Annotated in this window: 52 protein-coding genes, 1 tRNA gene, 1 other RNA gene and 3 pseudogenes (1 of these 57 running past the window's edge); 30 read left to right on the top strand and 27 right to left on the bottom strand. The window is 53.0% G+C overall.

What is annotated here, in order from left to right:
- The 7 genes from gcvP to OGY18_RS20015 all read right to left on the bottom strand — a co-directional run.
- Nucleotides 1-1462, bottom strand: the 5' portion of a protein-coding gene (gene gcvP, locus OGY18_RS20045) for an aminomethyl-transferring glycine dehydrogenase (RefSeq protein ID WP_079938637.1). Its footprint begins 1412 nt before the window's first position; 1462 of the gene's 2874 nt are visible here — the first part of the coding sequence; its start codon is at nucleotides 1460-1462; its stop codon lies beyond the left edge, outside the window.
- 127 nt (nucleotides 1463-1589) lie between these two features.
- Nucleotides 1590-1979: a glycine cleavage system protein GcvH gene (gene gcvH / locus OGY18_RS20040; protein WP_003026965.1), complete on the bottom strand. Its 390-nt coding sequence runs from the start codon at nucleotides 1977-1979 to the stop codon at nucleotides 1590-1592.
- Between the two features lie 25 nt (nucleotides 1980-2004).
- Nucleotides 2005-3099 carry a glycine cleavage system aminomethyltransferase GcvT gene (gcvT, locus tag OGY18_RS20035; RefSeq protein WP_003825494.1) on the bottom strand — a complete coding sequence of 365 codons (1095 nt, stop codon included), beginning with the start codon at nucleotides 3097-3099 and terminating at the stop codon, nucleotides 2005-2007.
- A gap of 452 nt (nucleotides 3100-3551) precedes the next feature.
- On the bottom strand, nucleotides 3552-4754 hold the full coding sequence (ubiI, locus tag OGY18_RS20030; RefSeq protein WP_191213958.1) for an FAD-dependent 2-octaprenylphenol hydroxylase: 1203 nt from the start codon (nucleotides 4752-4754) through the stop codon (nucleotides 3552-3554).
- 115 nt (nucleotides 4755-4869) lie between these two features.
- Entirely contained in the window at nucleotides 4870-6048 is a 1179-nt protein-coding gene (gene ubiH, locus OGY18_RS20025; RefSeq protein ID WP_286554152.1) for a 2-octaprenyl-6-methoxyphenyl hydroxylase, read from the bottom strand.
- Nucleotides 6045-7370 (bottom strand): Xaa-Pro aminopeptidase, encoded by a 1326-nt coding sequence (pepP, locus tag OGY18_RS20020; protein ID WP_286554150.1) that lies wholly within the window; start codon nucleotides 7368-7370, stop codon nucleotides 6045-6047. Before pepP ends, ubiH begins: the two co-directional genes overlap by 4 nt.
- A 24-nt stretch (nucleotides 7371-7394) precedes the next feature.
- Nucleotides 7395-7973, bottom strand: coding sequence for a YecA/YgfB family protein (locus tag OGY18_RS20015; RefSeq protein WP_003026978.1), 579 nt, complete (start codon nucleotides 7971-7973; stop codon nucleotides 7395-7397).
- 167 nt (nucleotides 7974-8140) lie between these two features.
- Between OGY18_RS20015 and zapA the strand changes: the two genes are divergently transcribed.
- The 3 genes from zapA (at nucleotide 8141) to OGY18_RS20000 (ending at nucleotide 9311) form a co-directional block, all read left to right on the top strand.
- Entirely contained in the window at nucleotides 8141-8470 is a 330-nt protein-coding gene (gene zapA / locus OGY18_RS20010) for a cell division protein ZapA (RefSeq protein WP_003026980.1), read from the top strand.
- Between the two features lie 41 nt (nucleotides 8471-8511).
- A non-coding RNA gene (gene ssrS / locus OGY18_RS20005) (6S RNA) lies at nucleotides 8512-8695 on the top strand.
- Between the two features lie 19 nt (nucleotides 8696-8714).
- The gene (locus OGY18_RS20000) at nucleotides 8715-9311 is read left to right on the top strand and encodes a 5-formyltetrahydrofolate cyclo-ligase (protein WP_003825482.1); all 597 of its coding nucleotides are present in this window, start codon (nucleotides 8715-8717) and stop codon (nucleotides 9309-9311) included.
- Between the two features lie 120 nt (nucleotides 9312-9431).
- Here OGY18_RS20000 and serA read toward each other — a convergent pair whose 3' ends face one another.
- Nucleotides 9432-10664 carry a phosphoglycerate dehydrogenase gene (serA, locus tag OGY18_RS19995; RefSeq protein ID WP_003825480.1) on the bottom strand — a complete coding sequence of 411 codons (1233 nt, stop codon included), beginning with the start codon at nucleotides 10662-10664 and terminating at the stop codon, nucleotides 9432-9434.
- A gap of 271 nt (nucleotides 10665-10935) precedes the next feature.
- On the bottom strand, nucleotides 10936-11595 hold the full coding sequence (gene rpiA, locus OGY18_RS19990) for a ribose-5-phosphate isomerase RpiA (protein WP_003825479.1): 660 nt from the start codon (nucleotides 11593-11595) through the stop codon (nucleotides 10936-10938).
- A gap of 170 nt (nucleotides 11596-11765) precedes the next feature.
- Between rpiA and argP the strand changes: the two genes are divergently transcribed.
- The 5 genes and pseudogenes from argP to scpC all read left to right on the top strand — a co-directional run bounded on the left by argP (nucleotide 11766) and on the right by scpC (nucleotide 18337).
- Nucleotides 11766-12659, top strand: coding sequence for a DNA-binding transcriptional regulator ArgP (gene argP / locus OGY18_RS19985; protein WP_003825477.1), 894 nt, complete (start codon nucleotides 11766-11768; stop codon nucleotides 12657-12659).
- A 233-nt stretch (nucleotides 12660-12892) separates the two neighbouring features.
- Nucleotides 12893-15037, top strand: a complete 2145-nt coding sequence (gene scpA, locus OGY18_RS19980) for a methylmalonyl-CoA mutase (RefSeq protein WP_286554147.1) — start codon at nucleotides 12893-12895, stop codon at nucleotides 15035-15037.
- Nucleotides 15030-16050 (top strand): annotated as a pseudogene (gene meaB, locus OGY18_RS19975) (methylmalonyl Co-A mutase-associated GTPase MeaB). Before scpA ends, meaB begins: the two are co-directional and overlap by 8 nt.
- Nucleotides 16051-16060: 10 nt before the next feature.
- On the top strand, nucleotides 16061-16846 hold the full coding sequence (gene scpB / locus OGY18_RS19970; RefSeq protein ID WP_008785757.1) for a methylmalonyl-CoA decarboxylase: 786 nt from the start codon (nucleotides 16061-16063) through the stop codon (nucleotides 16844-16846).
- Between the two features lie 24 nt (nucleotides 16847-16870).
- Nucleotides 16871-18337, top strand: coding sequence for a succinyl-CoA:acetate CoA-transferase ScpC (gene scpC / locus OGY18_RS19965; protein ID WP_286554145.1), 1467 nt, complete (start codon nucleotides 16871-16873; stop codon nucleotides 18335-18337).
- On the opposite strand, the gene srsR is transcribed toward scpC, so the two are convergent.
- The 8 genes from srsR to tkt all read right to left on the bottom strand — a co-directional run bounded on the left by srsR (nucleotide 18334) and on the right by tkt (nucleotide 28086).
- Nucleotides 18334-19230 carry a LysR family transcriptional regulator SrsR gene (srsR, locus tag OGY18_RS19960; protein ID WP_123267936.1) on the bottom strand — a complete coding sequence of 299 codons (897 nt, stop codon included), beginning with the start codon at nucleotides 19228-19230 and terminating at the stop codon, nucleotides 18334-18336. The genes scpC and srsR overlap by 4 nt on opposite strands.
- 123 nt (nucleotides 19231-19353) lie before the next feature.
- Nucleotides 19354-20100 carry an oxidative stress defense protein gene (locus tag OGY18_RS19955; RefSeq protein ID WP_003825465.1) on the bottom strand — a complete coding sequence of 249 codons (747 nt, stop codon included), beginning with the start codon at nucleotides 20098-20100 and terminating at the stop codon, nucleotides 19354-19356.
- A gap of 93 nt (nucleotides 20101-20193) precedes the next feature.
- Nucleotides 20194-20829: an arginine exporter ArgO gene (gene argO, locus OGY18_RS19950; protein WP_003027005.1), complete on the bottom strand. Its 636-nt coding sequence runs from the start codon at nucleotides 20827-20829 to the stop codon at nucleotides 20194-20196.
- Between the two features lie 196 nt (nucleotides 20830-21025).
- Entirely contained in the window at nucleotides 21026-21886 is an 861-nt protein-coding gene (locus OGY18_RS19945) for a small-conductance mechanosensitive channel MscS (protein ID WP_003825461.1), read from the bottom strand.
- Between the two features lie 191 nt (nucleotides 21887-22077).
- A complete protein-coding gene (gene fbaA, locus OGY18_RS19940; protein ID WP_003027029.1) occupies nucleotides 22078-23157 on the bottom strand; it encodes a class II fructose-bisphosphate aldolase in 1080 nt (359 codons plus the stop codon).
- Nucleotides 23158-23371: 214 nt separating this feature from the next.
- Nucleotides 23372-24535 (bottom strand): phosphoglycerate kinase, encoded by a 1164-nt coding sequence (gene pgk / locus OGY18_RS19935; protein WP_003027032.1) that lies wholly within the window; start codon nucleotides 24533-24535, stop codon nucleotides 23372-23374.
- Between the two features lie 39 nt (nucleotides 24536-24574).
- The gene (epd, locus tag OGY18_RS19930; protein WP_008785759.1) at nucleotides 24575-25603 is read right to left on the bottom strand and encodes an erythrose-4-phosphate dehydrogenase; all 1029 of its coding nucleotides are present in this window, start codon (nucleotides 25601-25603) and stop codon (nucleotides 24575-24577) included.
- Nucleotides 25604-26094: 491 nt separating this feature from the next.
- Nucleotides 26095-28086: a transketolase gene (gene tkt, locus OGY18_RS19925; RefSeq protein ID WP_286554141.1), complete on the bottom strand. Its 1992-nt coding sequence runs from the start codon at nucleotides 28084-28086 to the stop codon at nucleotides 26095-26097.
- Nucleotides 28087-28365: 279 nt separating this feature from the next.
- Between tkt and loiP the strand changes: the two genes are divergently transcribed.
- A complete protein-coding gene (gene loiP, locus OGY18_RS19920) occupies nucleotides 28366-29124 on the top strand; it encodes a metalloprotease LoiP (protein WP_003825452.1) in 759 nt (252 codons plus the stop codon).
- A 99-nt stretch (nucleotides 29125-29223) separates the two neighbouring features.
- Here loiP and speB read toward each other — a convergent pair whose 3' ends face one another.
- The 4 genes and pseudogenes from speB to yqgG form a co-directional block, all read right to left on the bottom strand.
- Complete coding sequence (speB, locus tag OGY18_RS19915; protein ID WP_003825449.1) at nucleotides 29224-30144, bottom strand: agmatinase; 921 nt, start codon at nucleotides 30142-30144, stop codon at nucleotides 29224-29226.
- 207 nt (nucleotides 30145-30351) lie between these two features.
- A complete protein-coding gene (gene speA / locus OGY18_RS19910) occupies nucleotides 30352-32328 on the bottom strand; it encodes a biosynthetic arginine decarboxylase (RefSeq protein ID WP_071692619.1) in 1977 nt (658 codons plus the stop codon).
- A gap of 8 nt (nucleotides 32329-32336) precedes the next feature.
- Nucleotides 32337-32468, bottom strand: a complete 132-nt coding sequence (gene yqgB / locus OGY18_RS19905) for an acid stress response protein YqgB (protein WP_003027062.1) — start codon at nucleotides 32466-32468, stop codon at nucleotides 32337-32339.
- Nucleotides 32469-32732: 264 nt separating this feature from the next.
- A pseudogene (yqgG, locus tag OGY18_RS19900) lies at nucleotides 32733-32828 on the bottom strand (small protein YqgG); the annotation flags it as partial.
- Between the two features lie 412 nt (nucleotides 32829-33240).
- Between yqgG and metK the strand changes: the two are divergent.
- The 8 genes from metK to ruvX all read left to right on the top strand — a co-directional run bounded on the left by metK (nucleotide 33241) and on the right by ruvX (nucleotide 40494).
- The gene (gene metK / locus OGY18_RS19895) at nucleotides 33241-34395 is read left to right on the top strand and encodes a methionine adenosyltransferase (RefSeq protein ID WP_020996311.1); all 1155 of its coding nucleotides are present in this window, start codon (nucleotides 33241-33243) and stop codon (nucleotides 34393-34395) included.
- A gap of 398 nt (nucleotides 34396-34793) precedes the next feature.
- Nucleotides 34794-36188 carry a galactose/proton symporter gene (gene galP / locus OGY18_RS19890; protein ID WP_008785766.1) on the top strand — a complete coding sequence of 465 codons (1395 nt, stop codon included), beginning with the start codon at nucleotides 34794-34796 and terminating at the stop codon, nucleotides 36186-36188.
- 78 nt (nucleotides 36189-36266) lie between these two features.
- Nucleotides 36267-36764 (top strand): SprT family zinc-dependent metalloprotease, encoded by a 498-nt coding sequence (locus OGY18_RS19885; RefSeq protein WP_003825440.1) that lies wholly within the window; start codon nucleotides 36267-36269, stop codon nucleotides 36762-36764.
- 94 nt (nucleotides 36765-36858) lie between these two features.
- Nucleotides 36859-37566 carry a deoxyribonuclease I gene (gene endA / locus OGY18_RS19880; protein ID WP_008785767.1) on the top strand — a complete coding sequence of 236 codons (708 nt, stop codon included), beginning with the start codon at nucleotides 36859-36861 and terminating at the stop codon, nucleotides 37564-37566.
- Between the two features lie 74 nt (nucleotides 37567-37640).
- Nucleotides 37641-38372: a 16S rRNA (uracil(1498)-N(3))-methyltransferase gene (rsmE, locus tag OGY18_RS19875; RefSeq protein WP_008785768.1), complete on the top strand. Its 732-nt coding sequence runs from the start codon at nucleotides 37641-37643 to the stop codon at nucleotides 38370-38372.
- A gap of 19 nt (nucleotides 38373-38391) precedes the next feature.
- Nucleotides 38392-39339 (top strand): glutathione synthase, encoded by a 948-nt coding sequence (gshB, locus tag OGY18_RS19870; protein ID WP_003027083.1) that lies wholly within the window; start codon nucleotides 38392-38394, stop codon nucleotides 39337-39339.
- Between the two features lie 175 nt (nucleotides 39340-39514).
- The gene (locus OGY18_RS19865; protein ID WP_003027086.1) at nucleotides 39515-40078 is read left to right on the top strand and encodes a YqgE/AlgH family protein; all 564 of its coding nucleotides are present in this window, start codon (nucleotides 39515-39517) and stop codon (nucleotides 40076-40078) included.
- Nucleotides 40078-40494, top strand: coding sequence for a Holliday junction resolvase RuvX (gene ruvX / locus OGY18_RS19860; RefSeq protein WP_008785771.1), 417 nt, complete (start codon nucleotides 40078-40080; stop codon nucleotides 40492-40494). Before OGY18_RS19865 ends, ruvX begins: the two co-directional genes overlap by 1 nt.
- On the opposite strand, the gene OGY18_RS19855 is transcribed toward ruvX, so the two are convergent.
- The gene (locus OGY18_RS19855; RefSeq protein ID WP_286554139.1) at nucleotides 40491-41471 is read right to left on the bottom strand and encodes a type IV pilus twitching motility protein PilT; all 981 of its coding nucleotides are present in this window, start codon (nucleotides 41469-41471) and stop codon (nucleotides 40491-40493) included. The two genes, ruvX and OGY18_RS19855, sit on opposite strands and share 4 nt — an antisense overlap.
- A 17-nt stretch (nucleotides 41472-41488) precedes the next feature.
- On the opposite strand from OGY18_RS19855, the gene OGY18_RS19850 reads away from it, so the two are divergent.
- From OGY18_RS19850 to hemW, 5 genes are read left to right on the top strand one after another with little or no spacing between them, the layout of a single operon-like run.
- A complete protein-coding gene (locus OGY18_RS19850) occupies nucleotides 41489-42193 on the top strand; it encodes a YggS family pyridoxal phosphate-dependent enzyme (RefSeq protein ID WP_057067562.1) in 705 nt (234 codons plus the stop codon).
- Nucleotides 42194-42211: 18 nt separating this feature from the next.
- On the top strand, nucleotides 42212-42778 hold the full coding sequence (locus tag OGY18_RS19845) for a YggT family protein (protein ID WP_003825417.1): 567 nt from the start codon (nucleotides 42212-42214) through the stop codon (nucleotides 42776-42778).
- Nucleotides 42775-43065 carry a DUF167 family protein YggU gene (yggU, locus tag OGY18_RS19840; RefSeq protein WP_003027101.1) on the top strand — a complete coding sequence of 97 codons (291 nt, stop codon included), beginning with the start codon at nucleotides 42775-42777 and terminating at the stop codon, nucleotides 43063-43065. The genes OGY18_RS19845 and yggU overlap by 4 nt, the downstream gene beginning before the upstream one ends.
- 7 nt (nucleotides 43066-43072) lie before the next feature.
- Nucleotides 43073-43666, top strand: a complete 594-nt coding sequence (locus OGY18_RS19835) for an XTP/dITP diphosphatase (protein WP_003825414.1) — start codon at nucleotides 43073-43075, stop codon at nucleotides 43664-43666.
- Nucleotides 43659-44795, top strand: a complete 1137-nt coding sequence (gene hemW / locus OGY18_RS19830) for a radical SAM family heme chaperone HemW (RefSeq protein WP_126317427.1) — start codon at nucleotides 43659-43661, stop codon at nucleotides 44793-44795. The genes OGY18_RS19835 and hemW overlap by 8 nt, the downstream gene beginning before the upstream one ends.
- A 114-nt stretch (nucleotides 44796-44909) precedes the next feature.
- Here hemW and ansB read toward each other — a convergent pair whose 3' ends face one another.
- From ansB to trmB, 4 genes are all read right to left on the bottom strand, one after another.
- Nucleotides 44910-45956 carry an L-asparaginase 2 gene (gene ansB / locus OGY18_RS19825; RefSeq protein ID WP_003027108.1) on the bottom strand — a complete coding sequence of 349 codons (1047 nt, stop codon included), beginning with the start codon at nucleotides 45954-45956 and terminating at the stop codon, nucleotides 44910-44912.
- 188 nt (nucleotides 45957-46144) lie between these two features.
- Nucleotides 46145-46864 carry a YggN family protein gene (locus OGY18_RS19820; protein WP_079938671.1) on the bottom strand — a complete coding sequence of 240 codons (720 nt, stop codon included), beginning with the start codon at nucleotides 46862-46864 and terminating at the stop codon, nucleotides 46145-46147.
- 49 nt (nucleotides 46865-46913) lie between these two features.
- Complete coding sequence (locus OGY18_RS19815) at nucleotides 46914-47240, bottom strand: YggL family protein (RefSeq protein WP_003027115.1); 327 nt, start codon at nucleotides 47238-47240, stop codon at nucleotides 46914-46916.
- Entirely contained in the window at nucleotides 47240-47959 is a 720-nt protein-coding gene (trmB, locus tag OGY18_RS19810; RefSeq protein ID WP_003825406.1) for a tRNA (guanosine(46)-N7)-methyltransferase TrmB, read from the bottom strand. Before trmB ends, OGY18_RS19815 begins: the two co-directional genes overlap by 1 nt.
- Before the next feature lie 160 nt (nucleotides 47960-48119).
- Between trmB and mutY the strand changes: the two genes are divergently transcribed.
- The 4 genes from mutY (at nucleotide 48120) to OGY18_RS19790 (ending at nucleotide 52108) form a co-directional block, all read left to right on the top strand.
- On the top strand, nucleotides 48120-49172 hold the full coding sequence (mutY, locus tag OGY18_RS19805; protein WP_128611816.1) for an A/G-specific adenine glycosylase: 1053 nt from the start codon (nucleotides 48120-48122) through the stop codon (nucleotides 49170-49172).
- A 27-nt stretch (nucleotides 49173-49199) separates the two neighbouring features.
- Entirely contained in the window at nucleotides 49200-49469 is a 270-nt protein-coding gene (locus OGY18_RS19800; protein WP_003027126.1) for an oxidative damage protection protein, read from the top strand.
- A gap of 86 nt (nucleotides 49470-49555) precedes the next feature.
- Nucleotides 49556-50641 carry a membrane-bound lytic murein transglycosylase MltC gene (gene mltC / locus OGY18_RS19795; protein ID WP_003825397.1) on the top strand — a complete coding sequence of 362 codons (1086 nt, stop codon included), beginning with the start codon at nucleotides 49556-49558 and terminating at the stop codon, nucleotides 50639-50641.
- A gap of 210 nt (nucleotides 50642-50851) precedes the next feature.
- The gene (locus OGY18_RS19790; protein WP_071445575.1) at nucleotides 50852-52108 is read left to right on the top strand and encodes a nucleoside permease; all 1257 of its coding nucleotides are present in this window, start codon (nucleotides 50852-50854) and stop codon (nucleotides 52106-52108) included.
- Between the two features lie 52 nt (nucleotides 52109-52160).
- Here OGY18_RS19790 and OGY18_RS19785 read toward each other — a convergent pair whose 3' ends face one another.
- The gene (locus tag OGY18_RS19785) at nucleotides 52161-54296 is read right to left on the bottom strand and encodes an ornithine decarboxylase (RefSeq protein WP_286554134.1); all 2136 of its coding nucleotides are present in this window, start codon (nucleotides 54294-54296) and stop codon (nucleotides 52161-52163) included.
- Nucleotides 54297-54764: 468 nt separating this feature from the next.
- On the opposite strand from OGY18_RS19785, the gene OGY18_RS19780 reads away from it, so the two are divergent.
- The 4 genes and pseudogenes from OGY18_RS19780 to OGY18_RS19765 all read left to right on the top strand — a co-directional run.
- Nucleotides 54765-55472, top strand: coding sequence for a DUF554 domain-containing protein (locus OGY18_RS19780; RefSeq protein WP_003825390.1), 708 nt, complete (start codon nucleotides 54765-54767; stop codon nucleotides 55470-55472).
- Nucleotides 55473-55577: 105 nt separating this feature from the next.
- Nucleotides 55578-55653 (top strand) — tRNA-Phe (locus OGY18_RS19775).
- A gap of 196 nt (nucleotides 55654-55849) precedes the next feature.
- Nucleotides 55850-57115 (top strand): tyrosine-type recombinase/integrase, encoded by a 1266-nt coding sequence (locus tag OGY18_RS19770; protein WP_032170149.1) that lies wholly within the window; start codon nucleotides 55850-55852, stop codon nucleotides 57113-57115.
- A 46-nt stretch (nucleotides 57116-57161) separates the two neighbouring features.
- Nucleotides 57162-57663: pseudogene (locus OGY18_RS19765) on the top strand (tetratricopeptide repeat protein); the annotation flags it as partial.
- Nucleotides 57664-57671: the final 8 nt, after the last annotated feature.

Raw genomic sequence — 57671 nt, 5'->3', positions numbered from 1 at the left:
TCTCGGTTTCGCTGTGATAGCGATTAAACACCGGATGGCTGAGGATCGCATCGTCACGCAGCATGCTGTCCTGAATGGAACGGCTGTCGAGCGCCACGTCTTTATCCAGCGTATCGATATTCAGGCCGTGACTGTCGCCCAGCAGAACATTAAACAACTGCACCACGTTTTCACGGGTGGTGGTTTCATCGAGCGTAATACCTACCGCGTTATGGATATCGCTACGCAGGTTGATTTCTGCCGCTTCAGCACGTGCCAGAACAGCCGCTTTGTCGGTCACTTCAACACACAGAGTGTCGAAGTAGTGCGCATGGCGCAGCTTCAGTCCTTTCTGCTGCAGACCGGCCGCCAGAATATCAGTCAGGCGGTGGATGCGATTAGCGATACGTTTCAGGCCAACCGGACCATGATAAACGGCATACAAACTGGCGATGTTGGCCAGCAGAACCTGCGAGGTACAAATGTTGGAGTTCGCTTTCTCGCGGCGGATATGCTGTTCGCGAGTCTGCATCGCCATGCGCAGTGCGGTATTGCCCGCCGCATCTTTCGATACGCCGATAATACGGCCTGGCATGGAGCGTTTGAATTCGTCTTTAGCGGCGAAGAATGCCGCGTGTGGGCCACCGTAACCCATCGGTACACCGAAGCGTTGCGCAGAGCCGAAAACGATATCCGCGCCCTGTTTGCCCGGAGCAGTCAGCAGTACCAGCGCCATAAAGTCGGCCGCAACGCTAACCACAACTTTACGGGATTTCAGCTCAGCAATTAGTTTGCTGTAGTCGTGCACTTCACCGGTGGTGCCAACCTGCTGCAACAGCACGCCAAACACATCCTGGTGATCCAGCGCTTTCGCCGCATCATCAACAATGACGTCAAAACCAAAGGTTTCTGCACGGGTACGAACCACGTCCAGCGTTTGCGGATGAACATCAGCCGCCACAAAGAAACGGTTGGCATTTTTTAGTTTGCTGACGCGTTTGGCCATCGCCATGGCTTCAGCCGCCGCAGTGGCTTCATCCAGCAGAGAAGCGGAAGCCATATCCAGCCCCGTCAGGTCCAGTGTGACCTGTTGGAAGTTCAGCAGAGCTTCCAGTCGTCCCTGGGAGACTTCCGGCTGATACGGCGTATATGCGGTGTACCAGCCTGGGTTTTCCAGCATGTTACGCAGAATAACCGGTGGCAACTGCACGGCGGTGTAGCCCATGCCAATGTAGGACGTAAAGCGCTTGTTACGCCCGGCGATGGCTTTTAATTCAGCCAGCGCAGCGTATTCGGTCGCCGCCTCGCCCACCTGTGGCGGGGTTGCGAGCTGAATGTCTTTCGGCACAATCTGGCCGATCAGCGCGTTTAACGACTCGGCGCCAACCGCATTCAGCATCTCTTGCTGCTGCGCGGCGTCCGGTCCGATGTGGCGTTCAATGAAAGCGCCGCTGTTTTCAAGCTGGCTTAACGTCTGTGTCATGGGCGATGGTTCCTGAAACGTGCAGTGAATCGTGATTGTCTCTAACTCAATTGCCCGGTGGCGCTGACGCTTACCGGGCCTACATAAAACCGTAGGCCGGATAAACGCAGTGCCATCCGGCACAATCTTATTCGTCTTCCAGTAATGCCTCGTACGCAGTGGCATCCAGCAGCGATTCAATTTCGCTTTCATCGCTGGCTTTGATTTTGAAAATCCAGCCGCCTGCATACGGTTCGCTGTTGACCAGTTCCGGGGAGTCGCTGAGCGCATCGTTAACCGCAACAATCTCACCGCCTACTGGCGCATAGATATCGGATGCCGCTTTTACGGACTCCGCAACGGCGCAATCATCGCCCGCGCTGACGGTGGCGCCAACTTCTGGCAGGTCAACGAAAACCATGTCACCTAACAACTCCTGAGCGTGTTCGGTGATGCCCACGGTGTAAGAGCCGTCAGCTTCTTTGCGCAGCCATTCGTGTTCTTTGCTGTATTTCAGTTCTGCAGGTACGTTGCTCATCAATCAATCTCCAAAAAAGGATGAATTACGCGACGGCTTTGCCGTTACGCACAAAAACAGGTTTAGTCACTTTTACCGGCATTTCACGGTTACGGATCTGTACGATCGCGGTCTCACCGATACCCGCAGGGACACGCGCCAACGCGATGCTGTAACCCAGGGTTGGGGAGAATGTGCCACTGGTGATAATGCCTTCGTGCTGGTTGCCAGAAGCATCGGTGAAACGTACCGGCAGTTCATTACGCAGCACGCCCTTCTCAGTCATCACCAGTCCGACCAGCTGTTCGTGGCCTTTCTCACGCTGCATTTCCAGCGCTTCACGACCAATAAAGTCGCGGTCAGCCGGTTCCCACGCGATGGTCCAGCCCATGTTGGCCGCGAGCGGAGAAATACCTTCGTCCATCTCCTGGCCGTACAGGTTCATACCCGCTTCCAGACGCAGGGTGTCGCGCGCGCCGAGACCACAAGGTTTGACACCAGCCTGTACCAGCGCACGCCAGAAATCTGCCGCCTTTTCATTCGGCATGGCAATTTCATAGCCTGCTTCGCCGGTATAACCGGTGGTGGCGATAAACAAATCACCCGCCTGAACGCCGAAAAACGGCTTCATGCCTTCAACCGCATGACGCTGCTCGTCAGTAAACAACGTAGCTGCTTTTTCCTGCGCATTTGGACCCTGCACCGCAATCAGCGACAGGTCGTCACGAACGGTGATGTCGATGGCGTAAGGTTCAGCGTGTTGGGTAATCCAGGAGAGGTCTTTTTCGCGGGTGGCGGAGTTTACAACGAGGCGGAAGAAATCTTCAGTGAAGTAGTAGACAATCAGGTCATCTATCACGCCGCCCGAAGCGTTGAGCATCCCGGAGTAGAGGGCTTTACCCGTCTTCGTTAGCTTCGCGACGTCATTTGCCAGCAGATAACGCAAGAACTCCCGGGTGCGGCTACCGCGCAGGTCGACGATGGTCATATGCGACACATCAAACATACCGGCATCAGTGCGAACAGCATGGTGTTCATCGAGCTGAGAACCGTAATGCAGTGGCATCATCCAGCCATGGAAATCGACCATGCGCGCGCCACATAGCGTGTGTTGTTCGTACAAAGGAGTCTGTTGAGCCATCTTTTCCTCGTTGAATAAGCGGGGCTACCAACTCTTTCGCGGTGAAATTTTCGCCACGAAACCCAGCACCGCAGCCGCTCCTGGGGCTACGACGCAAACGTTCTCTTTGTCCTGAACTTACCACCGAAATAGACACTAAACCATAAGTCAAAATTAACCATCACATTAGCTTATGGCGAAAAACAGCCAGATCGCCAACAGAATAAAACTCCATGCATATAGTAATTAATCAGAATAACAAACAAAGATGAGCGCAAACTTACAGCACTAATCAACATTAAATGTGGAAAAAATGTCAAAAATGGCGTTATGAAAAAAACGCAATATTAGAAAAACTAATGCGAAAAAAGGCGTGGAATTAGATTATTTCAAATGAGAGAAGCACCCCGGCGCGCAGGCCGGGAGAGGAAAGTGTGACGGGTCTCAAACTCTTAAGATTGTCCTTACGGACACTAACGCAACCACTCGGGAAGATCGTTCAGTCCCATCGCCTGGCGGATGAGTTGTGGTTTTACGCCCGGGAGGGTATCGGCCAGTTTCAGCCCAATATCGCGTAGCAGTTTTTTCGCCGGATTCTCACCTGCAAACAGTTCACGGAAACCTTGCATCCCCGCCAGCATCAGCGCTGCGCTGTGCTTACGACTGCGTTCGTAGCGGCGTAAATAGAGATACTGACCAATATCTTTACCCTGACGCTGTAGCCGCTTAAGTTCATCGATCAGCTCCGCCGCATCCATAAAGCCAAGGTTAACCCCCTGACCCGCCAGCGGGTGGATGGTATGCGCCGCATCCCCCACCAGCGCCAGACGATGGGCCGCGAACTGGCGGGCATAGCGTCCCGTCAGCGGAAACGCCTGACGTTCGCTTTCAAGGCTGCACAGTCCCAGACGGTTATCAAAGGCGATATTCAGCGCCTGATTAAACTCGTCAACGCTTGCCTGCTGCATACGTTCTGCTTCCTGCGGCGAGAGCGACCAGACGATAGAGCACAGGTGTGGATCGCTGAGCGGCAGGAATGCCAGGATACCCTCGCCGTGAAACGCCTGACGCGCGACCGCACCGTGCGCTTCCTGCGTACGGATAGTCGCCACCAGCGCATGATGACGATAATCCCAGAAGGTGAGCGGAATATCCGCTTTGTTGCGCAGCCAGGAGTTAGCACCATCAGCACCGACGACCAGACGCGCCGTCAACATTGTGCCATCTTTCAGGCTCAGAAATGCCTCGTTCTCGCCCCAGGCTACCTGCTGTAATTCAGCGGGTGCCATCAGCGTAATATCAGGTGAACGCTGTGCCTTTTGCCACAGTGCATAATGGATTTCTGAGTTTTCAACGATGTGGCCCAAATGGCTGTAGCCCATGCTCTGGTCATCAAATGCAATGCGTCCAAAGCTGTCTTTGTCCCAGACTTCCATGCCGTGGTAGCAGCAAGCGCGACGGGCAACAATGTCGGACCAGACGCCAAGACGGGTAAGCAGTTTTTCGCTGGCTGCATTAATTGCCGATACTCGAAGCTGAGGAGGTGCATCCGCCGCCAATGGCTGCGGAACATGTTGTTCTAATACAGCAACGCGCAACCCACTGCCCTGCAGGCCGCAGGCAACCGCCAGTCCCACCATGCCGCCACCAACAATTGCTACATCAACACTTTGCACTGTTTATACCTCGAAACCTGTAATCCGTAGGCCTGATAAGCGCAGCGCCATCAGACATTTTTGCGGGGACCCTTGCCGGATGTCGGCGTTGCCTTATCCGGCCTACAGGTCATATTTATCGTGCAACCCAACCCAGGGTCCGCTCCGCCAGCGCATCGCGCGCAGGGGTGAATAATTCCATCGCCATCAGCCCGACGTTGCGCCCAACAACCAGCGGAGCCCAGCGATTGGCAAACAAATACACTAAATTGTTGGTCACACCAATCGTCGTATCACGATCGCGCTCGCGACGCTGCTGATAGCGTGCCAGCACCGCATAATCACCGATATCTTCCGCGTTGCTTTGCGCCTGCGTCAACGTCTCAGCCAGGCTCATTACATCGCGCAGGCCAAGGTTGAAACCTTGCCCGGCAATGGGATGCAGCGTCTGGGCGGCGTTCCCTACCAGCACGGTACGATGGGTAATCGCTTTCAGCGCCGTAGTTAACGAAAGCGGATAAGCGCTGCGTTTACCAGCCTGGGTAATACGTCCCAGTCGCCAGCCAAACGCGGTTTGCAGTTCACGGCAAAACTGTTCGTCGGACCAGGTCATGATCTCATCACGCTGCTCCAGTGGATGGCACCACACCAGCGAGCAGCGACCGTCAGACATTGGTAGCATTGCCAGCGGGCCATATTGCGTGAAGCGTTCAAACGCTCGCCCGTCGTGCGGTACAGAGGTCGTGACGTTGGCAATCACCGCCAGTTGTTCATAAGGCTGTTGCAGCCAGTCAACACCGCAGGCAGTCGCCAGTGCGGAACGCGTGCCGTCAGCAGCCACCAGCAGGCGACCGGTAATCATCTCGCCATTCTCCAGCGTCACTTCAACGCGATCCTGCGTGCGCGACACGCTGGCTACGCGGTCGGGGCAGTGCAATGTGACACCCGGTGCTTTGCGCAGCAGCGCAAACAGACGCAGCCCGACGTCGTGCAGTTCTACCACCTGGCCCAGAGCTGGAATACGGTATTCCTGCGCATCCAGCGTCACAAATCCGGCATGGCCGCGATCGCTGACGTGAACCGTTTTAATGGCCGTTGCGCAATCGGCAATCGCCTGCCATACGCCAATTCGCGCCAGCTGTTGGCAGGTTCCTGCCGCCAGCGCGATCGCCCGGGCGTCAAACCCGGGATGGCGGTCAGTTTCAGGTTCGCTCGCTTCTATCAGATGAACCGGCAGAGTCCCATGGCTGAGCTGAGAAATGGCCAGCGCCAGCGTCGCGCCAACCATACCACCACCAACGATAATCACACTCATTGCAGTCGCGCCGCAGCCATTAAGGCTTCAATGTCATCAGCTTTCTTCACTACGCTGGCGGTCAGGTTTTCATTGCCGTCCTCGGTGATGAGGATGTCATCCTCAATACGAATGCCGATACCACGATAAGCCGGTGGTACATCAGCATCCGGCGCGATATACAGTCCCGGTTCGACGGTGAGTACCATTCCCGGCTCAAGAATACGTGAGCGGTCCTGACCATAAACGCCGACGTCGTGCACATCCAGACCCAGCCAGTGACTTAGACCATGCATAAAGAATGGGCGGTGCGCATTTTCGGTAATCAACTGATCGACATCACCGTGCAGAATGCCAAGCTGCACCAGGCCCGTAATCATGATACGCACCACTTCGCCAGTGACTTCCTGAATGGACGTTCCGGGACGATACAGACGCAGGCTGGTCTCTAAGGATTCCAGTACGATATCGTAGATTTCACGCTGTGCTGGTGTAAATTTACCGTTTACCGGGAAGGTACGCGTAATGTCACCCGCATAGCCTTTGTATTCACAGCCAGCGTCAATCAGCACCAAATCGCCATCGCGCATTTCACTTTCATTTTCGGTGTAATGCAGGATACAGCCGTTTTCACCGCTGCCGACAATCGTGTTATAGGACGGATAACGCGCGCCATGACGGGTAAATTCATGGTGAATCTCCCCTTCTAACTGGTATTCAAACATTCCCGGACGGCATTTTTCCATCGCGCGGGTATGCGCCAGTGCGGTGATTTCTCCGGTACGACGCATGACCGCGATTTCTTCCGGTGATTTGAACAGGCGCATTTCATGCACCATCGGACGCCAGTCGATAATCGCGGCAGGCGCGTGCAGATTTTGTCTGGAGCCTTTGCGCAGTTTATCCAGCGCCGTGCACACAATCTCGTCGGCCCAGGCATACTCGCCCTGGGCGTGGTATACCGCGTCCAGACCATTGAGCAGCAAATACAGCTGTTGATTGATTTCACTGAAGGCCAGCGCCCGGTCAACGCCAAGTTTTGCCGGGGCAGCATCCTGGCCCAGACGGCGGCCAAACCAGATCTCCGCCGTCAGATCGCGAACCCGATTGAACAAAACGCTGTGGTTATGAGTGTCATCACTTTTGATCAGCACCAGCACGGCTTCAGGTTCGTTAAAACCGGTGAAGTACCAGAAATCACTGCTTTGGCGGTAAGGGTATTCACTGTCCGCGCTACGCGTCGTTTCCGGTGCGGCAAAAATCAGCGCGGCGCTGCCGGGCTGCATTTGTGCCAGTAAAGCCTGGCGACGACGCTGGAATTCTTGCTGAGATATCTCGCTCATCACACTCTCCTTTGCGTTTCGTTCTTAGTGCAGAGTCGGTTTACGGACTTCCGGCGCGGTCGGCTGCTGACGCGTAAACGTGTCATGACACAGCAAGGCGGCTACGCGCACGTATTCGATGATCTCTTCGAGCGACATTTCCAGCTCTTCCTGATCTTCGTCTTCGTCATATCCCAATTGAGCGATATTGCGCAGGTCGTCAATCGCTTCCCCGGTTTCGCCGGTCACTTTGTCGAGCTTCGGTTGCGTGACGCCAAGGCCCAGTAAAAAGTGGTTTACCCATCCCGCCAGCGCATCGGCGCGATCGAACACGCTGACGTCATCCCCTTCAGGCAGATAAAGCTGAAAAAGGAAGCCGTCGTCTTCGAGGGCATCACTGGTGGCTGAGTGCATTTTCAGCAGCGCCTGAGCCAGCTCGTGACCAAAGGCCAGACCTTCGTTCGTCAGGTCGTGCAGCAGCGGCTGCCATGAGCTGTCGTTATTTCCGCCGCAAATCATTCCGCTTATCAAGCCGTGCATTTCGGCCGGGGTTAATCCAGCCCCTTGTTGGTTCAAAAACTGGCTAACTTCGTTGTAACCAGGCATTTCGTTCTGTATAGACATAAGCATTCGTCATCAAAGGGAGGAATATTCATGGTATGCTACCACTTTGGACCCTGGTGGACCAGAAAAGGGCTTGTATCTTGATACCAGGGTAGCTATAGTGTCGCCCCTTCGCGGACCCACGGTCTGGAGACGAAGGCAGCGCAGTCAATCAGCAGGAAGGTGGCATGTCTGCACAACCCGTCGATATCCAAATATTTGGCCGTTCACTGCGAGTGAATTGCCCGCCTGAACAAAGGGATGCGTTGAATCAGGCTGCGGACGATCTCAATCAGCGATTGCAAGATCTGAAAGTTCGCACTAGAGTCACAAATACTGAGCAGTTGGTTTTCATCGCCGCGTTGAACATCAGCTATGAATTAACTCAGGAAAAAGCGAAGACGCGTGAGTACGCGGCGAGCATGGAACAACGTATTCGGATGCTACAACAGACCATCGAACAGGCGTTGCTTGATCAGGGTCGCATAACCGAAAAAACGGGCCAAAACTTTGAATAACACTTTTCGGTTTACTGTGGTAGAGTGACCGTGAAGACAAAATTTCTCTGAGATGTTTGCAAGCGGGCCAGTCCCCTGAGCCGATATTTCATACCACAAGAATGTGGCGCTCCACGGTTGGTGAGCATGCTCGGCCCGTCCGAGAAGCCTTAAAACTGTGACGACGCATTCACCTTGAACCAAGGGTTCAAGGGTTACAGCCTGCGGCGGCATCTCGGAGATTCCCTTCTACCTGGCAACAGCCATGACTTTACTTTCTGAACTCCCTTTATCTCGGCAAGAAATCCGTCAACTGATTCGGCAGCGTCGTCGTGCGCTTACTTCCGAACAGCAACGACAATACGGTCAGCAAGCCGCGACCCGAATGCTCAGTTATCCCCCTGTTGTACTCGCTCATACCGTGGCGGTATTCCTCTCGTTCGATGGCGAACTCGATACCCAGCCGCTAATAGATCAGCTGTGGCGAGCGGGCAAGCGCGTCTATCTTCCGGTTCTTCATCCCTTCAGCCCTGGCAACCTGCTGTTCCTGCACTATCATCCGCACAGCGACCTGGTAACCAATCGCTTAAAGATCCAGGAACCACGACTTGATGTACGTGACGTATTGCCGCTCTCACAACTGGATGTACTGATTACGCCGTTAGTGGCGTTTGATGAGGTCGGGCAACGCCTGGGTATGGGCGGTGGATTTTATGACCGTACGTTGCAAAACTGGCAGCAGCATAAGATCCAGCCCGTAGGCTACGCGCACGATTGTCAGCGAGTGGAAAAGCTGCCTGTCGAAGAATGGGATATCCCACTGCCTGCGGTGGTGACGCCATCCAAAATCTGGGAGTGGTAGCTTTTTTTGCCAATTGCGGCAAGGCTCGAAAACAGAATGTCTGCGTGACAGGAAGAGATTTTGAGGCCGGGAAATCAGAGGAAAGATGGGCAGGTCAACCGCCTGCCCATGTAGAGGAAATCAGTACAGCAGACGAGCGCGAATGGTTCCCGGAAGGGCTTTCATCGCCAGCAGCGCTTTCTCTGCCACATCTTCATCCGCTTCAATATCAATAACCACGTAACCTACCTGTGCGGAAGTCTGCAGATACTGCGCGGCAATGTTGACGCCCTGCTCGGCAAAAATCTGGTTCAGCGCAGTCAGTACGCCCGGACGGTTTTCGTGAATGTGCATCAGACGACGACCGCCGTGCAGCGGCAGCGAAACTTCCGGGAAGTTAACTGCAGACAGCGTAGAGCCGTTGTCGGAATACTTGGTCAGTTTCCCAGCCACTTCCAGACCGATGTTTTCCTGTGCTTCCAGCGTTGAACCACCAATGTGCGGCGTCAGGATCACGTTGTCGAAATCACACAGCGGCGAAGTGAAAGGATCGCTGTTGGTTGCCGGCTCGGTTGGGAATACGTCGATTGCTGCCCCTGCCAGGTGCTTGGTCGCTAACGCGTCGCACAGCGCAGGAATATCAACAACTGTGCCGCGTGCGGCGTTAATCAGCAGCGCGCCTGGTTTCATCAAGGCAATCTCACGCGCGCCCATCAGATTTTTGGTGGAGGCATTTTCCGGTACGTGCAAACTGACCACGTCGCTCATATTGAGCAGGTCGGAAAGATGCTGCACCTGCGTGGCGTTGCCGAGCGGGAGTTTATTTTCAATATCATAGAAATAGACGTGCATCCCCAGCGATTCCGCCAGAATGCCTAGCTGAGTACCAATGTGGCCGTAGCCGATGATCCCCAGTTTTTTGCCACGCGCTTCAAACGAGCCGGTAGCCAGTTTATTCCACACGCCGCGGTGTGCTTTGGCGTTTGCTTCGGGTACGCCGCGTAGCAGGAGCAGCAGTTCGCCAATCACCAGTTCCGCAACGGAACGCGTGTTAGAGAATGGCGCATTAAACACGGGGATCCCGCGCTTTGCCGCAGCGCTGAGATCAACCTGGTTGGTGCCGATACAGAAGCAGCCAATCGCGACCAGTTTCTCTGCGGCGTCAATCACATCTTCAGTCAGATGGGTACGGGATCGCAGGCCAATGAAGTGGGCATCACGGATGGACTCTTTCAGTTGTTCAGTGTCCAGAGCGCCTTTATGAAACTCGATGTTGGTATAACCTGCTGCACGAAGGCTTTCGAGCGCTTTTTGATGCACGCCTTCAACCAGCAGAAATTTAATCTTATCTTTCTCCAGTGATACCTTTGCCATTTCCCCGACCCTGTCTTTTTTTGTTCAAACTGATGTGTTGTGTGTGGGATTTTCATCCGTCTCTTCAACATATCAAAAAATAATATTGCGGCAATATGAACGTTTGCGTCGCCGTGCTGAAGAAATGTCATTCAGAGAGAAATGTCAGAGGAAAATACTGGCGATAACTTTTTCTTTGGAGAGATCGGCAGGACAATATTATAAACGTGACACAAGTCACCAAATTTGCCCTGCCAAAATTTTTTTAACGGGAGAAGACACTCCCGTCAGATCATTTTACGATAGTTTTCACGCCGTCTGGCGTACCGATCAGCGCGACATCCGCACCACGGTTGGCAAACAGACCGACGGTTACCACGCCCGGAATCGCATTGATGGCGTTTTCCATCGCGATGGCATCGAGGATCTCCAGACCGTGTACATCAAGGATCACGTTACCATTGTCCGTCACTACACCCTGACGGTATTCAGGACGACCGCCCAGCTTCACCAACTGGCGAGCCACAGCGCTGCGCGCCATTGGGATCACTTCAACCGGCAGCGGGAAGTTACCGAGAATATCGACTTCTTTGGACGCGTCGGCAATACAGATAAATTTCTTCGCCACGGAAGCAATAATTTTTTCACGGGTCAACGCTGCGCCGCCGCCCTTGATCATCTGCATGTGGCCGTTGATTTCATCCGCGCCGTCAACGTATACGCCGAGGCTGTCCACTTCGTTAAGATCGAACACGTGGATACCGAGGCTTTTGAGTTTTTCGGTTGAAGCGTCCGAACTGGATACCGCACCTTCAATCTGACCTTTCATTGTGCCCAGCGCATCAATAAAGTGTGCGGCTGTTGAACCTGTACCTACGCCCACAATGGTACCGGGCTGTACATACTGAAGTGCCGCCCATCCTACTGCTTTTTTCAGTTCATCCTGCGTCATGATCGTTTCGCCTGTGGTGTGAATATGGTGGGAAAATTCACGCGCATTATAGAACATTGTGCAGAAAAATGTCCCCACACCCGCTCGCAAGCGGCGGATTTCGTCTTTACCCAACCTAAATTTGTGTCATAGTGCAGAACAAGCAAAATTTTCAGGAGTGCGTCAAAGCAATGAAACGTCCGGACTACAGAACACTACAAGCACTGGATGCGGTTATTCGTGAACGAGGATTTGAGCGCGCGGCGCAAAAGCTGTGCATCACGCAATCCGCGGTTTCACAGCGCATAAAACAGCTTGAGAATATGTTCGGACAACCGCTGCTGGTGCGTACCGTACCACCACGCCCAACCGAACAGGGGCAAAAACTACTGGCGCTTTTGCGTCAGGTTGAACTGCTCGAAGACGAGTGGCTGGGTGATGAACAAACCGGTTCGACGCCGCTGCTGCTCTCACTGGCGGTGAACGCCGACAGTCTGGCGACCTGGTTGCTTCCGGCGCTGGCTCCGGTACTGGCAAATTCGCCGATTCGGCTGAACCTGCAGGTTGAGGATGAAACCCGAACTCAGGAACGTCTGCGTCGTGGTGAAGTGGTCGGTGCGGTGAGTATTCAACATCAGGCGCTGCCAAGCTGTCTGGTGGATAAACTCGGCGCGCTGGACTACCTGTTTGTTGGCTCTAAACCTTTCGCCGAGCGTTATTTCCCTAACGGCGTCACCCGCTCTGCCCTGCTGAAAGCTCCAGCGGTAGCGTTTGACCATCTTGATGATATGCACCAGGCGTTCCTGCAACAAAACTTCGACCTGCCGCCGGGCAGCGTGCCGTGCCATATCGTTAACTCGTCTGAAGCCTTTGTTCAATTGGCGCGTCAGGGAACGACCTGCTGCATGATCCCCCACTTGCAGATTGAGAAAGAACTGGAAAGCGGCGAACTTATCGACTTAACGCCGGGCCTGTTCCAGCGCCGGATGCTGTACTGGCACCGTTTTGCGCCGGAAAGCCGCATGATGCGCAACGTCACCGATGCGCTGCTGGCCTATGGTCACAACGTACTGCGTCAGGATTAAACCGCTCATAACCTCTGAGTGCCGGATGGTGGCGTAACGCCCTATCCGGCCGACAAGTCTTTTACCCTCTTTTCATGCTATTCCCGCCACGTCTTTGAAATAAATCACAAAATCAAACACGCCACGCGGCAAAAAACGACGCCCTGTTGGCTATTTTTTGCTGGCGACAAGCCAAATGAAAAAGCTCACCGTATTCGCAAAGATTCAACTTATTGCGTAATACGGAGCAAAAAATGGCAAACGTGCAGGAGTGGCAAACACTCGCCAATAAAGAACTCAGTCGACGGGAAAAAACCGTCGAGTCGCTGGAAAGACAGACGGCGGAAGGGATTGCCATCAAGCCGCTGTACACCGAAGAAGACCTCGATAATCTGGAAGTCACGGGCACCCTTCCCGGTCTGCCGCCTTACGTGCGTGGCCCGCGCGCCACCATGTATACCGCGCAGCCGTGGACCATTCGTCAATACGCTGGTTTCTCTACCGCCAAAGAGTCCAACGCCTTTTACCGCCGCAACCTCGCCGCCGGGCAAAAAGGGCTTTCCGTCGCCTTTGACCTTGCCACCCATCGTGGATATGACTCTGACAACCCGCGCGTGGCGGGTGACGTCGGCAAAGCGGGCGTGGCGATCGATACCGTCGAAGATATGAAGATACTGTTCGACCAGATCCCGCTGGATAAGATGTCGGTATCGATGACCATGAACGGCGCGGTTCTACCGGTGCTGGCGTTTTATATCGTCGCTGCAGAAGAACAAGGCGTAACGCCGGAACAACTCACCGGAACCATTCAGAACGATATCCTGAAAGAGTACCTGTGCCGCAACACCTACATTTATCCACCAAAACCGTCCATGCGCATTATCGCCGACATCATCGCCTGGTGCTCCGGCAACATGCCGCGCTTTAACACCATCAGCATCAGCGGCTATCACATGGGTGAAGCCGGAGCGAACTGCGTGCAGCAGGTAGCGTTTACGCTGGCAGACGGTATTGAATACATCAAAGCCGCACTCTCCGCCGGACTAAAAATTGATGACTTCGCCCCGCGCCTGTCGTTCTTCTTCGGTATCGGCATGGATCTGTTTATGAACGTCGCCATGCTGCGCGCAGCGCGCTATTTGTGGAGTGAAGCGGTCAGTAGCTTTGGCGCGACCAACCCGAAATCTCTCGCTCTGCGTACCCACTGCCAGACGTCCGGCTGGAGCCTGACCGAGCAGGACCCGTACAACAACGTGGTGCGTACTACCATTGAAGCACTCGGCGCTACGCTTGGCGGTACCCAGTCGCTGCATACCAACGCCTTTGATGAAGCGCTCGGTCTGCCCACCGATTTCTCCGCCCGTATTGCGCGTAATACGCAAATCATCATTCAGGAAGAATCAGAGATCTGCCGCACCGTCGATCCGCTGGCCGGATCGTATTACGTCGAGTCACTCACCGATCAAATCGTGAAGCAGGCACGCACGATCATCAAACAGATTGATGAGGCAGGCGGCATGGCGAAAGCGATCGAAGCCGGGCTCCCTAAACGGATGATCGAAGAAGCTTCCGCGCGTGAACAGTCGCTGATCGACCAGGGTAAGCGCGTTATCGTCGGCGTCAATAAGTACAAGCTGGATAAAGAAGACGAGACGTCGGTACTGGAGATCGACAACGTGAAGGTGCGCAACGAGCAGATTGCCTCGCTGAAACATATCCGCACCACCCGCGACAACGATGCCGTCAAGACCGCGCTATCCGCGTTGACCCACGCCGCGCAACATAATGAAAACCTGCTGGCTGCTGCCGTCAACGCCGCCCGCGTTCGCGCCACGCTCGGTGAAATCTCCGACGCGCTGGAAGTCGCTTTTAATCGCTATCTGGTTCCCAGCCAGTGCGTCACCGGAGTGATTGCGCAAAGCTATCATCAGTCTGATAAATCCGCCGATGAGTTCGATACCATCGTTGCGCAAACCGAACAGTTCCTCGCGGAAAATGGCCGCCGCCCGCGTATTCTGATCGCCAAGATGGGTCAGGACGGCCACGATCGCGGCGCGAAGGTGATCGCCAGCGCCTACTCCGATCTCGGCTTTGATGTCGATCTCAGCCCGATGTTCTCCACACCGGAAGAGATCGCCCGCCTGGCGGTAGAAAACGATGTGCATGTGATTGGTGCCTCATCGCTGGCCGCCGGCCATAAAACGCTGATCCCGGAACTGGTTACCGCACTCAAAAAATGGGGGCGTGAAGATATCTGCGTGGTAGCAGGAGGTGTTATTCCGCCGCAGGATTACGCTTTCCTGCACGAACATGGCGTGGCAGCCATTTATGGCCCCGGCACACCAATGCTCGACAGCGTCCGCGATGTGTTAACCCGTATCAGTCAGCATCATGATTAACGCCGCCACGCTTGAAGATACCGTCCGTCGTTTGCGACTCGGTGAACGGGCTACGCTCGCCCAGGCGATGACGCTGGTCGAAAGCAACCACCCGCGCCACCAGCCGCTGAGTACGCAATTGCTGGACGCGATTATGCCGTTCACCGGTAACGCCCTGCGCTTAGGGATCACCGGTACGCCGGGCGCGGGCAAAAGCACTTTCCTGGAAGCATTCGGCATGTTGCTTATCCGCCACGGATTACGGGTAGCGGTGATCGCCGTCGATCCCAGCAGCCCGGTCAGCGGCGGCAGCATTCTTGGCGATAAAACCCGCATGACGGAGCTGGCCCGCGCCGAATCTGCGTTTATTCGACCGGTCCCTTCCAGCGGTCATTTAGGCGGTGCCAGCCAGCGGTCATTTAGGCGGTGCCAGCCAGCGCGCCCGCGAATTAATGCTGCTGTGCGAAGCGGCTGGCTTTGACGTGGTGATTGTGGAAACCGTCGGCGTAGGGCAGTCAGAAACCGAAGTCGCAGGCATGGTGGATTGCTTTATCTCACTGCAAATCGCTGGCGGTGGCGACGATTTACAGGGCATCAAAAAAGGCCTGATGGAAATGGCGGATCTGGTCGTCATCAATAAGGACGACGGTGATAACCATACCAGCGTTGCCATCGCCCGCCATATGTACGAATCAGCCCTGCATATTCTGCGCCGTAAATATGACGAGTGGCAGCCGCGGGTATTAACCTGTAGCGCCCTGGAAAAACGCGGTATCGAGGAGGTCTGGCAAGCAATAACCGATTTTAAAACGTGCCTGACCGCCAGCGGTAAACTGGGAAAAGTTCGCCAGCAGCAGGCGGTGGACTGGTTACACCAGCAGGCTGAAGAAGAAGCCCTGCATCTGTTGTTTGCCCGCACTGATTTCGACCGCTATTTCCAGCAGACGCTACAGGCCGTCAAAAACAATGATCTTTCGCCACGCACCGGTCTGCGGCACATCAGCGAATTTATTCAGCATCATTACTTTCAATAAAGAGAACATTATGTCTTATCAATACGTCAACGTGGTCATCATCCAGAAAGTCGCGGTTATTGAGTTCAATTACGCCCGCAAGCTCAATGCCCTGAGTAAAGTGTTTATTGACGATCTGATGCAGGCGCTGAGCGATCTCAATCGTGCGGACATTCGCTGCATCATTCTGCGCGCCCCGAGCGGGGCCAAAGTGTTCTCTGCCGGGCATGATATTCATGAACTCCCGACCGGACGACGCGATCCGCTTTCCTATGACGATCCGCTGCGTCAGATCACCCGCATGATCCAAAAATATCCGAAGCCGGTGATCTCCATGGTCGAAGGCAGCGTCTGGGGCGGCGCGTTTGAAATGATCATGAGTTCCGATCTGATCATTGCAGCCAGTACCTCCACTTTCTCAATGACCCCGGTCAACCTCGGCGTGCCGTATAACCTGGTGGGCATCCACAACCTGACCCGCGACGCTGGTTTTCACATCGTTAAAGAGCTGATTTTTACCGCTTCGCCCATTACAGCTCAACGCGCCATGGCGGTTGGGATCCTTAACCATGTCGTGCCCGTCGAGGAACTGGAAGATTTCACTCTGCAAATGGCACACCACATCTCAGAAAAAGCGCCGCTGGCAATCGCTGTCATCAAAGAAGAGCTGCGCGTGCTGGGTGAAGCGCACACCATGAATTCCGATGAGTTCGAGCGTATTCAGGGCATGCGCCGCGCGGTGTACGACAGCGAGGATTATCAGGAAGGGATGAACGCGTTTATGGAAAAACGTAAACCTAATTTTGTTGGCCATTAATCACGTCCGAGGAAGGAGACGGCCATGAAACGGATGAGCGCCGAACAGGCGGCAGAAATTATCCAGCACGATGATATGGTGGCGTTTAGCGGCTTTACCCCTGCGGGTTCACCCAAAGCGTTACCCAGCGCAATTGCCCAACGCGCCTGCGAACGGCATCAGAACGGGCAGCCTTTTCAGATCCGCCTGCTGACCGGAGCATCAATTGGTGCCGCCGCTGATGATGTTCTATCCGCGGCGGATGCCGTTTCCTGGCGTGCGCCTTATCAAACGTCATCGGGCCTGCGCGAGAAAATTAATCAGGGCCAGGTGAGGTTTGTCGATCTCCATTTGAGTGAAGTGGCGCAAATGGTTAATTACGGTTTTTTTGGCGAAATCGATGTTGCCGTCATTGAAGCCTCCGCTATCGCGCCAGATGGCCGGATTTGGCTTTCCAGCGGTATTGGCAATGCACCCACCTGGCTGCTGCGGGCGAAAAAGGTGATAATCGAGCTAAATAATTACCATAATCCGCGTGTGGCGGAGTTTGCCGACATCGTGATACCCGGCGCGCCACCACGGCGTAACAGCGTACCTATTTTTCATACCATGGATCGCGTAGGCAATCAGTGCGTGCAGATAGACCCCAAAAAGGTGGTTGCGGTGGTGGATACCGAGCTGCCCGATGCCGGAAATGCGGCGGATAAAACCAATCCGGTCAGCCAGCAAATTGCCGATAACGTAGTCACTTTCCTGCTGGCAGAAATGGCGCACAAACGCATTCCAGCGGAATTTCTACCCTTACAAAGCGGCGTGGGCAATATCAACAACGCGGTGATGGCGCGGCTGGGGGAAAACCCGGATATCCCGCCCTTTATGATGTATTCGGAGGTGTTGCAGGAATCGGTGGTGCATCTGCTGGAAACGGGCAAGATCACCGGTGCCAGCGCCTCCAGCCTGACTATTTCAGCCCCGTCGCTACAGAAGATTTACGACAACATGGACTTCTTCGCCAGCCGAATAGTGCTGCGCCCGCAGGAGATCTCCAATAACCCGGAAATCATTCGACGACTGGGGGTTATTGCGCTTAACGTCGGTCTGGAGTTTGATATCTACGGCCATGCCAATTCCACGCATGTTGCGGGGGTGAACCTGATGAATGGCATCGGCGGCAGCGGAGATTTCGAGCGCAACGCTTACCTGTCTATCTTTATGGCGCCGTCGATTGCCAAAGGCGGGAAAATCTCCACCATCGTGCCGATGTGCAGCCATGTCGACCACAGCGAACATAGCGTTAAAGTGATCGTAACCGAACAAGGGATTGCCGATCTACGTGGGCTATCTCCGATGCAGCGGGCGCACACGATTATCGATAACTGTGCACACCCTCTTTACCGGGATTATCTGCACCGCTATCTGGAGAAAGCGCCCGGCGGACATATCCATCACGATCTCAGCCATGCGTTCGATCTGCATCGCAACCTTCTCGAAACAGGATCGATGCTCGGTTAATTTGCACTACCGTCACGATCTTCAGCAATATGCTGGAGCATGGTGGCGGTATAGCGATGATTTTTCAGCGAATAGAGAAACTCCTGCATATACATGGGACTTCCGGGTGCATCGAAATACTTTAGCGTCGACGGGTTCACCAGCCGCCAGGCGAAATGAGGGATCACCGTCAAAAACTGTCCGCGCTCCACGGCGCTAATTTTGGCCATAAAGCTGTACGGACGGTAGATAATCGTCGGGTTGATCCCGCAGGGCCGCATGTAGGCATCCAGCATCGCCTCAAAGTTGGCGCGATTCTGGAAGCGCATTTGCAGCCATGGCAGCTCGCGCAGCAGATCCTGTGGCTGTTTTTCTTCGTAGCGCCGGGAAACGAGAAAACCCAAACGCAGAGGAGGCAGCTCGCTAATCGCCAGATTCTCCAGTTCCTGTACGCGGGGAGAAACGTGTTGCGGCGAGATAATAAAATCCAGTTTGCGATCGAACAGGTTATCAATCACCCCATTCTCGCTGAATTCAACGGCCTGAGCTGTCACACCGTCATACTTGTCACCAAGGCTAATCAACTGGTCAAAAATAATCGTTGGGTAGGTATTGTCGATACCGATGACGATTTCCCGCGAGCGGCGAGAGGCGTTATGGATTTCGTTATCAATGGCAGAGAGGCGCTGATAAACGGGAAACAGCTTCTGATACAGCTCTTGTCCGGCTTTATTCAGGCTGATGTTGTTATCTTTGCGGGTAAACAGCGTATAGCCGATTTGATCTTCCAGTGCGGCAATGCTTTTACCGAAAGGCGATGCGGTCATATGTATTTTTTCTGCCGCTCTGGCGATGTTATTGGTTTGCGCCAGCAGAATGAAATTACGCATCTTTTTCGAGATAAAAATATCCATAGCGTCCCCTTAAAAATCGCTATGGCCTATCCTCATTACGGCGAAAAAAAAGACTGGATGTGGGGTCTCATTTTTACAGTTGCTCACAGAAAAAACCCGGCTGGAAAGCCGGGTCTGCAATGATTACTGGGTTTTGGCTGGCGTTGCTGCTGGTTGCCCCGCCGTCGGCTCAATCTGGAAGACCACATCAACCTGATCGTCAAACTGAATAACCGGCTGTTCGTAGGTTTCCTGAGCGGATGTCGCAGGCGCTGCATCTGCTTTCATCATCCGTACCATCGGGCTCGGTTGATAATTGGAAACATGGTAACGCACGCTGTAAACGGGCCCCAATTTGCTGTTAAAGCCCGCAGCTAACTGCTCAGCCTGATGAATAGCATCATCAATTGCTGCTTTACGCGCTTTATCTTTGTAAGTATCCGGCTGGGCAACGCCAAGCGATACCGAACGGATCTCATTCAGACCGGCCTTCAGTGCACCATCGAGCAGCGCATTGAGTTTGTCCAACTGACGCAGCGTGACCTCAACGGTACGTACCGCACGATAGCCTTTAAGGACGCTTTTACCATTCTGGTAGTCGTAGTCCGGCTGGGTGCGCAGGTTTGCCGCGCTAATATCTTTCTTCGCTATCTGGTTCTGTTCAAGGAAGGACAGATATTGTGCCACGCGCTCATCAGCCTGCTTCTTTGCTGAAGCCGCATCCTTTGCAGCTACGTTCACTTCAATCGCCAGAGTAGCGATGTCTGGTGTCGCATCCACGCTTGCCGTTCCGGAAGTCACGATGTGCGGTCCATTTGGCAACTCATTTGCCTGTACCGATAGTGCGCTGAATCCGACTAATGCCGCCAGGGCCATTATTTTGAACTTCACGGTCGTTCCTCCATGTTTCATTAATTACCCCGAAACTCAGGGCACATGCAGGCAAGCTTAGCCGATCTCGCTGCGTTGTCCATCAGACAACACTTAGTTGAACAACGCATGAACGTGCGCAACACCTTCTTTTGCCAACTGAAAAGCGATAAACCACATCACCAATCCTACCAGGGTATTGATGATCCGCTGTGCTTTAGCAGTGCGCAAACGCGGAGCGAGCCAGGCCGCCAGCAATGCCAGACCGAAGAACCAAAGGAACGAAGCGCTGACAGTACCCAGCGCAAACCAGCGCTTAGGCTCAACGTCCAGTTGGCCTCCCAGACTCCCCAGCACCACAAAGGTATCCAGATAAACATGGGGGTTGAGCCATGTCACCGCCAGCATAGTAGCGATAATTTTCCAGCGGCCCTGCTTCATCACCTCGGCGCTGGCCAGTTCCAGGTTACTGCTCATCGCCGTTTTTAACGCCCCGAAACCGTACCAGAGTAAAAATGCCACCCCACCCCAAGTGACAAGCGCCATCAGCCATGGTGACTGCATCAGCAAGGCGCTACCGCCAAAGATCCCCGCGCAAATCAGCACTAAGTCGCTGATAGCGCAGAGTAAAGCAATCATGATGTGATACTGGCGACGGATCCCCTGATTCATCACGAAGGCGTTTTGCGGACCGAGCGGAAGTATCATAGCCGCACCAAGTGCAAGCCCTTGAAAATAATACGATAACACGTTAATCATCCCGAACTGTTTCTCTTAGGAGCAGACTATAGCGCGGGGAAAACATTAGCGGAAATGGATAATTTTAATCAGGGATAAGAAGAATTAATACCACGGGGGGAGGGGGAAATGCCGGATGACGGCTGACGCCTTATCCGGCCTATAAAACCTGTGGGCCCGGTAAGCGATAGCGCCACCGGGCACGCGATTACTCTGCCGCGCTCTCTTTCACACGCTTGAAGTTCACATCCATCTGCGGGTACGGGAAGCTGATACCGTTGGCGTCAAACTCGCGTTTAATACGCTCCAGTACGTCCCAGTAAACGCTTTGCAGATCGCTACTGTTGCTCCAGACGCGTACCACAAAATTAATCGAGGAAGCGCCCAGCTCATTCAGGCGCACCGTCATTTCACGATCTTTAAGGATACGCTCGTCAGACTGAATGATATCGGTGAGGATTTTTTTCACCTGATCGATATCGGAGTCGTAAGCCACGCCGATGATAAATTCGTTACGACGAACCGGCTCACGAGAGAAGTTAATGATGTTCCCGGCAATGATTTTACCGTTTGGGATCACCACAATCTTACCGTCTACGGTACGCATAGTCGTGGAGAAAATCTGCACGTTGAGTACGGTTCCCGCTACGCCTCCGAGGTCTACATACTCACCTGCGCGGAACGGACGGAACATCACTAGCAGCACGCCAGCAGCGAGGTTGGACAGCGAACCTTGCAGCGCCAGACCAACGGCTAAACCTGCGGCACCGAGAACGGCAATCACAGAAGCGGTTTGTACCCCAACGCGACCCAGAGCGGCAATCAGCGTGAACGCGATAATACCGTAACGCACCAGTGCAGAGAGGAAGTCAGCAACGGTTGCATCAATTTTACGTGCCACCATCAGGCGGTTAACGGTGTTTGATACGATGCGCGCCACAATCATACCGATAATGACAATGGCGATGGCCGCAACGATGTTGACGGCATAGCTTAACAGCAGCTCCTGATTGCGGACCAGCCAGGTGCCCGCACCATTTATGCTGTCGACAACATTCAAATCTTCCATTCAATATTCCTTTTTTGCTTACCCAAATGGGAAAAATAAAGCCGTCCCAACGGGACTGGCAATCTGACAAGGGTAAACAATAAACCTGGATTTTGCCAAACAGATCACAGAATTCTCTGCCAGCAGCATATTGAAATGGCAATAAAAAAGGCCCGCATTTGCGGGCCTCATGTCACGTAGAACGGCGTAAATTACAGAACGTCAACCGCGTTCAGTTCTTTGAAAGCCTGTTCCAGACGGGTGATCATGGTTGCCTGACCAGCACGCAGCCATACGCGCGGATCGTAGTATTTCTTGTTCGGCTGATCTTCGCCTTTCGGGTTGCCCAGCTGGCCCTGCAGGTAAGCTTCGTTCGCTTTGTAGTAGTTCAGAACGCCTTCCCAGGTAGCCCATTGGGTATCGGTGTCGATGTTCATTTTCACTACGCCGTAGCTTACGGAGTCTTTGATTTCCTGAGCAGTAGAACCGGAACCGCCGTGGAAGACGAAGTTCAGGCTGTTGTGCGGCAGGTTATGTTTCTTAGAAACATAGTCCTGAGAGTCGCGCAGGATGGTCGGGGTCAGAACAACGTTACCCGGCTTGTAAACGCCGTGAACGTTACCGAAGGAAGCTGCGATGGTGAAACGCGGGCTGATTTTGCTCAGCTCGGTGTATGCGTAATCAACGTCTTCCGGCTGGGTGTACAGTGCAGAAGCGTCCATGTGGCTGTTGTCCACGCCGTCTTCTTCGCCACCGGTGCAACCCAGTTCGATTTCCAGGGTCATGCCCATTTTGGACATGCGCGCCAGGTATTTGGAGCAGATTTCGATGTTCTCTTCCAGAGACTCTTCAGACAGGTCGATCATGTGAGAAGAGAACAGCGGTTTGCCGGTTGCTGCGAAGTGTTTTTCACCCGCGTCCAGCAGACCGTCGATCCACGGCAGCAGTTTCTTCGCGCAGTGGTCAGTGTGCAGGATAACCGGAACACCGTAGTGTTCAGCCATCTGGTGAACGTGATGCGCGCCAGAGATAGCACCAAGGATTGCAGCGCCCTGAGGAACGTCGGACTTCACGCCTTTACCCGCGATGAAAGAAGCACCACCGTTGGAGAACTGTACGATTACCGGCGCTTTAACTTTTGCAGCGGTTTCCAGAACGGCGTTGATGGAGTCGGTACCAACGCAGTTAACAGCTGGCAGAGCAAAGTTGTTTTCTTTAGCTACCTGGAAAACTTTCTGTACGTCATCACCAGTGATTACGCCTGGTTTTACGAAATCAAAAATTTTAGACATATTACGAATCCTGTATCTTCGGCCGTTGTACACATCATCCTTCAAGCCGCCTCATCGTTGGCTGCCCTCGCTCGCCCCGGTTACTTACGTAAGTAAGCTCCCGGGAACTCACTCTGTTGCCGCCTTGATGCAACTCGAATGATTTTGTGTAAAGAATTGAAGCGTGCTCTAAAGCGCGCTAATAATTGGGCAGGTTTCCCTGCCCATTAGATTCTTACTTTTTAGCACGCTCTTCGAGCATAGCTACTGCTGGCAGTACTTTACCTTCCACGAATTCGAGGAATGCGCCGCCGCCAGTAGAGATGTAGGAGATTTTGTCAGCAATGCCGAACAGGTCGATTGCTGCCAGGGTGTCACCGCCGCCTGCGATAGAGAACGCTTCGCTGTCTGCGATAGCGTTAGCAACGATTTCAGTACCTTTGCGGAAGTTCGGGAACTCGAACACGCCAACCGGGCCGTTCCACAGAATGGTTTTCGCATTCTTCAGGATGTCAGCCAGCTGCTGTGCAGAAGCGTCGCCGATGTCCAGGATCTGCTCGTCTTCTTTCACATCGCTAACGGACTTCAGAGTAGCCGGTGCAGTTTCAGAGAATTCAGTCGCTACGCGAACGTCGGTCGGGACCGGGATGTCACAAGTGGTCAGCAGACGCTTAGCTTCGTCAACCAGGTCAGCTTCGTACAGGGATTTACCCACGTTGTGGCCTTGAGCGGCAACGAAGGTGTTCGCGATACCACCGCCAACGATCAGCTGGTCAGCGATTTTTGACAGAGAATCCAGAACGGTCAGTTTGGTGGAAACTTTAGAACCGCCAACGATAGCAACCATCGGACGAGCAGGTTCTTTCAGTGCTTTACCCAGCGCATCCAGCTCAGCAGCCAGCAGCGGGCCTGCGCAAGCTACATCAGCGAATTTACCGATACCGTGAGTAGAAGCCTGTGCACGGTGAGCTGTACCAAAAGCGTCCATTACGAATACGTCGCACAGCGCAGCATATTTTTTGGACAGTGCTTCGTCGTCTTTCTTCTCGCCTTTGTTGAAGCGAACGTTTTCCAGAACTACCAGTTCACCGGCAGCGACTTCAACGCCGTCCAGGTAATCTTTTACCAGGCGAACCGGAGCAGACAGTTTGTCTTTCAGGTAGTTAACAACCGGCAGCAGAGAGAATTCTTCGTTGTACTCGCCTTCGGTAGGACGACCCAGGTGGGAAGTTACCATCACTTTCGCACCCTGTTTCAGGGCCAGTTCGATGGTCGGCAGAGAAGCACGGATACGCGCATCGCTGGTTACTTTCCCTTCTTTAACTGGTACGTTCAGGTCCGCACGGATAAAAACGCGTTTACCAGCCAGATCCAGATCGGTCATCTTAATTACAGACATGGTGAATCCTCTCGTTGATTCATAAAGTTTTGTCGACGCTCAAGCGTCGAGCCTGAAACCAATAGCAGCCATCGCTAACGTAGTGTCGAGCATACGGTTAGCAAAGCCCCATTCATTATCACACCAGACCAGCGTTTTGATCAGGTGAGCGCCACTCACACGCGTTTGCGTACCATCAACGATGGCGCTGTGCGGGTCGTGGTTAAAATCTACAGAGACCAACGGTAATTCCGTATAGTCAACTATACCATGAAATGCACCTTGTGCTGCTTTTTGCAGCAACTGGTTGACTTCACTGGCTTTTACTGGTTTTTTCACCGTCACGCTTAAGTCGATCGCCGTCACATTTATGGTCGGTACACGCACCGCTATCGCTTCAAAACGATCGTTAAACTGCGGGAAAATTCGCGTGATGCCCGCCGCCAGTTTGGTATCAACCGGAATAATCGACTGGCTGGCCGCTCGCGTGCGACGCAGGTCAGGATGATAAGCATCAATAACCTGCTGATCGTGCATCGCAGAGTGGATCGTGGTGACGGTACCAGACTCAATGCCGTAAGCATCATCCAGCAATTTAATGACGGGTATTATGCAATTCGTGGTGCAGGAAGCGTTGGAAACGATCCGGTGCTCAGCGCGCAGCTGATCCTGATTAACGCCATACACTACGGTTGCGTCGATGTCGTGACTACCAGGATGTGAAAAGAGCACTTTTTTTGCACCAGCGGCAATATGCGCCTCGCCGTGTTCGCGATTGCCGAAGACCCCAGTACAATCCAGCACGATGTCGACACCCAGTTCGCGCCATGGAAGTGCATCGAGTGTTCGCTCATGCAGAATGCGGATAGCGTCATCGCCAACGATGAGCTGGTCACGTTCCTGACGAACATCCCAGGCAAAACGTCCATGGCTGGTGTCATATTTCAACAAATGCGCCATGCCTGCAGCATCCGCAAGTTCGTTGATTGCCACCACGGTGATTTCCGCCCGACGCCCGGATTCATACAAAGCACGAACCACGTTGCGTCCGATGCGACCGAAACCATTAATCGCTACGCGTACGGTCATAGGTCTCCTGCAAGGATTTCTCAGAAACGATGTGGCAGACAGAGTAATGCAGCAAATCGCTCAGGGAAACCTTACCTGTCGCAAACTGCGACTAATTGGTTAATTGTCGAACATTTAATCGACTGAAACGCTTCAGCTAGAATAAGCGAAACGCGGAATAAAAGGAATGATTGTCCAGCAACAGAACACAGTTATCTGACTTGCGTCACATTTTAACGCCCTTCAACGCTTAATTTATTCCATATTCCAGAATGACGAATAACCGTAGCAAAATTATTTCGTTGTCGTGTTACACACCCTGATTTAAATCAGAAAGCCCCCTAACCTACATCTAATCACCAGCGCGAGGTCCGAGTCCCGGAGCCCTTCAACGATGCCGCAGACGGTCTGGATAGCAGACTGCGCCGTGCGATTGCGCAACGTGCGGCGCGTTCCGGAAAAGCAAAAAAAAACGGGTCGCCTGAGCGACCCGTTTTCACCTGTAATCGAAATTACAGCAGTTCTTTTGCTTTCGCGACAACGTTGTCTACGGTGAAGCCGAACTCTTCAAACAGCAGCTCTGCCGGAGCAGACTCACCAAAGGTGGTCATACCGACGATTGCGCCGTTCAGGCCCACGTATTTGAACCAGTAGTCAGCGATACCTGCTTCCACTGCAACGCGAGCGGAAACCGCTTTCGGCAGCACAGACTCACGGTAAGCGGCATCCTGTTTGTCGAACGCGTCGGTAGACGGCATGGAAACCATGCGAGCCTTCACGCCTTCGGCAGTCAGTTTGTCCCACGCAGCCACAGCCAGCTCAACTTCAGAACCGGTAGCGATGAAGATCAGTTCCGGCTGACCGTCGCAGTCTTTCAGCACGTAACCACCGCGAGCGATGTTTGCCAGCTGCTCTTCGGTACGCTCCTGCTGTGCCAGGTTCTGGCGGGAGAGGATCAGCGCGGTCGGGCCGTCCTGACGCTCAACGCCGTATTTCCACGCAACGGCGGATTCAACCTGGTCACACGGACGCCATGTGCTCATGTTCGGGGTCACACGCAGAGAAGCAACCTGCTCTACCGGCTGGTGAGTCGGGCCGTCTTCGCCCAGACCGATGGAGTCGTGGGTGTAGACCATGACCTGACGCTGTTTCATCAGCGCAGCCATACGCACCGCGTTACGGGCATATTCCACAAACATCAGGAAGGTGGAGGTGTACGGCAGGAAACCACCGTGCAGCGAGATACCGTTGGCAATCGCGGTCATACCAAATTCACGCACACCGTAATGGATGTAGTTACCGGCAGTATCTTCGTTAATCGCTTTCGAACCAGACCACAGCGTCAGGTTAGACGGTGCCAGGTCAGCGGAGCCGCCGAGGAATTCAGGCAGCAGAGGACCGAAGGCTTCAATCGCGTTCTGAGAAGCTTTACGGCTGGCGATTTTCGCCGGATTAGCCTGCAGCTTAGCAATGAACTCGTTCGCTTTTGCGTCGAAGTCAGACGGCATTTCACCTTTCATACGACGGGTAAATTCAGCCGCTTCCTGCGGGTAGGCTTTCGCATAAGCAGCGAACTTCTCGTTCCATGCAGCTTCTTTTGCCTGACCGGCTTCTTTCGCATCCCACTGCGCGTAGATTTCAGACGGGATTTCGAACGGTGCGTATTTCCAGCCCAGCTGTTCACGGGTCAGTGCGATTTCTGCATCGCCCAGCGGTGCACCGTGAGAGTCGTGAGTACCCGCTTTGTTCGGAGAACCGAAACCGATGATGGTTTTGCACATCAGCAGGGACGGTTTGTCGGTCACTGCGCGTGCTTCTTCTACTGCACGTTTAATGGCGTCAGCATCGTGGCCATCAACGCCACGAACCACATGCCAGCCGTAAGCTTCAAAACGCTTCGCGGTGTCATCGGTGAACCAGCCTTCAACGTGGCCATCGATAGAGATGCCGTTGTCATCGTAGAACGCAACCAGTTTACCCAGCTTCAGCGTACCAGCCAGGGAACATACCTCGTGAGAGATACCTTCCATCATGCAGCCGTCGCCCATGAAAGCATAGGTGAAGTGGTCAACGATGTCGTGACCTGGACGGTTAAACTGCGCCGCCAGCGTTTTTTCAGCGATAGCCATACCCACTGCATTCGCAATGCCCTGACCCAAAGGTCCCGTAGTGGTTTCAACACCCGCGGTGTAACCCACTTCCGGGTGACCCGGAGTTTTGGAGTGCAGCTGACGGAAGTTCTGCAGCTCGGAGATCGGCAGATCGTAGCCGGTGAGGTGCAGCAAGCTATAAATCAGCATGGAGCCGTGACCGTTAGACAGCACGAAGCGGTCGCGGTCAGCCCAGGACGGGTTAGTCGGGTTGTGGTTCAGGAAATCACGCCACAGGACTTCGGCAATGTCAGCCATACCCATCGGGGCACCCGGGTGACCGGATTTGGCTTTCTGTACTGCGTCCATGCTCAGCGCACGAATAGCATTGGCAAGCTCTTTACGTGAGGACATTTTGACTCCAGATCGGATAATGAAGGCCACGCCCTAAACGACTTGACGACAGCGCGTTTTGGGCTACGCCGGAAAAAAGTGCCAACAATGTAACCCAAGCCGCGTGTCATGTACATGGAGCATCCTTTTACCGCTTCAGAAATCTCTGGATCATGCGCGCAAGTTGCGCAATCTTCTCGCCCGCGTATTGTTCTTTTCTTTATACTTAGGCCGAACGTCGGTTCACCTGCAAACGACGTAATTTTTAGAATAATCCTGACTTTGTGCGGAAGAGAAAAAATGAAAATTCGCGCTTTACTGCTTGCTACGAGCATGGCTGCGGCATTGACCGGCTGCCAGAACATGGACTCCAACGGACTGCTTTCTTCTGGCGCGGAGGCTTTTCAGGCCTACAGTCTGAGCGATGCTCAGGTAAAAGCGCTGAGCGATCAGGCCTGTAAAGATATGGACAGCAAGGCTACTATCGCTCCGGCCAGCAGCGAGTACGCAACGCGTCTTGGCAAAATCGCCGCCGCGCTTGGCGATAACATAAACGGCCAGCCGGTGAACTACAAAGTCTATATGGCGAAAGATGTGAATGCCTTTGCCATGGCAAACGGCTGTATCCGCGTGTACAGCGGCCTGATGGATATGATGACCGACAACGAAGTCGAAGCGGTAATCGGCCATGAAATGGGCCACGTCGCGCTGGGTCACGTGAAAAAAGGTATGCAGGTTGCGCTGGGTACTAACGCCGTACGTGCAGCGGCGGCATCCGCTGGCGGCATTGTCGGCAGCCTGTCGCAGTCGCAATTGGGCGATCTTGGCGAGAAACTGGTGAACTCGCAGTTCTCCCAGCGTCAGGAATCCGAGGCGGATGATTACTCGTATGATTTGTTGCGCAAACGCGGGATCAATCCGGCAGGTTTAGCCACCAGCTTTGAGAAACTGGCCAAACTGGAAGCTGGACGTCAAAGCTCAATGTTTGACGATCACCCGGCATCCGCAGAACGTGCGCAACATATTCGCGATCGCATGAGCGCAGACGGGATCAAATAACCGTTAATCGTGCCGGATGCGGCGTGAACGCCTTATCCGGCCTACAAACATCAACCAGCTGTAGGCCGGATAAGCGTTAGCGCCATCCGGCAAAACAACTTATTCGCCTTTTTTCGCTGCCTGGATGTACAGCATTTCCAGAGCCAGCGTAGCCGCTGCCAGCGCGGTGATCTCTGACTGATCGTAAGCCGGAGCCACTTCAACAACGTCCATCCCGACGATGTTCAGATCTTTCAGACCACGTACCAGCTTGATCGCGCGATCGGAAGTCAGACCGCCAATCACTGGCGTACCGGTACCCGGCGCAAACGCTGGATCCAGACAGTCGATATCAAAGGTCAGATACACCGGCATATCACCGACAATCTGCTTAACCTGGGCGATGATGTCATCTACGCTGCGATCGTTCACCTGGCAGGCATCCAGCACGGTAAAGCCGTTGTCTTTGTCGAATTCGGTACGAATACCAATCTGCACAGAGTGATTCGGATCGATCAGCCCTTCGTTCGGCGCCGTGTAGAACATAGTGCCGTGGTCAAATTCGCAGCCGTTCGCGTAGGTATCTGTGTGGGCATCAAAGTGCACCAGCGCCATTTTACCAAAATGCTTAGCGTGCGCGCGCAACAGCGGCAGCGTGACGAAGTGGTCGCCGCCGAAGGAGAGCATGCGCTTACCGGCAGAAAGCAGCTTCTCAGCATGCGCCTGCAGTTTTTCACTCATTTCACGCGCATCACCGAAGGCATAAACCAGATCGCCACAGTCCACCACGTTCAGGCGTTCGCGCATATCGAAGTTCCACGGGAAGCGGTTGTGCTCCCACGCCAGGTTAGTGGAAACCTGACGGATTGCCGCCGGACCATGACGCCCGCCCGCGCGGCCAGACGTTGCCATATCAAACGGTACGCCGGTGATCACCCAATCGGCGTCGCTTTCGTATGGCATGAAGTTCATCGGCAGACGTAAAAAACCAAAGGCGTTAGAAACCAGGGAGTTGTCGTATTGATGACCTAAGGTGCTCATGTACTGACCTCTTTAAAAATCGATGAAAAAAAATCCCCTCCGCGTCGTTAAGCCCGACGAGGAAGGGATTGATTTGGTAGCTGCATATTTACGGCAAATTATCGCCGTTATTTTGTACGGATTCAAGTAAGTGCCACAAATGCGGCTTCGCCTTATCCGGCCTACTTTCGTAGGCCCGGTAAGCGTAGCGCCAGCAGGCATTTATCGTTACTCATCTTCCAGATAAGTATAACCGTACAGACCGGCCTCAAATTCTTCGAGGAACTGTTGCTGCAGCTCGGTATCCAGATCGGTGTTTTTCACCTGGTCACGGAACTGCGTTAGCAGGGTGTTCGGATCCAGCTGCACGTACTGCAGCATATCTGCTACGGTATCCCCTTCATCAGACAGCTCAACTTCCACACTGCCGTCAGGGAAGACGAACACGTCAACCGCTTCGGTATCACCAAACAGGTTGTGCATGTTGCCGAGGATCTCCTGGTACGCCCCCACCATAAAGAAGCCCAGCATCGGCGGGTTCTCCGGGTCGTATTCCGGCATCGGCATAGTGGTCGCAATGCCATCACCGTCAACATAGTGGTCGATAGCGCCATCAGAGTCACAGGTGATATCCAACAGCACCGCACGGCGCTCAGGTACCTGGTTCAGTCCTTCCAGCGGCATTACCGGGAACAGCTGATCGATCCCCCACGCATCCGGCATCGACTGGAACAGCGAGAAGTTGACGTAAATCTTATCCGCCATACGCTCCTGCAGCTCGTCGATAATCGGACGGTGCGCGCGGTTGCTCGGGTCGAGTTGTTTCTGCACTTCATGGCACATGTTCAGATAGAGCTGCTCAGCCCACGCGCGCTCTTGCAGGCTAAAGGTGCCTGAAGAGTAGCCAACGTGAATATCGTGCAGATCCATCTGGCTGTCGTGCAGCCATTCACGCAGCGAACGGCGAGTTCCCGGTTCATGCATTTCTTGCCAGGTTTCCCACATGCTTTGCAGAGCACGCGGCGCATCGTCAGCCGGAGGCGTTGCTTCTGTGTGTTCACTACGCTCAACGCCGATAATGTTAGATACCAGCACGGTATGGTGCGCGGTAACCGCGCGGCCAGACTCGGTGATTACCGTCGGATGAGGCAGGCCGTGTTCTTCACAGGCGTCGCCAATAGCCCAGATGATGTTGTTGGCATATTCGTTCAGGCCGTAGTTTACAGAACAGTCAGACTGCGAACGGGTACCTTCGTAATCCACGCCCAGACCACCGCCCACGTCGAAGCACTGGATATTGACGCCAAGCTTGTGCAGCTCAACGTAGAAACGCGCCGATTCACGTACGCCGGTGGCGATATCACGAATATTCGCCATCTGCGAGCCAAGGTGGAAGTGCAGCAACTGAATGCTGTCCAGACGACCGCGCTCGCGCAGAATTTCGACCAGTTGCAGCACCTGGTTTGCCGCCAGGCCGAATTTCGATTTTTCCCCGCCGGAGGACTGCCACTTGCCAGAGCCCTGCGACGCCAGACGCGCACGCACGCCCAGACGCGGAACGACATTCAGGCGTTCAGCTTCATCCAGCACGATAGCGATTTCAGACATCTTCTCGATGACCAGATAGACCTTATGGCCCATCTTCTCGCCAATCAGCGCCAGACGGATATATTCGCGGTCTTTATAACCGTTACACACGATCACGCTACGGGTCATTCCGGCATGGGCCAGAACGGCCATCAGTTCAGCTTTGGAACCCGCTTCCAGCCCCAGCGGTTCGCCAGAGTGGATCAGCGATTCAATCACGCGACGGTGCTGGTTGACCTTGATCGGGTAAACGAGAAAATAGTCACCGTTGTAACCGTAAGATTCACGGGCACGTTTAAACGCGGCGTTAATCGAACGCAGACGGTGTTGCAGGATCTGCGGGAAGCAGAACAATGCAGGCAAACGCTGGCCCTGCGCTTCACGGGCTTTCACCAACTCAGCAAGGTCAACGCGCGCTTCGGGTACGTCCGGATCCGGGCACACGCTGATGTGACCCAGTTCATTGACGTCGTAGTAGTTATTACCCCACCAGGCAATATTGTAAGTACGCAGCATCTTGCTGGCTTCCTGGGAACTCATTGCAACCTCCTGCATGGAGCGTAGTACACCGTGTTCGCCTGCTGACGAAGGCGAACCCAAAGAAATGTCGTCAGACATAGCGAACCTCAAATTTTATTAACAAGTGTAAAACAGTTGACTACTATCGCAATCCGAAGACGCGATAACAACCCAAATACAGGCAGAATTTGCAGCAGATAGTGCTGACGCTCCGACTGTGCGACCGGTTTCTTTTTCATATCAATGTAAACACGTAACCGAACTTAATGCTGACGGTTCGGCGAAACCACGAGAAAACTCTTGTTTACCAAGAGCGCCCTTGTTCAGTTCTTAGTGACCGTTACCGGCTCTTGAGTCCTGAGATACGCCGAGATGGGTATACACTTCATCCTTCATGCAGCCTCTTTGTTGGCTACGCTCATTCGCCCCAGTCACGTACTACTCGTACGTTCAGAGGACTCATTCACTTGCCGCCTCGACGCAGCATAAATGATTTTTTGTATATAACATCGACAGGTATGCAAAGCAGAGATGCAGATTGCGGGGGACATATGTACACCAGGACGGTGCGACAGATTCAGCAGAATACAACGGTTCATTATCTCGTATCACCTCCACGGTTGCTCCTTACGGAACGAACCCACAAGCCAAAGTGTTAACCCGGCTGGAAGTGGCAACACGATGAAAATGTCGTGTGCTTTTGTATGAGCCGCGCGCCGCGTTTTATACCGATAAGAAAGTCAAAAAGCAAAAGATAAATATGCACATTGCCAGCACCGTCAGGAAAAATTTCCAGTTACATTTTCAGTACAATGCGACCTCAATCAAAAAAAGCTGGAAATCAGGCGAAGAACTGTCCTAAAATAGCCGTCCAGATGTTAATCCATCTATACCGATTAACACTCAGACTGCCAGTATCCGTCATCTGCAGACTCATGGTAGAATCTTCTACACATGGCTATTCCACTCGACAGTTTGAGCTAACCAAATTCTCCTTAGGTGAAATTAAATATGGCAAAACACCTTTTTACGTCCGAGTCCGTATCAGAAGGGCATCCTGACAAAATCGCTGACCAAATCTCTGATGCTGTGCTGGATGCAATCCTGGAACAGGATCCAAAAGCACGCGTTGCCTGCGAAACCTACGTCAAAACCGGTATGGTTTTAGTTGGCGGTGAGATCACCACCAGCGCATGGGTTGATATCGAAGAGATCACCCGTAACACGGTTCGCGAAATTGGCTATGTGCATTCCGACATGGGCTTTGACGCCAACTCTTGCGCGGTACTGAGCGCGATTGGTAAACAGTCTCCGGACATCAACCAGGGTGTTGACCGTGCCGATCCGCTGGAACAGGGCGCAGGCGACCAGGGCCTGATGTTTGGTTATGCAACCAACGAAACCGACGTGCTGATGCCAGCACCTATTACCTATGCTCACCGTCTGGTGCAGCGTCAGGCTGAAGTGCGTAAAAACGGCACCTTATCCTGGCTGCGTCCGGATGCAAAAAGCCAGGTAACTTTCCAGTATGACGACGGCAAAATCGTCGGTATTGATGCGGTTGTTCTGTCTACTCAGCACTCTGAAGATATCGACCAGAAATCGCTGCAAGAAGCCGTTATGGAAGAGATCATCAAGCCGGTACTGCCGACTGAATGGCTGACCGCTTCGACCAAATTCTTCATCAACCCAACTGGTCGTTTCGTTATCGGTGGCCCGATGGGCGACTGCGGTCTGACCGGTCGTAAAATCATCGTTGATACCTACGGCGGCATGGCGCGTCACGGCGGCGGTGCATTCTCTGGTAAAGATCCGTCTAAAGTTGACCGTTCCGCAGCCTATGCCGCCCGTTACGTAGCGAAAAACATCGTTGCCGCAGGCCTGGCTGACCGTTGTGAGATTCAGGTTTCCTACGCAATCGGCGTGGCAGAACCGACATCTATCATGGTGGAAACGTTCGGTACTGAAAAAGTGCCTTCAGAGCAGCTGACCCTTTTGGTGCGTGAGTTCTTCGACTTGCGCCCGTATGGCCTGATTCAGATGCTGGATCTGCTGCACCCGATTTACAAAGAAACCGCTGCTTACGGTCACTTTGGTCGCGAACATTTCCCATGGGAAAAAACCGACAAAGCACAGTTGCTGCGCGACGCTGCCGGTCTGAAGTAATTTAAACCAGACTTAACGCTTATGAAGACCAGCCTCGCGCTGGTCTTTTTTTATACCTATTTCCTCTCCCACATCCATCACCAAACCGCGCTGATTACTATTGCTTTAAATGAAAATGAAAGCGATTACATCACACCATATTTCCCTCTACCTTGAATTAACATCTCTTAGCCAGCACACTTGCATCACTGTTACATTATCTTTCATCATTGTCTTAAATTCAGACGACAAACATTATTTAATCCCAATAAATAATGTTAACTTTCAATGAATTAACTAATAATCCGCATGAATGACAGTGTAAGCGATTACACTAATGTGATGTGATTCGCATTTTTTTACCCCGTACTCACCTACCCTTAACATCAACAAAACTAGCTACCCAACCGGAGGGCATCATGCCTGACAATAAAAAAACGGGGCGTTCCAACAAAGCCATGACATTTTTTGTCTGCTTTCTGGCAGCCCTGGCTGGATTACTTTTTGGCCTGGATATCGGTGTTATTGCCGGTGCTTTACCGTTCATCACCGACGAGTTTCAAATTACCCCGCACACTCAGGAATGGGTGGTGAGTTCCATGATGTTTGGTGCGGCGGTAGGTGCTGTCGGCAGCGGTTGGCTCTCCTTCAAACTGGGACGCAAAAAAAGCCTGATGATCGGTGCGATCTTGTTTGTTGCGGGTTCACTGTTCTCCGCCGCTGCGCCAAACGTTGAAGTCCTGCTGGTTTCCCGCGTGCTGCTCGGCCTGGCTGTAGGTGTTGCGTCTTATACCGCGCCGCTGTACCTGTCTGAAATTGCCCCGGAAAAGATTCGTGGCAGCATGATCTCCATGTATCAGCTGATGATCACCATCGGTATTTTGGGCGCGTATCTTTCCGATACAGCGTTTAGCTACAGCGGCGCATGGCGCTGGATGCTGGGTGTAATCATCATCCCTGCCCTGCTGCTGCTGGTTGGCGTTATCTTCCTGCCGGACAGCCCACGTTGGTTTGCAGCTAAACGTCGTTTTGTTGATGCCGAACGCGTCCTGTTACGTCTGCGTGACACCAGCGCAGAAGCCAAACGCGAGCTGGATGAAATCCGTGAAAGTCTGCAGGTGAAGCAGAGCGGCTGGGCGCTGTTTAAAGAAAACAGCAACTTCCGTCGCGCGGTATTCCTTGGCGTTCTGTTACAGGTGATGCAGCAGTTCACCGGGATGAACGTCATCATGTATTACGCACCGAAAATCTTTGAGCTGGCGGGCTACACCAACACCACTGAGCAGATGTGGGGGACTGTTATCGTCGGTCTGACCAACGTACTGGCAACCTTTATCGCCATTGGCCTGGTTGACCGTTGGGGCCGCAAACCTACTCTGATCCTTGGCTTTATCGTGATGGCTGTTGGTATGGGCGTTCTGGGGACAATGATGCACGTGGGTATTCACTCGGCATCCGCACAATACTTCGCAGTACTGATGCTGCTGATGTTTATCGTTGGCTTTGCCATGAGCGCTGGTCCGCTGATTTGGGTACTGTGCTCTGAAATCCAGCCGCTGAAAGGCCGCGATTTCGGCATCACCTGCTCTACTGCAACCAACTGGATTGCCAACATGATCGTCGGCGCAACCTTCCTGACGATGCTGAACTCGCTGGGCAGCGCCAACACCTTCTGGGTCTACGGCGGCCTGAACGTACTGTTCATCTTCCTGACTCTGTGGCTGATCCCTGAAACTAAAAACGTCTCTCTGGAACACATTGAGCGTAACCTGATGAAAGGTCGTAAACTGCGCGAAATTGGCGCACACGACTAATCACCAAAGGCTTCCTCCCTCAGTGGGAGGAAGCCTTCCTCTTGCAGTCCCTTCCCTGTCGCACTATCCTCTGGCGTTATGAAAACCTCCCGTCTCCCTATCGCCATCCAGCAAGCCGTTATGCGTAGCCTGCGGGAAAAACTCGCCCAGGCCAATCTCAAGCTCGAACGCCAATATCCGGAGCCAAAGCTGGTTTACCAACAGCGCGGCACCGCCGCGGGCACCGCATGGCTACAAACCTATGAAATTCGCCTTAATCCCGTCCTGCTGATGGAAAACGTCGACGCATTCATTAACGAAGTGGTGCCCCATGAACTGGCGCATTTACTGGTGTGGAAGCACTTTGGGCGCGTGCCGCCACACGGGAAAGAATGGAAATGGATGATGGAAAGCGTGCTGGGCGTACCGGCCCGGCGCACGCATCAGTTCGAACTGCAATCGGTGCAGCGCAAGACCTTTACTTACCGCTGTAAGTGTCAGGAGCACCAACTGACCGTCCGCCGCCATAACCGCGTTGTGCGCGGTGAGGCCACCTACCGCTGTGTTCACTGCGGCGAGCCACTGGTTGCAGAATAATCTTCAGAATTATCAGGAACTTTTCTGACCTAACTGATTGCATACTGGAATAACTTTCGCTACGTTGCGGGCTCGTTTTGACACGGAGTTTGTGATGTACCGTCATTTTTCTTTTGCTGCGGCCCTGTTAGCCGCTGCGTTTTCAGGCCCGGTTTTAGCCGAAGGCATCAACAGTTTTTCTCAGGCAAAAGCAGCAGGCGTCAAGGTTAACGCCGATGCGCCGGGCGATTTCTACTGCGGTTGTAAAATTAACTGGCAAGGCAAAAAAGGGGTCGTTGACCTCGAATCCTGCGGCTATAAAGTGCGAAAAAATGAAAACCGCGCCAGTCGAATTGAATGGGAGCACGTTGTCCCCGCCTGGCAATTTGGTCATCAGCGTCAGTGCTGGCAGGACGGAGGGCGTAAAAACTGCGCCAAAGATCCAGTCTATCGTAAGATGGAAAGCGACATGCATAACCTGCAACCTGCGGTGGGTGAGGTAAATGGCGATCGCGCTAACTTCATGTACAGCCAGTGGAACGGTGGCGAGGGTCAGTATGGGCAATGCGCCATGAAGGTTGATTTCAAAGAGAAAGTTGCCGAGCCGCCGGCCCGCGCCCGCGGTGCCATTGCTCGTACCTATTTTTACATGCGCGACCAGTACGATCTGACGCTCTCCCGCCAGCAAACTCAGCTTTTTAACGCCTGGAATAAGCAATATCCGGTCACCGACTGGGAGTGTGAGCGCGACGAACGCATTGCAAAGGTACAGGGGAACCATAACCCATATGTGCAACGCGCTTGCCAGGCGCAAAAGAGCTAACCTACACTAGCGTCAATATTTTTAACCATGCCCTGGCCTTTCGCAGCCCAGGGCCATGACGCGGATGTTTAACTATGCGCATTCCTCGCATTTATCACCCTGAGCCAATCACTTCCGGCAGCCAAATTTCACTGTGTGAAGATGCAGCCAACCATATCGGCCGCGTGCTGCGTATGGGACCGGGCCAGGCGCTACAGCTGTTTGATGGCAGCAATCAGGTATTCGACGCTGAAATCACCCACGCCAGTAAAAAAAGCGTGGACGTGAAGGTACTTAACGCTGAACTCGACGATCGTGAGTCGCCGTTGCACATCCACCTGGGTCAGGTGATGTCGCGCGGTGAAAAAATGGAATTCACTATCCAGAAATCGATCGAACTGGGTGTAAGCCTCATTACGCCACTTTTTTCTGAGCGCTGCGGCGTTAAACTGGACAGTGAACGCCTGAACAAGAAGCTCCAGCAGTGGCAGAAAATCGCCATTGCCGCCTGCGAACAGTGCGGTCGAAACCGGGTGCCCGAAATTCGCCCGGCAATGGATTTGGAAGCATGGTGCGCGGAACAGGACGAAGGTCTGAAACTGAACCTGCATCCGCGCGCCAGCGCCAGCATCAATACGCTGCCGCTGCCGGTGGAGCGCATCCGCTTGCTGATTGGCCCGGAAGGCGGGTTGTCGGCAGATGAAATTGCCATGACCGCACGTTATCAGTTTACTGATATTCTGTTAGGACCTCGCGTTCTGCGTACTGAGACAACCGCGCTCACCGCCATTACTGCGCTACAGGTGCGTTTTGGCGATCTGGGCTAAGGCATAAACGGAGAAGAAAATGATCAAGCTCGGCATCGTGATGGATCCCATCGCAAGCATCAACATCAAGAAAGATTCCAGCTTCGCTATGCTGCTGGAAGCGCAACGTCGCGGTTACGAAATTCATTATATGGAGATGGCCGATCTTTATCTGATCAACGGTGAAGCCCGCGCCCATACGCGTACCCTGAGCGTAGAGCAGAACTACGACAAATGGTATGAGTTCAAGAGCGAGCAGGATCTCCCGCTGGCAGACCTGGACGTTATTCTGATGCGTAAGGATCCGCCGTTTGATACCGAGTTCATCTACGCAACCTATATTCTGGAACGTGCAGAAGAAAAAGGCACGCTGATCGTCAACAAACCGCAGAGCCTGCGCGACTGCAACGAAAAGCTGTTCACCGCCTGGTTTGCCGATCTGACGCCGGAAACGCTGGTCACGCGTAACAAAGCGCAGCTGAAAGCCTTCTGGCAAAAACACAGCGACATCATTCTCAAACCGCTGGATGGTATGGGCGGCGCATCTATTTTCCGTGTGAAGGAAGGCGACCCGAACCTTGGCGTCATTGCTGAAACGCTGACCGAGCACGGTACCCGCTACTGCATGGCGCAGAACTATCTGCCAGCAATTAAAGATGGCGATAAACGCGTCCTGGTGGTCGATGGCGAACCCGTTCCTTATTGCCTGGCGCGTATTCCGCAGGGCGGCGAAACCCGTGGTAACCTGGCCGCTGGCGGTCGTGGCGAGCCGCGTCCATTGACCGACAGCGACTGGGAAATTGCACGTCGCATTGGACCAACGCTGAAAGCGAAAGGTTTGATTTTTGTCGGTCTGGATATCATTGGCGATCGTCTGACGGAAATTAACGTTACCAGCCCAACCTGTATTCGTGAAATTGAAGCGGAGTTCCCGGTTTCGATTACCGGTATGCTGATGGATGCCATTGAGGCGCGTTTGCAGAAGTAAATACGTTGCCGGATAGCGACGCCATCGCGTCTTATCCGGCCTGGAATTGCACCCCGCAGGCCGGATTAGGCGAGCCGTCATCCGGCAAAGCTATCTTCAGAGGGTGACATCTTCGAGCTTTGCCCACATACTGGGCTCTGTTGCTTTTTTGAACCAGGAAACAGAACCTCTGACAATGAATTTACAGCATCACTTTCTGATTGCCATGCCTGCTCTCCAGGATCCGATTTTCCGCCGTTCCGTGGTGTACATCTGTGAACATAATGAGAACGGAGCAATGGGGATTATCGTTAATAAGCCTCTGGAAAACTTACAAATTGAAGGGATTCTGGAAAAGCTGAAGATTACCCCAGAAGAACGCGATCCGGCCATTCGTCTGGATAAACCAGTGATGCTTGGCGGCCCGCTGGCGGAAGACCGTGGATTTATTCTCCACACTCCACCGTCACGCTTTGCCTCCAGTATTCGCATCTCAGATAACACCATCATCACAACCTCCCGCGATGTACTAGAAACCCTGGGTACGCAGGAGCAACCGTCCGAAGTGCTGGTTGCGCTGGGTTATTCATCATGGGAAAAAGGTCAACTGGAACAAGAGCTACTGGATAACGCCTGGCTCACGGCGCCCGCAGACCTCAACATCTTATTCAAAACGCCGATTGCCGACCGCTGGCGCGATGCGGCGAAGCTTATCGGGATAGATATTCAGACCATGCCTGGCGTGGCGGGACATGCCTGATGAGCGGAACATTACTCTCTTTTGATTTTGGTACGAAAAGTATTGGTGTTGCTGTTGGTCAGCGCATTACCGGTACGGCCAGACCGTTGCCCGCCATTAAGGCGCAGGACGGTACGCCAGACTGGAGTTTGATTGAACGCCTGCTGAAAGAATGGCAGCCAGATGAAATCATTGTCGGCCTACCACTCAACATGGATGGCACAGAACAGCCCCTTACCGCGCGCGCGCGTAAGTTCGCTAACCGTATTCACGGTCGCTTTGGCGTAACCGTAACGCTGCACGATGAACGCTTGAGCACCGTCGAGGCCCGCTCCGGCCTGTTCGAACAAGGCGGATACCGGGCGTTGAATAAAGGCAAAGTAGATTCCGCTTCTGCCGTGGTCATCCTCGAAAGCTATTTCGAGCAGGGTTACTAAATCCGTCCCTGCGCCTGACGCTGCTGCTGGCTTTGTGCAAATGTCTGCATACCTGTCTGCTGCCCGGTTTGAATTACGCCGGGTAGCTGATGCGTTTTCCCTTCACGAATCAAATTGCCCACGGCAGGCGTGTTGACGAGCAGCTCAAATAGCGCCACGCGCCCTCCCTGTTTATCTTCCTCCAGCTTTTGCGAAAGTACCGCCCGCAGGCTGTCTGCCAGCTGATTACGCACCGGATCTTTCTCCTGTGCGGGAAAGGTATCCACCAGCCGCGCGATGGCCTGCGCCGCCCCTCGCGTATGTAACGTTGCCAGCACCAGATGCCCGGTTTCCGCTGCCGTTAATGCCAGACGAATGGTTTCCGCGTCGCGCAGTTCGCCCAGCAAAATGACGTCGGGATCTTCACGCAGCGCGCCGCGTAAACCGGCGGCAAAAGAAGCGCAGTGTACGCCCACCTCCCGTTGTTGAATAAGACAACGCTGGCTGGTGTAGCGATATTCAATCGGGTCTTCCAGCGTCAGAATATGCCCTGCAACATGCTGATTAAGGTACTCTACCATCGCCGCCAGGGTCGTTGATTTACCGCTACCGGTAGCGCCTGTCACCAGAATTAACCCATTTTCACTGCGCAGCAGTTCAGGTATGACGTCAGGGGTCTGGAGATCGTCTAAACGTGGACAATCAAGCGGGAGCAATCTTAGCGCCAGCGAGGTTCCCTGTTGATGAGCAAAAGCACTGGCGCGCAGCCTCCGGGAACCTGCCAGCGCAATAGCAAAATCTACCTGCCCCTGTTCCCGCCACTGTACCTGTTGTTGCTCACTGAGCCAGCACATCAGCAGATTCTCCACGTCAGGCGTAGTAAAGGGTGCGATTTCGACTTTTCCACGTATGCGCCAGCGCGCAGGCCATGCATTGCACAGGTGTAGATCCGACACGTTATGCTTTACACTAAGGGCCACTATTTCTTCCATATTCATATGAACATCCTCGGAAAATGAACGATATCGCGCATAACCTGGCACATGTCCGGGACAAAATCTCAGCCGCCGCGACGCGTTGCGGGCGGTCTTCAGAAGAAGTTACGCTGCTTGCAGTCAGTAAAACCAAACCTGCGAGCGCCATCGAAGAAGCCATTACCGCAGGGCAGCGAGCCTTCGGTGAAAACTATGTGCAGGAAGGGGTGGATAAAATCCGCTACTTCCAGGAAAAAGGCGTCAACGATCTGCAGTGGCACTTTATCGGCCCGCTGCAGTCCAACAAAAGTCGTCTGGTCGCCGAGCACTTTGACTGGTGCCATACGATCGACCGTCTGCGTATCGCTGCCCGTCTGAGCGAACAGCGCCCGGCGGAACTGCCGCCGCTCAATGTACTGATTCAAATTAATATCAGCGATGAGAACAGTAAGTCAGGCATTCCGCTGGCAGAGCTTGATGCACTGGCCGCTGAAGTCGCTGCACTGCCGCGCATTACCCTGCGTGGTCTGATGGCGATTCCGGCTCCAGAGTCAGATTATGTAAGGCAGTTTGAAGTTGCACAGCAAATGGCGGTAGCATTTGCCGGGTTGAAAACACGCTACCCAGGCATCGACACTCTCTCACTGGGAATGTCTGATGATATGGATGCCGCCATCGCGGCGGGTAGCACGATGGTGCGCATTGGCACTGCCATTTTTGGTGCTCGTGATTACACTAAAAAATAAGGAAAACTAAGGAACACCATGAATACGTTGACCTTCCTGCTCTCAACGGTAATTGAGCTGTATACCATGGCGCTGCTGCTGCGCGTGTGGATGCAATGGTCTCGCTGCGATTTTTACAACCCGTTCTCGCAGTTTATAGTGAAAATCACTCAGCCCATCATTGGGCCGTTACGCCGCATTATTCCCCCGATGGGACCGATCGACAGCGCATCGGCATTAGTTGCGCTCGTTCTCAGCTTTATCAAAGCAATCGTGCTGTTTAAGGTGGTCACGTTCCAGCCGATCATCTGGATCGCCGCCGTACTGATTGTCCTGAAGACTATCGGGCTGCTGATTTTCTGGGTGCTGCTGGTGATGGCAATTATGAGCTGGGTCAGCCAGGGCCGCAGTCCTGTAGAGTACGTGCTGATTCAACTGGCAGATCCGCTGCTGCGTCCTATCCGTCGCATACTTCCAGGCATGGGCGGGATCGATTTCTCCCCAATGATTCTGGTTCTGCTGCTCTACGTTATTAACATGGGCATCGCGGAAGTGTTACAGGCGACAGGCAACATGCTGCTGCCTGGGCTGTGGATGGCGCTATGAGTGCCGTTACACCCTGCGACGACGGTCTGGTTTTACGGCTCTACATTCAGCCTAAAGCCAGCCGTGACAGTATTGTGGGTTTACATGGCGACGAAGTTAAAGTCGCCATTACCGCCCCACCGGTAGATGGCCAGGCCAATAGCCATCTGGTGAAGTTTCTCGGCAAACAGTTCCGTGTGGCAAAAAGCCAGGTCGTCATTGAGAAGGGCGAGCTTGGTCGTCACAAACAGGTTAAAATCATTCATCCGCAACAGATCCCGCCCGAAATTGCGGCGTTAACTGATTAGGTATCCCATGCAAAAAGTTGTCCTCGCGACCGGCAATGCCGGTAAAGTGCGTGAACTCGCCTCTCTTCTGAGTGATTTCGGTCTTGATGTTGTTGCCCAAACGGAACTGGGTGTTGATTCTGCAGACGAGACCGGGCTGACGTTTATTGAGAACGCCATTCTGAAGGCGCGTCATGCCGCGCAAATTACCGGCTTACCGGCCATTGCTGATGACTCAGGTCTGGCAGTAAATGCCCTTGGCGGCGCGCCGGGTATCTATTCAGCCCGCTATTCCGGCGAAGATGCGACCGATCAGCAGAACCTGGAAAAACTGCTTCACACCCTGCAGGATATTCCTGATGACAAGCGCCAGGCGCAGTTCCACTGCGTGCTGGTGTATATGCGCCATGCAGACGATCCAACACCTGTTGTTTGCCACGGAAGCTGGCCGGGCGTGATTACCCGTGAACCTGCCGGAAACGGTGGTTTTGGCTACGACCCGATCTTCTTTGTGCCGTCTGAAGGGAAAACCGCAGCCGAACTGACCCGTGAAGAAAAGAGTGCAATTTCTCACCGCGGACAGGCGCTAAAGCTGCTGCTGGATGCCCTGCGTAATGGTTAAGCTTCCGCCGCTAAGTCTTTATATTCACATCCCGTGGTGCGTGCAGAAATGCCCGTACTGCGACTTCAACTCGCATGCGCTAAAGGGCGAAGTCCCTCATGATGACTATGTGCAGCATCTGCTGAGCGATCTGGATACTGAGGTGGCCCATGCCCAGGGCCGTGAAGTAAAGACGATTTTTATCGGTGGTGGCACGCCGAGCCTGCTTTCTGGCCCGGCGATGCAAACGCTGCTCGACGGCGTGCGAGCACGGCTGAATCTGGCCGAAGATGCAGAAATCACGATGGAGGCGAATCCCGGGACGGTGGAAGCCGATCGCTTTGTGGATTATCAACGCGCTGGCGTCAACCGTATCTCGATTGGCGTACAGAGCTTTAGCTCCACCAAACTCGAACGTCTGGGACGTATTCACGGGCCGGAAGAAGCCAAACGAGCAGCACACCTGGCGAGCGGTCTGGGGCTACGCAGCTTTAATCTCGATCTGATGCATGGTTTGCCGGATCAGACGCTGGAAGAGGCGCTGGGTGATTTACAGCAGGCAATCGCGCTCAACCCACCGCATCTTTCCTGGTATCAGTTGACCATCGAACCCAACACGCTGTTCGGTTCCCGACCGCCGGTTTTACCGGACGATGACGCGCTGTGGGATATTTTTGAGCAAGGCCACCAGCTACTGACCGCCGCGGGATATCAGCAGTACGAAACCTCAGCCTACGCCAGACCGGGTTATCAGTGTCAGCACAACCTTAACTACTGGCGTTTTGGCGACTATCTTGGCATTGGCTGCGGCGCACACGGTAAGATCACATTCCCTGACGGACGCATCCTGCGCACCACCAAAACACGGCATCCGCGTGGGTATATGCAAGGGCGTTATCTCGAAAGCCAGCGCGATGTCGCCGAAGCCGATAAGCCGTTCGAGTTCTTCATGAATCGTTTCCGGCTGCTGGAAGCCGCGCCTCGCGCGGAGTTCACGCAATATACCGGTCTTACCGAAGACGTTATTCGTCGACAGATCGATGAGGCTATTTCCCTGGGCTACCTGAGTGAATGCGATGAATACTGGCAGATTACCCAACACGGTAAGCTGTTCTTGAATTCGCTGCTGGAGCTGTTTCTGGCGGAGTGATGGCTGGTGAACGTAGGCCTGATAAGCGTAGCGCCATCAGGAAAATTGCCGGATGGCGGCTGCGTCTTATCCGGCCTACAGGGTTAGGGCGGTAAGCGCAGCCACCTTCATCGATTAATACTGATTAAACATTTCCTGGATCTGCTTAGGATCCTTGGTTTGAGTCAGCGCAAGCTGCAGCAGAACACGTGCTTTTTGCGGGTTCAGGGAACCTGAAGCCACAAATCCGTATTTTGCATCATCAACTTCTGCATCCTGTGTAGTGGCGCCCGTTGGTACACGGGATGAACGCACTACAACGGTACCTTTATGCGCGGCGGTTGCCAGCGTATCGAAAATGGTTTTATACAGGTTACCGTTACCTACACCCGCACTGACGATCCCAGCGTAACCCGCATCCACCAGCGCTTTTGCCGGCAGATCGGAGGCATTAGCGTAGTTATAAACAATCCCAACTTTCGGCAGTTCGGTCAGCTTAGACACATCGAACGGAGTAGACGTGGTGTGCTTACGCGCAGGCGTACGCTGGTAGTCGATTTTACCGTTATGGATGTAACCCAACGGTCCGTAGTTAACGGATTTGAAGGTAGCGACGTCGGTAGTGTTGGTTTTAGTCACGTCACGACCATCCATAACGGTGTCGTTCATCACCACCAGCACTCCGCGGTTGGCAGAGGCTTTGTCTGCGGCAGTTACTACCGCGTTATACAAGTTGAACGGGCCATCAGCGCTCATACCCGTAGACGGACGCATTGCGCCGACCAGCACCACCGGCTTGTTACACTTGACGGTCAGGTCGAGGAAATAGGCGGTTTCTTCCATGGTATCCGTACCATGTGTTACCACAAAGCCGTCGGTTTTATCACACTCGGTATTAATCTTTTTCGCCAGCGTTAACCAGACTTCGTCATTCATATCCTGGGAGCCGATATTCACCACCTGCTCGCCTTTAACGACAGCGATATCTTTCAATTGAGGTACGGCCTCAACCAGATTTTCTACGCCAACCTTGCCTGCCGTGTAGTTAGATTTTGTCGCGGAATCACCGCCGCCGGCAATCGTCCCACCGGTCGCTAAAATGGTGATGTTTGGCAGTGCAAGCGCCGCGCCGCTGAAACCCATAACCAGTGCGGCAAGTGCCGTTTTCTTGAAAAACTCCATGTTATTTCTCCAGTTACTTGAATTTGCAGCATTATGTCTATCCTACAGATGAATAATGTGACGAGATCCAATTAACCAGATTTATATCTCCACCAAATTGCCATTCTTAGAGATGGATATCAAAAAAACAGAAATATACAAAATAAAACGGCACAGAATGTTTCTGTGCCGTTAATAAGAGGTGAAGATTATTTCAGAGTGCTAACCAGCGTTTTACGATCGTTTTCCAGCGTCACGACGCGGGCACAAACATCTTTGCCAAACTGCTGGAAGTCTTGTTCCTGATTCTTCCATTCGTTCTGAATTGAGGTTTGCAAACCACCGAGACTCCCGAGCACGCCCTGCAGCGGATTACCACCGCCTTTGAGCACGGCTTTCGCCCCCATCTCGTTGATGCTGTCCTGCAAAATGCCGCCCATCGCCTGATTGACCAGCTGTTGTCCGTCCGCGCGGACCTGATCAATCGCCTTATAATGGAAAGTCAGGCCATCAGTTCGATGTTCGATGATGCGGTTCATCTGCGCTTTCAATTGCGCATCCAGCTTGGTTAAGCGGCCACGCATGTTGCTGCTTTCACCGACCTCTTTGGCGATGATTTTGTCCAGCGCCACGCGACCTTTCTCTACGCGCGCTCTGGCACCTTCGTCGATCCACGGCAGGCTGCTACGCAACGCCGCCTGATAATCTTTGGCCTGCTCACGCTGTGCGGCGTTCAGGTTGTACTGTTTACCGTTAAAGGTGACATCGCCGGCCTGAGTAATAACCAGGTCGCCATTCTCGCCCTTCACCTGCACCGTTTGTGGGCTCAAAATCACATCGTCACGCGGGGTGACGCTGCACTGATAATCGGCATGTGCGGCCATCGCCGTGAACGTTAGGACTGCCGCCAGCAGCGTTTTGCGCATCATATCTTTCCCTCAATACAAATCGGGTCGGCATTTGCCGACCCTGTGCTACTTAGTCCCACCAAATATCGAAAAGTTCGCTGGTACGCACTTCTTCGAGTTTGTGCTCTTCCAGCCACTTACGCACGATTGCCTGGTGTTCTTCGGTGCATTTGCCGATTTCCTGCAGACAGATCAGACCTTCCCAGGCCAGATAGCCGCTGCCGTCAAAAGCCAGCTTGTTCGGTTCGATGACTTCATTGATAAAGTCATCAACGATTTGATCGACCTGCTCTCCAGATGTACCTTCCGGGAAACGCCATGCAACCGAAAATCCTACTTCCTGGAATTCTTCGATGTGCATCTTTTTACGCAGACGACGGCTACGGTTCTTTGCCATTATTTCACCCTCTCGAACATTAAGTCCCATACGCCGTGGCCAAGACGATGACCACGTTGTTCAAATTTGGTTACCGGGCGCGATTCCGGGCGCGGTACATAATCGTTACTCTCTGACTGGTTTTTATACCCGTCAATCGAGGACATCACTTCAAGCATGTGCTCAGCATACGCTTCCCAGTCGGTCGCCATATGGAACACGCCACCCAGCTTCAGCTTACTTAAGATATGCTCAGCAAACGGTACCTGAACGATACGGCGTTTATTATGACGTGCTTTGTGCCATGGGTCAGGGAAAAACAGCTGAACCATAGATAAAGAATTGTCAGGAATCATTTTATGCAGGACTTCAACGGCATCATGGCACATGACGCGCAGGTTCTCGACACCCTCTTCATGGGCTGAAGCCAGACACGCACCAACGCCAGGTGAGTGAACCTCAATGCCGAGGAAATTCTGTTCCGGACGCGCTTTCGCCATTGCAACCAGCGACGCTCCCATACCAAAACCGATTTCCAGCGTGACTGGCGCGTCACGGCCAAACAGTTCTGCGAAATCTACAGGCTCTTCGCTGAACTCAACGCCCATCACCGGCCAGTAGTTTTCCAGCGCGTGTTCCTGCCCTTTCGTCAGTCGCCCCTGGCGACGAACAAAACTACGAATCCGGCGCAGAGGGCGGCCGTTTTCATCAAATTCCGGTGAAATGACGTCGTTCTTCATAAAAGTTTAGTCTGCTGTGTTTGAGTTCTGAAAACGGGCATTATCCAAAGTTAGTTGCCGGATGCAAGTAAAGGAAGAAAGTGAGCAGCGGAAAGTTCCGGTTTACACCCCGTTGCCGCTGTGCTGCAATCTTGCCCCCGGCAATAATGAAACGGTAATCATGCAAGCGTCTCAATTTTCGGCTCAGGTTTTGAGCTGGTACGACAAATACGGGCGGAAAACGCTGCCCTGGCAAATTGACAAGACGCCTTACAAAGTATGGCTCTCTGAGGTAATGCTGCAACAAACTCAGGTTGCGACCGTTATCCCTTATTTTGAGCGCTTTATGGCGCGCTTCCCAACGGTAACGGATTTAGCCCATGCGCCGCTGGATGAAGTTCTGCATTTGTGGACCGGGCTGGGTTATTACGCCCGTGCGCGTAATCTGCATAAAGCCGCGCAGCAGGTTGTGACGCTGCATAGCGGTATATTTCCGCAAACCTTTGATGAAGTAGCCGCCCTACCTGGCGTCGGACGTTCAACCGCAGGCGCGATCCTTTCTCTCTCTCTGGGTCAGCATTTTCCGATTCTCGACGGTAACGTCAAACGCGTGCTGGCTCGCTGTTATGCTGTAAGCGGCTGGCCGGGTAAAAAAGAGGTCGAAAAGAAGCTGTGGGAGCTGAGTGAGCAAGTTACGCCGGCCCAGGGTGTTGAGCGTTTTAATCAGGCGATGATGGATTTAGGCGCCATGGTCTGTACGCGCTCAAAACCTAAATGTTCCCTGTGTCCGTTGGAAAATGGCTGTGTGGCGAGCGCCAATGCAAGTTGGGCGCTGTATCCCGGTAAAAAGCCCAAACAGACGCTACCGGAACGAACGGGCTATTTTTTACTGATGCAGCATGATGACGAAGTGCTGCTTGCACAGCGACCGCCCAGCGGCTTATGGGGTGGTTTATACTGTTTTCCGCAGTTTGACGACGAAGATGGACTGCGCAACTGGCTGGCGCAACGACAAATTAACGCAGATAATCTGACCCAACTTAATGCGTTTCGCCATACCTTTAGCCATTTCCACTTAGATATTGTGCCTATGTGGCTTCCCGTGTCTTCATTCACCTCATGCATGGATGAAGGCAACGCGCTCTGGTATAACTTAGCGCAACCGCCGTCGGTCGGACTGGCGGCTCCCGTGGAGCGTTTGTTACAGCAATTACGTGCCGGTACACACGTTTAACGTACCGGACGATAGAGAGGACTTTTTATGAGCAGAACGATTTTTTGCACTTTCCTGCAACGCGAAGCAGAAGGCCAGGATTTTCAGCTGTACCCGGGCGATCTGGGAAAACGCATTTATAACGAGATTTCTAAAGAAGCATGGGCGCAATGGCAGCATAAACAGACCATGCTGATTAACGAGAAAAAACTCAATATGATGAACGTCGAACACCGTAAGTTACTGGAACAGGAGATGATTAACTTCCTGTTTGAAGGTAAGGATGTGCATATTGAAGGCTATACGCCAGAATCATAAGAACCGTTGCCGGATGGCGCTGCGCTTATCCGGCCTACGTTTTAATCTGGTCCTTGCAAACAACAAACACAACACGCACTCCCGGAATGATGAAAAAATTTCTCGCGCTTGCCGTTATTGCGCCGTTGCTCATCTCCTGTTCCAGTTCGACCAAAAAAGGCGATTCCTATAACGAAGCCTGGGTCAAGGATACCAACGGTTTTGATATTCTGATGGGGCAATTTGCCCATAATATTGAGAATTTGTGGGGATTTAAGGAAGTGCTGATTGCGGGTCCGAAGGACTACGTCAAGTATACCGATCAGTATCAAACCCGCAGCCACATCAACTTTGATGACGGTACGATAACCGTCGAGACCATTGCCGGGACAGATCCCGCTGGACACCTGCGTCGAGCGATTATCAAGACATTGCTGATGGGCGATGATCCGGGTTCTATCGACCTCTATTCCGATGTCGACGACATTAAGATTTCCAAAGAGCCATTCCTGTACGGACAGGTGGTTGATAATACCGGCCAGCCCATTCGTTGGGAGGGGCGAGCCACCAACTTTGCCAACTACCTGCTGCAAACACGGCTTAAAAGCCGCAGCAATGGCCTGCGTATCATCTATAGCGTGACGATCAATCTGGTGCCGAACCACCTTGATAAGCGCGCGCATAAATACGTTGGCATGGTGCGTCAGGCTTCACGTAAGTATGGCGTCGACGAGTCGCTGATTCTGGCTATCATGCAAACCGAATCCTCGTTTAACCCGTATGCGGTGAGCCATGCCGATGCGCTGGGACTGATGCAGGTGGTACAGCACAGCGCAGGGAAAGATGTATTCCGCTCGCAAGGGCGCTCAGGCACGCCGAGCCGTAGCTTCTTGTTTGATCCGGCCAGTAACATTGATACCGGTACGGCCTATCTGGCAATGCTCAACAATGTCTATTTGGGCGGTATCGATAATCCGACCTCACGTCGCTATGCGGTAATCACCGCGTATAACGGCGGTGCGGGCAGCGTGCTACGCGTGTTCTCGAACGATAAAATTCAGGCCGCAAATATCATTAACAGCATGTCTCCAGGTGACGTTTATCAAACGCTGACCACCCGACATCCCTCTGCTGAATCACGCCGATACCTTTACAAGGTCAATTCCGCACAAAAATCATATCGACGCCACTAATGTATCCCTCTTCAGCCCCCTAAAACGGGGGCCTGAAGCACCAAAAATGTTAACTCCATCACTCTTTTGCTTTGCAATCAGAAATTGTTTGCAAATATTTGTCACAGGTAACAAAAAAAGAGTGCCTCTCATTGATAGAATCACATCATATAGCCACGGCAAATGTGCCTTTTAAAACATTCATCCGCATTACGGTGTGAGGAAATTAACATGAATCTTAAGCTGCAGCTGAAAGTTCTCTCGTTTCTGCAGTTCTGCTTATGGGGTAGTTGGCTCACTACCCTCGGCTCCTATATGTTTGTCACCCTTAAATTCGATGGTGCATCCATTGGCGCGGTGTATAGCTCGCTGGGGATCGCCGCCGTGCTTATGCCAACGCTGTTAGGGATCGTGGCCGATAAATGGATCAGTGCGAAGTGGGTTTACGCCCTTTGCCACTTGGTCGGCGCAGGAACGCTGTTTGCCGCAGCCGAAGTCACCACGCCAGGGGCAATGTTCTTTGTGATCTTGCTTAACTCCCTGGCCTATATGCCAACACTGGGGCTAATCAACACCATCTCCTACTATCGCCTGCAATCTGCCGGGATGGATATCGTTACCGACTTCCCGCCAATTCGTATCTGGGGCACCATCGGCTTTATTCTGGCGATGTGGGCCGTGAGCTTCTCCGGCTTTGAACTGAGCCATATGCAGCTGTATATCGGTGCGACATTGTCCCTGGTACTGGTACTGTTCACCCTGACGCTGCCGCATATTCCGGTTGCCAATCAGCAGAAAAACCAGAGCTGGACATCAATGCTCGGTCTGGATGCTTTCGCGCTGTTTAAAAACAAGCGTATGGCGATTTTCTTCATCTTCTCAATGATGCTGGGCGCAGAGCTGCAGATTACCAATATGTTTGGTAACACCTTCCTGCACAGCTTCGATAACAACCCGCTGTTCTCCGGTAGCTTTATCGTGGAACACGCATCGGTGATGATGTCGATTTCACAGATTTCCGAGACGCTGTTTATCCTGACCATCCCGTTCTTCTTAAGCCGTTACGGTATTAAGAACGTGATGCTTATCAGTATTGTGGCGTGGATGCTGCGCTTCGGCCTGTTTGCCTACGGCGACCCAACGCCGTTCGGTACCGTGCTGCTGGTTCTGTCGATGATTGTTTACGGCTGCGCCTTCGACTTCTTCAACATCTCTGGTTCTGTGTTCGTGGAGAAAGAAGTACGCCCTGAAATCCGCGCCAGCGCACAGGGTATGTTCCTGATGATGACCAACGGCTTCGGTTGTATTCTGGGCGGACTGGTGAGCGGTAAAGTCGTTGAACACTATACGCTGAACGGTATTACCGACTGGCAGACCGTGTGGTTGATCTTCGCAGGTTACTCGCTGGTTCTGGCTTTTGCCTTCGTTGCGCTGTTTAAATACAAACACGTACGCGTTCCAGCAGGCACCCAGACTATCGCGCACTAACTTTTACGCAGAGAAAAGCGGGTTGCCAAAAGGTAACCCGCTTTTTTTGCGCTTACTTCACAACATATCCATACAGGCGCTTAATACCGTCTGTATCCGTTTCACTGTAAACACCTTGCAGCTCCGGCGAGAAGCCTGGCAGCAGGTTTACGCCCTCTTCCAGCGCCAGGAAATATTGCTGTACCGCCCCACCCCATACTTCGCCCGGTACCACGCACAGCACGCCCGGAGGATAAGGCAGCGCACCTTCCGCCGCAATGCGGCCAGCTGCTTCACTAATCCGCACCAGTTCAACATCACCACGGATAAAAGCGCTGTTCGCATCCTGTGGGTTCATCGCCACGGCAGGTAAACTTTCCTGACGGAACATCGCTTTTTGCAGATCTTTCACATCAAAGCTGACGTACAGTGAGTGCATCTCCTGGCACAGTTCACGCAGCGTGTAATCCCGATAGCGTACCGGATACTTATTGAAGATGGTTGGCAGCACATCTGCCAGCGGCGTATCGTCTTCAATATGCTGCTCAAACTGCGCCAGCATCGCCACCAGTTGCGCCAGTTTCTCTGCGCTTTCTGCCGGGGTCAGCAGGAACAGAATCGAGTTAAGGTCGCATTTCTCCGGCACGATGCCGTTTTCACGCAGGTAATGCGCCAGAATCGTCGCCGGAATACCAAACTCGGTATATTGCCCGGTTTGTGCGTCAATGCCCGGAGTGGTTAACAGCAGTTTGCAAGGGTCAACGAAATACTGGTCGCGCGCGTAGCCGGAAAAACCATGCCATTTAGCACCTGGTTCGAAGCTAAAGAAGCGACGCTCGCTGGCAATCACCTGCGTCGGATAGCTTTCCCACGGTTTGCCATCGACTACCGGGGGAACAAACGGCTGAATCATCTTACAGCGGGTAATAATCGCTTTACGGGCCTCAATGCCCAGCGTCACACACTCCGCCCACAGCCGACGACCGCTCTCGCCTTCATGGATTTTGGCGTTAACTTCCAGCGCCGCAAACAGCGGGTAAAACGGACTGGTAGAAGCATGCAGCATAAATGCATTATTCAGACGCTTATGCGGGCAGAACCGCGCCTGACCGCGAATATGGTTATCCTTTTTGTGGATCTGCGAGGTTTGCGAGAATCCGGCCTGCTGTTTGTGTACCGACTGGGTGACAAAGATCCCCGGATCGTTAGCATCGAGATCCAACAGCAGCGGTGACCCATCGGCCATCATCGGAATAAATTGTTCGTAGCCGACCCATGCTGAGTCAAACAGGATGTAATCACACAGATGACCGATCTTGTCGATCACCTGCCGGGCATTGTAGATCGTACCGTCATAAGTGCCGAGCTGAATGATCGCCAGACGGAACGGGCGCGGTTGTTCTGCCTTTTGCGGCGCAATATCACGAAGTTGCTGGCGCAGATACTCCTCATCAAAGCAGTGCTCGTCAATGCCGCCAATAAAGCCAAACGGATTACGCGCCGCTTCCAGATACACCGGCGTCGCACCCGCCTGGATCAGCGCACCGTGGTGGTTCGACTTATGGTTATTACGGTCAAATAGCACCAGATCGCCGCGCGTCAGCAGCGCATTGGTTACTACTTTATTGGCCGCAGAGGTCCCGTTCAGCACAAAGTAGGTTTTATCCGCGTGGAAAACTTTCGCGGCAAATTTCTGCGCATGTTTCGCCGAGCCTTCATGAATCAGCAGATCGCCAAGCTTAACGTCGGCGTTGCACATATCCGCGCGAAACAGATTCTCGCCAAAGAACTCGTAGAAATGGCGCCCCGCGGGATGCTTTTTAAAGAACTCACCGTGTTGATGTCCTGGGCAGGCAAATGTGCTGTTCCCCATCTCGACATACTGAGTCAACGTGTCATAGAACGGCGGCAGCAAATCTTCTTCATACTGACAGGCAGCAGACTCCAGCTCCAGCCAGTCCTGCGCCTGACCGCGAATGACCGCATTCACGCCCGCCGGCAGATCAACATCCGACTCTGCGAACAGAAACACGGGTATATGAAAACCGGTGCGTTTCAGCAAAGCAAGGATCCCGCTGCGGCTATCCGCAACGGTAATGACGACTGCCGCAACGTCAGTAAAATCAGTACTGTCCAGCGACACCACCTGACGATGGCTGGACAGACGAGAAACCAGTTCTCCACTGGCGGCAATTTTCATTGATTTCATAAGCGCAATAACCCGTTTCGGGAAAATCAAAAGTCCCGGACAAAGCCACATTGCTTTGCCCACGAAATGACAGGTCAAACTGGTTACCAGCCCCGACCGCCAGACATCAGTAAAAGCAGATAGCCTCTGATTTTACTGTTATCCTGCAGTGAGCGTGCGCTGCCCTCACCGCATGGTGGGAGCGTAAAGATAAGTCGCAGGAAGGGGCAAACGTCGCGCAAAAAGGCGATGTTGAAGGCGATGTAGGGGGAGTAATATCATCCCAGGCAGCCCCATTCAGACAGGAGAAAATTCGCGCAATCATGGCACCTTTCACTTTCAGGCGCAAGATAAAATCCGGAGCCTGAACCTCACAGATAAACAAGCATTTCGCCTGTCAATCGCGGCATAATAATGCAATCTGAAAACATATTTTACCCAGAGAATTGCCTTTAGCATCAAGACGATAATGGGTATGCAGGAGCAAACGTGGTAATTGGACCCTTTATTAATGCTGGCGCCATTTTATTTGGTGGTGTTCTCGGCGCACTACTCAGCCAGCATTTACCGGAACGCATTCGTGCCTCCATGACCTCCATATTCGGACTGTGCTCTTTGGGAATTGGTATTTTGCTGGTTATCAAGTGCGCTAACCTACCGGTGATGGTCCTGGCTACGTTAGTCGGTGCATTAATTGGCGAGTTCTGTTATCTGGAAAAAGGGATCAATACCGCGGTTGCCAAAGCGCAGCAGCTTTTCACCCGGTCGGATGCCAACACCACACACGAATCCTTCATCCAGAGCTATGTGGCCATCATCGTGCTATTTTGCGCCAGTGGTACCGGGATCTTCGGGGCGATACATGAAGGGATGACCGGCGACCCGAATATTTTAATCGCGAAGTCGTTTCTTGATTTCTTCACGGCCATCATTTTTGCCTGTTCATTAGGTATCGCGGTATCGGCAATTTGTGTACCAATGCTGGCAATCCAGCTAACGCTTGCCACCTGCGCAGCACTTATTTTGCCCCTGACGACGCCAGCCATGATGGCCGATTTCAGCGCCGTAGGTGGACTGCTGTTGTTGGCAACCGGTTTACGTATTTGTGGAATCAAAATGTTTGCGGTTGTGAATATGCTTCCTGCCCTTCTGCTGGCAATGCCGCTTTCCGCCGCGTGGACGGCATTTTTTGCCTGAGAATGCGTGCAATAGCAACAATGTGGTGATAGATTGTGCAGTCTGCGTTGATTTGAAGAAATTTCGTTGACGAAACGAAGCGAATCGGTTTTAATGCGCCTCGTTGCCCGGATAGCTCAGTCGGTAGAGCAGGGGATTGAAAATCCCCGTGTCCTTGGTTCGATTCCGAGTCCGGGCACCAAATTCATATCAACGGACCTCCACGGAGGTCCGTTTTTGCATTCTAAGCCCGCCAAAACCAACATTCCTACAATCCCTTAACTCCACCCAACTCAATCAACTTCAACCCGCATCAAGTCCCTTGCGAGGGTACAACTGAGGGTATAGTCTGATTCGATAAAATTTATACCCCTTTTTACTATCAGGAGATACCGCCAATGGCGCTCACTGACGCTAAAATCCGTGCCGCTAAACCGGATGAAAAACCTTATAAACTTGCCGACAGCGGCAACATGTTCTTGCTCGTTCACCCTAACGGCTCTCGCTACTGGCGGCTCCGCTATCGGTTTCTGGGCAAAGAGAAAACGCTCGCTCTGGGGGTCTATCCTGAAGTCTCGTTATCAGAAGCAAGGGAAAAACGCGATACGGCGAGAAAGCTGATAGCTGAGGGAACTGACCCATGCGAACAGAAAAGGATCAAAAAGTCGGTACCCGAAACAGCTCAGACATTTGAAGGCATCGCAAGACAGTGGCATAAGAGCAACAAAAAATGGTCAGCCTCACACAATGAGAGGATACTGAAAAGCCTCGAAACTCATGTTTTCCCCTTTATTGGTTCACGTGACATTACCACCCTCAGGACTCCCGATTTACTTGTTCCCGTTAAAGCAGCCGAAGCAAAGGAGATATATGAAATCGCAGCGCGCCTTCAGCAGCGTATCACTGCAATCATGCGCTATGCTGCACAGTCAGGCATTATCACCTATAACCCTGCCTTGGATATGGCTGGCGCGTTAACCACAGTGAAACGCCAGCACCGCCCTGCCCTCGCCTTAAATCGCATTTCAGAGCTTCTTGAACGACTGGATGCCTACAGAGGACAACCTCTCACCCGGCAGGCAACTAAACTCACCCTGCTTATCTTCATCCGTTCCAGCGAACTACGCTTTGCCAGGTGGTCTGAGATCGACTTCAAGAAAGCCATGTGGACCATTCCTCCTGAGCGGAAACCTATTGAAGGGGTCAAGTATTCCCATCGTGGCTCAAAAATGCGAACAGAGCATCTTGTGCCACTATCTACTCAGGCGGTGAATATACTGAAGCAGATCCACACTATCAGCGGAGAACATGAACTGATTTTCACCGGCGATCACAATCCATGGAAACCCATGAGTGAGAACACTGTAAATAACGCACTGCGTCTGATGGGCTATGATACAAAGGTCGATGTCTGTGGTCACGGCTTCCGGGCAATGGCCTGTAGTTCGTTGATTGAGTCAGGTCTTTGGTCCAGGGATGCGGTCGAACGTCAGATGAGCCATATGGAACGTAACACAGTGCGGGCTGCGTATATCCATAAAGCGGAACATCTGGATGAGCGAAAGCTGATGTTGCAGTGGTGGGCTGATTTTCTGGATGCTAACAGGGAACAGAGTGTCAGCCCTTTTGACTATGCAAAAATTAATAATCCTTTGAGAAGGTGACAGAACTCCAAACACACACATGCTCCTCCCTCACAGGGGAAGAGCACTCATTGATAAAATACTGGCGTACAATCCCGAAGATAATCAGGGAGCACGCTGATTGATAGGACCGGAATTGTTACGCTCATGGCGACCATGAGGGGCAGTCCATGTACTGATGGTGCATGTAGTTGAATTTTCACCTTACTGGTATGAACTTAGTCTTCTGTATTTTCTGAATGGAGAATACATTAAAGGTGCGATAGCTTTTCGCCACGGTTTTACCACAAAATCTTACACCGCGGAAATTTACATCCCTTTCCACTTGCTGTGCGGCATAATCTTTCTGGCGGACCCGATACCGCTGAAGATTATTATGTAACATACAACTCGTTATGGGGACAATATCCAGAAACATTGATGTTTGTAAACTGACTGTATAATCACTCATCTGTAATGCGTGAACTGGAAGAAATAATTAAATGTGTCGAAATGCTGATGCAGAAAGATGTTTTTGAATATGCGAAAGTATTTTAAGACAGAAGAAGAATCGACGAGCGACTTTCTGAGAAAATTG

It is taken from the genome of Citrobacter sp. Cpo142 (genome assembly GCF_030332425.1).
In the GTDB taxonomy this organism is placed as follows: domain Bacteria; phylum Pseudomonadota; class Gammaproteobacteria; order Enterobacterales; family Enterobacteriaceae; genus Citrobacter; species Citrobacter portucalensis.
This window is presented reverse-complemented; position numbering and strand designations above follow the sequence as displayed.

Excerpts from the sequence above, each read along its gene's own strand:
- ubiH (WP_286554152.1), bottom strand. The coding sequence starts at position 6,048 with ATGAGTGTGATTATCGTTGGTGGTGGTATGGTTGGCGCGACGCTGGCG.
- epd (WP_008785759.1), bottom strand. The coding sequence starts at position 25,603 with ATGACCGTACGCGTAGCGATTAATGGTTTCGGTCGCATCGGACGCAAC.
- metK (WP_020996311.1), top strand. The coding sequence starts at position 33,241 with ATGGCAAAACACCTTTTTACGTCCGAGTCCGTATCAGAAGGGCATCCT.
- OGY18_RS19885 (WP_003825440.1), top strand. The coding sequence starts at position 36,267 with ATGAAAACCTCCCGTCTCCCTATCGCCATCCAGCAAGCCGTTATGCGT.
- OGY18_RS19835 (WP_003825414.1), top strand. The coding sequence starts at position 43,073 with ATGCAAAAAGTTGTCCTCGCGACCGGCAATGCCGGTAAAGTGCGTGAA.
- pepP (WP_286554150.1), bottom strand. The coding sequence starts at position 7,370 with ATGAGCGAGATATCTCAGCAAGAATTCCAGCGTCGTCGCCAGGCTTTA.
- OGY18_RS19770 (WP_032170149.1), top strand. The coding sequence starts at position 55,850 with ATGGCGCTCACTGACGCTAAAATCCGTGCCGCTAAACCGGATGAAAAA.
- gcvH (WP_003026965.1), bottom strand. The coding sequence starts at position 1,979 with ATGAGCAACGTACCTGCAGAACTGAAATACAGCAAAGAACACGAATGG.
- scpA (WP_286554147.1), top strand. The coding sequence starts at position 12,893 with ATGGCAAACGTGCAGGAGTGGCAAACACTCGCCAATAAAGAACTCAGT.
- OGY18_RS20015 (WP_003026978.1), bottom strand. The coding sequence starts at position 7,973 with ATGTCTATACAGAACGAAATGCCTGGTTACAACGAAGTTAGCCAGTTT.
- hemW (WP_126317427.1), top strand. The coding sequence starts at position 43,659 with ATGGTTAAGCTTCCGCCGCTAAGTCTTTATATTCACATCCCGTGGTGC.
- yqgB (WP_003027062.1), bottom strand. The coding sequence starts at position 32,468 with ATGAAAAAGAAACCGGTCGCACAGTCGGAGCGTCAGCACTATCTGCTG.
- OGY18_RS19845 (WP_003825417.1), top strand. The coding sequence starts at position 42,212 with ATGAATACGTTGACCTTCCTGCTCTCAACGGTAATTGAGCTGTATACC.
- fbaA (WP_003027029.1), bottom strand. The coding sequence starts at position 23,157 with ATGTCTAAAATTTTTGATTTCGTAAAACCAGGCGTAATCACTGGTGAT.
- OGY18_RS19800 (WP_003027126.1), top strand. The coding sequence starts at position 49,200 with ATGAGCAGAACGATTTTTTGCACTTTCCTGCAACGCGAAGCAGAAGGC.
- yggU (WP_003027101.1), top strand. The coding sequence starts at position 42,775 with ATGAGTGCCGTTACACCCTGCGACGACGGTCTGGTTTTACGGCTCTAC.
- OGY18_RS19785 (WP_286554134.1), bottom strand. The coding sequence starts at position 54,296 with ATGAAATCAATGAAAATTGCCGCCAGTGGAGAACTGGTTTCTCGTCTG.
- speA (WP_071692619.1), bottom strand. The coding sequence starts at position 32,328 with ATGTCTGACGACATTTCTTTGGGTTCGCCTTCGTCAGCAGGCGAACAC.
- gshB (WP_003027083.1), top strand. The coding sequence starts at position 38,392 with ATGATCAAGCTCGGCATCGTGATGGATCCCATCGCAAGCATCAACATC.
- zapA (WP_003026980.1), top strand. The coding sequence starts at position 8,141 with ATGTCTGCACAACCCGTCGATATCCAAATATTTGGCCGTTCACTGCGA.
- OGY18_RS20000 (WP_003825482.1), top strand. The coding sequence starts at position 8,715 with ATGACTTTACTTTCTGAACTCCCTTTATCTCGGCAAGAAATCCGTCAA.
- tkt (WP_286554141.1), bottom strand. The coding sequence starts at position 28,086 with ATGTCCTCACGTAAAGAGCTTGCCAATGCTATTCGTGCGCTGAGCATG.
- loiP (WP_003825452.1), top strand. The coding sequence starts at position 28,366 with ATGAAAATTCGCGCTTTACTGCTTGCTACGAGCATGGCTGCGGCATTG.
- pgk (WP_003027032.1), bottom strand. The coding sequence starts at position 24,535 with ATGTCTGTAATTAAGATGACCGATCTGGATCTGGCTGGTAAACGCGTT.
- OGY18_RS19820 (WP_079938671.1), bottom strand. The coding sequence starts at position 46,864 with ATGATGCGCAAAACGCTGCTGGCGGCAGTCCTAACGTTCACGGCGATG.
- OGY18_RS19865 (WP_003027086.1), top strand. The coding sequence starts at position 39,515 with ATGAATTTACAGCATCACTTTCTGATTGCCATGCCTGCTCTCCAGGAT.
- endA (WP_008785767.1), top strand. The coding sequence starts at position 36,859 with ATGTACCGTCATTTTTCTTTTGCTGCGGCCCTGTTAGCCGCTGCGTTT.
- scpC (WP_286554145.1), top strand. The coding sequence starts at position 16,871 with ATGAAACGGATGAGCGCCGAACAGGCGGCAGAAATTATCCAGCACGAT.
- speB (WP_003825449.1), bottom strand. The coding sequence starts at position 30,144 with ATGAGCACCTTAGGTCATCAATACGACAACTCCCTGGTTTCTAACGCC.
- mltC (WP_003825397.1), top strand. The coding sequence starts at position 49,556 with ATGATGAAAAAATTTCTCGCGCTTGCCGTTATTGCGCCGTTGCTCATC.
- ruvX (WP_008785771.1), top strand. The coding sequence starts at position 40,078 with ATGAGCGGAACATTACTCTCTTTTGATTTTGGTACGAAAAGTATTGGT.
- rsmE (WP_008785768.1), top strand. The coding sequence starts at position 37,641 with ATGCGCATTCCTCGCATTTATCACCCTGAGCCAATCACTTCCGGCAGC.
- OGY18_RS19815 (WP_003027115.1), bottom strand. The coding sequence starts at position 47,240 with ATGGCAAAGAACCGTAGCCGTCGTCTGCGTAAAAAGATGCACATCGAA.
- galP (WP_008785766.1), top strand. The coding sequence starts at position 34,794 with ATGCCTGACAATAAAAAAACGGGGCGTTCCAACAAAGCCATGACATTT.
- trmB (WP_003825406.1), bottom strand. The coding sequence starts at position 47,959 with ATGAAGAACGACGTCATTTCACCGGAATTTGATGAAAACGGCCGCCCT.
- OGY18_RS19945 (WP_003825461.1), bottom strand. The coding sequence starts at position 21,886 with ATGGAAGATTTGAATGTTGTCGACAGCATAAATGGTGCGGGCACCTGG.
- argP (WP_003825477.1), top strand. The coding sequence starts at position 11,766 with ATGAAACGTCCGGACTACAGAACACTACAAGCACTGGATGCGGTTATT.
- mutY (WP_128611816.1), top strand. The coding sequence starts at position 48,120 with ATGCAAGCGTCTCAATTTTCGGCTCAGGTTTTGAGCTGGTACGACAAA.
- ansB (WP_003027108.1), bottom strand. The coding sequence starts at position 45,956 with ATGGAGTTTTTCAAGAAAACGGCACTTGCCGCACTGGTTATGGGTTTC.
- srsR (WP_123267936.1), bottom strand. The coding sequence starts at position 19,230 with ATGGATATTTTTATCTCGAAAAAGATGCGTAATTTCATTCTGCTGGCG.
- scpB (WP_008785757.1), top strand. The coding sequence starts at position 16,061 with ATGTCTTATCAATACGTCAACGTGGTCATCATCCAGAAAGTCGCGGTT.
- serA (WP_003825480.1), bottom strand. The coding sequence starts at position 10,664 with ATGGCAAAGGTATCACTGGAGAAAGATAAGATTAAATTTCTGCTGGTT.
- OGY18_RS19850 (WP_057067562.1), top strand. The coding sequence starts at position 41,489 with ATGAACGATATCGCGCATAACCTGGCACATGTCCGGGACAAAATCTCA.
- OGY18_RS19855 (WP_286554139.1), bottom strand. The coding sequence starts at position 41,471 with ATGAATATGGAAGAAATAGTGGCCCTTAGTGTAAAGCATAACGTGTCG.
- OGY18_RS19790 (WP_071445575.1), top strand. The coding sequence starts at position 50,852 with ATGAATCTTAAGCTGCAGCTGAAAGTTCTCTCGTTTCTGCAGTTCTGC.
- rpiA (WP_003825479.1), bottom strand. The coding sequence starts at position 11,595 with ATGACGCAGGATGAACTGAAAAAAGCAGTAGGATGGGCGGCACTTCAG.
- gcvT (WP_003825494.1), bottom strand. The coding sequence starts at position 3,099 with ATGGCTCAACAGACTCCTTTGTACGAACAACACACGCTATGTGGCGCG.